The 57,671-nt window shown below is 73.6% G+C and carries 51 protein-coding genes and 1 pseudogene (2 of these 52 running past the window's edge); 15 read left to right on the top strand and 37 right to left on the bottom strand.

What is annotated here, in order from left to right; translation table 11 throughout:
- The 3 genes from C8054_RS07725 to C8054_RS07715 form a co-directional block, all read right to left on the bottom strand.
- Window positions 1-909, bottom strand: partial view of a carbohydrate ABC transporter permease gene (locus C8054_RS07725; RefSeq protein WP_107156038.1) — the 5' portion only. It extends 210 nt beyond the left edge of the window; the window shows 909 of its 1,119 coding nt (coding positions 1-909); its start codon is at window positions 907-909; the stop codon falls past the left edge of the window.
- A gap of 83 nt (window positions 910-992) precedes the next feature.
- Window positions 993-2,240, bottom strand: a complete 1,248-nt coding sequence (locus tag C8054_RS07720) for an extracellular solute-binding protein (RefSeq protein WP_107156037.1) — start codon at window positions 2,238-2,240, stop codon at window positions 993-995.
- 25 nt (window positions 2,241-2,265) lie between these two features.
- On the bottom strand, window positions 2,266-3,228 hold the full coding sequence (locus C8054_RS07715; protein ID WP_233219529.1) for a LacI family DNA-binding transcriptional regulator: 963 nt from the start codon (window positions 3,226-3,228) through the stop codon (window positions 2,266-2,268).
- A gap of 173 nt (window positions 3,229-3,401) precedes the next feature.
- Between C8054_RS07715 and C8054_RS07710 the strand changes: the two genes are divergently transcribed.
- Window positions 3,402-5,510: a glycogen debranching N-terminal domain-containing protein gene (locus C8054_RS07710; RefSeq protein ID WP_107156035.1), complete on the top strand. Its 2,109-nt coding sequence runs from the start codon at window positions 3,402-3,404 to the stop codon at window positions 5,508-5,510.
- 73 nt (window positions 5,511-5,583) lie between these two features.
- On the opposite strand, the gene C8054_RS07705 is transcribed toward C8054_RS07710, so the two are convergent.
- The 8 genes from C8054_RS07705 to truB form a co-directional block, all read right to left on the bottom strand.
- Window positions 5,584-6,051, bottom strand: coding sequence for an N-acetyltransferase (locus C8054_RS07705; protein ID WP_107156034.1), 468 nt, complete (start codon window positions 6,049-6,051; stop codon window positions 5,584-5,586).
- Between the two features lie 126 nt (window positions 6,052-6,177).
- Window positions 6,178-7,110 carry a helix-turn-helix transcriptional regulator gene (locus tag C8054_RS07700; RefSeq protein ID WP_158273816.1) on the bottom strand — a complete coding sequence of 311 codons (933 nt, stop codon included), beginning with the start codon at window positions 7,108-7,110 and terminating at the stop codon, window positions 6,178-6,180.
- Between the two features lie 105 nt (window positions 7,111-7,215).
- Window positions 7,216-7,989: a 4-hydroxy-tetrahydrodipicolinate reductase gene (dapB, locus tag C8054_RS07695; RefSeq protein WP_107156032.1), complete on the bottom strand. Its 774-nt coding sequence runs from the start codon at window positions 7,987-7,989 to the stop codon at window positions 7,216-7,218.
- Window positions 7,990-8,036: 47 nt separating this feature from the next.
- Window positions 8,037-9,371, bottom strand: coding sequence for a pitrilysin family protein (locus tag C8054_RS07690; protein WP_107156031.1), 1,335 nt, complete (start codon window positions 9,369-9,371; stop codon window positions 8,037-8,039).
- A gap of 123 nt (window positions 9,372-9,494) precedes the next feature.
- Window positions 9,495-11,879: a polyribonucleotide nucleotidyltransferase gene (locus tag C8054_RS07685; protein ID WP_107156030.1), complete on the bottom strand. Its 2,385-nt coding sequence runs from the start codon at window positions 11,877-11,879 to the stop codon at window positions 9,495-9,497.
- Window positions 11,880-12,102: 223 nt separating this feature from the next.
- The gene (gene rpsO, locus C8054_RS07680; protein ID WP_013284678.1) at window positions 12,103-12,372 is read right to left on the bottom strand and encodes a 30S ribosomal protein S15; all 270 of its coding nucleotides are present in this window, start codon (window positions 12,370-12,372) and stop codon (window positions 12,103-12,105) included.
- A gap of 186 nt (window positions 12,373-12,558) precedes the next feature.
- The gene (locus C8054_RS07675) at window positions 12,559-13,485 is read right to left on the bottom strand and encodes a bifunctional riboflavin kinase/FAD synthetase (protein ID WP_107156029.1); all 927 of its coding nucleotides are present in this window, start codon (window positions 13,483-13,485) and stop codon (window positions 12,559-12,561) included.
- Window positions 13,486-13,516: 31 nt separating this feature from the next.
- Window positions 13,517-14,401 carry a tRNA pseudouridine(55) synthase TruB gene (gene truB, locus C8054_RS07670; RefSeq protein ID WP_107156028.1) on the bottom strand — a complete coding sequence of 295 codons (885 nt, stop codon included), beginning with the start codon at window positions 14,399-14,401 and terminating at the stop codon, window positions 13,517-13,519.
- A gap of 107 nt (window positions 14,402-14,508) precedes the next feature.
- Here truB and C8054_RS07665 point away from each other — a divergent pair, with 107 nt between their 5' ends.
- Window positions 14,509-15,504 carry a PepSY domain-containing protein gene (locus C8054_RS07665; RefSeq protein WP_107156027.1) on the top strand — a complete coding sequence of 332 codons (996 nt, stop codon included), beginning with the start codon at window positions 14,509-14,511 and terminating at the stop codon, window positions 15,502-15,504.
- A gap of 36 nt (window positions 15,505-15,540) precedes the next feature.
- On the opposite strand, the gene C8054_RS07660 is transcribed toward C8054_RS07665, so the two are convergent.
- The 13 genes and pseudogenes from C8054_RS07660 to rimP form a co-directional block, all read right to left on the bottom strand.
- Window positions 15,541-16,863: an MATE family efflux transporter gene (locus tag C8054_RS07660; RefSeq protein WP_107156026.1), complete on the bottom strand. Its 1,323-nt coding sequence runs from the start codon at window positions 16,861-16,863 to the stop codon at window positions 15,541-15,543.
- 42 nt (window positions 16,864-16,905) lie between these two features.
- Window positions 16,906-17,421 carry an adenylate kinase gene (locus tag C8054_RS07655; RefSeq protein ID WP_107156025.1) on the bottom strand — a complete coding sequence of 172 codons (516 nt, stop codon included), beginning with the start codon at window positions 17,419-17,421 and terminating at the stop codon, window positions 16,906-16,908.
- Between the two features lie 608 nt (window positions 17,422-18,029).
- Window positions 18,030-18,239: a DUF6186 family protein gene (locus C8054_RS07645; protein ID WP_199199594.1), complete on the bottom strand. Its 210-nt coding sequence runs from the start codon at window positions 18,237-18,239 to the stop codon at window positions 18,030-18,032.
- On the bottom strand, window positions 18,239-18,646 hold the full coding sequence (locus tag C8054_RS07640; protein ID WP_107156085.1) for a hypothetical protein: 408 nt from the start codon (window positions 18,644-18,646) through the stop codon (window positions 18,239-18,241). Before C8054_RS07640 ends, C8054_RS07645 begins: the two co-directional genes overlap by 1 nt.
- A gap of 109 nt (window positions 18,647-18,755) precedes the next feature.
- The gene (locus C8054_RS07635) at window positions 18,756-19,298 is read right to left on the bottom strand and encodes a hypothetical protein (protein ID WP_107156022.1); all 543 of its coding nucleotides are present in this window, start codon (window positions 19,296-19,298) and stop codon (window positions 18,756-18,758) included.
- Between the two features lie 429 nt (window positions 19,299-19,727).
- Window positions 19,728-20,768: a bifunctional oligoribonuclease/PAP phosphatase NrnA gene (locus C8054_RS07630; protein WP_107156084.1), complete on the bottom strand. Its 1,041-nt coding sequence runs from the start codon at window positions 20,766-20,768 to the stop codon at window positions 19,728-19,730.
- A gap of 35 nt (window positions 20,769-20,803) precedes the next feature.
- A complete protein-coding gene (gene rbfA / locus C8054_RS07625) occupies window positions 20,804-21,313 on the bottom strand; it encodes a 30S ribosome-binding factor RbfA (protein WP_107156021.1) in 510 nt (169 codons plus the stop codon).
- Between the two features lie 183 nt (window positions 21,314-21,496).
- Window positions 21,497-21,790 (bottom strand): DUF503 domain-containing protein, encoded by a 294-nt coding sequence (locus tag C8054_RS07620; RefSeq protein WP_107156020.1) that lies wholly within the window; start codon window positions 21,788-21,790, stop codon window positions 21,497-21,499.
- A 70-nt stretch (window positions 21,791-21,860) separates the two neighbouring features.
- Entirely contained in the window at window positions 21,861-22,904 is a 1,044-nt protein-coding gene (locus C8054_RS07615) for a TRM11 family methyltransferase (protein WP_107156019.1), read from the bottom strand.
- Between the two features lie 80 nt (window positions 22,905-22,984).
- Window positions 22,985-25,990: a translation initiation factor IF-2 gene (gene infB / locus C8054_RS07610; RefSeq protein WP_107156018.1), complete on the bottom strand. Its 3,006-nt coding sequence runs from the start codon at window positions 25,988-25,990 to the stop codon at window positions 22,985-22,987.
- A gap of 93 nt (window positions 25,991-26,083) precedes the next feature.
- Window positions 26,084-26,420, bottom strand: a pseudogene (locus tag C8054_RS07605) (YlxR family protein).
- Between the two features lie 15 nt (window positions 26,421-26,435).
- The gene (nusA, locus tag C8054_RS07600) at window positions 26,436-27,479 is read right to left on the bottom strand and encodes a transcription termination factor NusA (protein WP_107156016.1); all 1,044 of its coding nucleotides are present in this window, start codon (window positions 27,477-27,479) and stop codon (window positions 26,436-26,438) included.
- On the bottom strand, window positions 27,476-28,129 hold the full coding sequence (gene rimP, locus C8054_RS07595; protein WP_107156015.1) for a ribosome maturation factor RimP: 654 nt from the start codon (window positions 28,127-28,129) through the stop codon (window positions 27,476-27,478). The genes nusA and rimP overlap by 4 nt, the downstream gene beginning before the upstream one ends.
- Window positions 28,130-28,393: 264 nt before the next feature.
- On the opposite strand from rimP, the gene C8054_RS07590 reads away from it, so the two are divergent.
- From C8054_RS07590 to C8054_RS07565, 6 genes are all read left to right on the top strand, one after another.
- The gene (locus C8054_RS07590; protein WP_199199592.1) at window positions 28,394-28,855 is read left to right on the top strand and encodes a hypothetical protein; all 462 of its coding nucleotides are present in this window, start codon (window positions 28,394-28,396) and stop codon (window positions 28,853-28,855) included.
- Between the two features lie 110 nt (window positions 28,856-28,965).
- Window positions 28,966-29,418, top strand: coding sequence for a ferritin-like domain-containing protein (locus tag C8054_RS07585; RefSeq protein ID WP_107156083.1), 453 nt, complete (start codon window positions 28,966-28,968; stop codon window positions 29,416-29,418).
- A gap of 69 nt (window positions 29,419-29,487) precedes the next feature.
- Complete coding sequence (locus C8054_RS07580) at window positions 29,488-30,069, top strand: PadR family transcriptional regulator (protein ID WP_107156013.1); 582 nt, start codon at window positions 29,488-29,490, stop codon at window positions 30,067-30,069.
- A 23-nt stretch (window positions 30,070-30,092) separates the two neighbouring features.
- The gene (locus tag C8054_RS07575; RefSeq protein ID WP_107156012.1) at window positions 30,093-30,815 is read left to right on the top strand and encodes an ABC transporter ATP-binding protein; all 723 of its coding nucleotides are present in this window, start codon (window positions 30,093-30,095) and stop codon (window positions 30,813-30,815) included.
- Entirely contained in the window at window positions 30,812-33,490 is a 2,679-nt protein-coding gene (locus C8054_RS07570) for an FtsX-like permease family protein (protein ID WP_107156011.1), read from the top strand. Before C8054_RS07575 ends, C8054_RS07570 begins: the two co-directional genes overlap by 4 nt.
- Window positions 33,491-33,555: 65 nt before the next feature.
- Entirely contained in the window at window positions 33,556-34,023 is a 468-nt protein-coding gene (locus C8054_RS07565) for a nitroreductase family deazaflavin-dependent oxidoreductase (protein ID WP_107156010.1), read from the top strand.
- Between the two features lie 129 nt (window positions 34,024-34,152).
- Here C8054_RS07565 and C8054_RS07560 read toward each other — a convergent pair whose 3' ends face one another.
- On the bottom strand, window positions 34,153-34,866 hold the full coding sequence (locus C8054_RS07560) for a VIT1/CCC1 transporter family protein (RefSeq protein WP_107156009.1): 714 nt from the start codon (window positions 34,864-34,866) through the stop codon (window positions 34,153-34,155).
- On the bottom strand, window positions 34,863-35,720 hold the full coding sequence (gene map, locus C8054_RS07555; RefSeq protein ID WP_107156008.1) for a type I methionyl aminopeptidase: 858 nt from the start codon (window positions 35,718-35,720) through the stop codon (window positions 34,863-34,865). The genes C8054_RS07560 and map overlap by 4 nt, the downstream gene beginning before the upstream one ends.
- A 93-nt stretch (window positions 35,721-35,813) precedes the next feature.
- On the opposite strand from map, the gene C8054_RS07550 reads away from it, so the two are divergent.
- Window positions 35,814-36,128, top strand: a complete 315-nt coding sequence (locus tag C8054_RS07550) for an STAS domain-containing protein (RefSeq protein ID WP_233219528.1) — start codon at window positions 35,814-35,816, stop codon at window positions 36,126-36,128.
- Window positions 36,129-36,141: 13 nt separating this feature from the next.
- Here the strand turns inward: C8054_RS07550 and C8054_RS07545 are convergent, their stop codons facing one another.
- The 4 genes from C8054_RS07545 to C8054_RS07525 form a co-directional block, all read right to left on the bottom strand.
- Window positions 36,142-39,801, bottom strand: coding sequence for a SpoIIE family protein phosphatase (locus C8054_RS07545; RefSeq protein WP_107156006.1), 3,660 nt, complete (start codon window positions 39,799-39,801; stop codon window positions 36,142-36,144).
- 185 nt (window positions 39,802-39,986) lie between these two features.
- On the bottom strand, window positions 39,987-40,754 hold the full coding sequence (locus C8054_RS07540) for a 3-oxoacyl-ACP reductase (RefSeq protein WP_107156082.1): 768 nt from the start codon (window positions 40,752-40,754) through the stop codon (window positions 39,987-39,989).
- Between the two features lie 5 nt (window positions 40,755-40,759).
- The gene (locus C8054_RS07535) at window positions 40,760-42,115 is read right to left on the bottom strand and encodes an aldehyde dehydrogenase (protein WP_107156005.1); all 1,356 of its coding nucleotides are present in this window, start codon (window positions 42,113-42,115) and stop codon (window positions 40,760-40,762) included.
- Between the two features lie 169 nt (window positions 42,116-42,284).
- A complete protein-coding gene (locus tag C8054_RS07525; RefSeq protein ID WP_306766806.1) occupies window positions 42,285-43,649 on the bottom strand; it encodes a glutamine synthetase family protein in 1,365 nt (454 codons plus the stop codon).
- 87 nt (window positions 43,650-43,736) lie between these two features.
- On the opposite strand from C8054_RS07525, the gene C8054_RS07520 reads away from it, so the two are divergent.
- The gene (locus tag C8054_RS07520) at window positions 43,737-44,921 is read left to right on the top strand and encodes a sorbosone dehydrogenase family protein (RefSeq protein ID WP_107156003.1); all 1,185 of its coding nucleotides are present in this window, start codon (window positions 43,737-43,739) and stop codon (window positions 44,919-44,921) included.
- A gap of 32 nt (window positions 44,922-44,953) precedes the next feature.
- On the opposite strand, the gene C8054_RS07515 is transcribed toward C8054_RS07520, so the two are convergent.
- On the bottom strand, window positions 44,954-45,151 hold the full coding sequence (locus tag C8054_RS07515) for a hypothetical protein (protein ID WP_233219527.1): 198 nt from the start codon (window positions 45,149-45,151) through the stop codon (window positions 44,954-44,956).
- Window positions 45,152-45,427: 276 nt separating this feature from the next.
- A complete protein-coding gene (locus tag C8054_RS07510; protein ID WP_107156002.1) occupies window positions 45,428-46,999 on the bottom strand; it encodes an amino acid permease in 1,572 nt (523 codons plus the stop codon).
- Window positions 47,000-47,306: 307 nt separating this feature from the next.
- On the opposite strand from C8054_RS07510, the gene C8054_RS07505 reads away from it, so the two are divergent.
- Window positions 47,307-48,182: a glycosyltransferase family 8 protein gene (locus C8054_RS07505; protein ID WP_158273815.1), complete on the top strand. Its 876-nt coding sequence runs from the start codon at window positions 47,307-47,309 to the stop codon at window positions 48,180-48,182.
- A 57-nt stretch (window positions 48,183-48,239) separates the two neighbouring features.
- Here C8054_RS07505 and C8054_RS07500 read toward each other — a convergent pair whose 3' ends face one another.
- From C8054_RS07500 to pcaF, 4 genes are all read right to left on the bottom strand, one after another.
- Window positions 48,240-48,740 carry a DUF456 domain-containing protein gene (locus tag C8054_RS07500; protein ID WP_107156000.1) on the bottom strand — a complete coding sequence of 167 codons (501 nt, stop codon included), beginning with the start codon at window positions 48,738-48,740 and terminating at the stop codon, window positions 48,240-48,242.
- 91 nt (window positions 48,741-48,831) lie between these two features.
- The gene (locus C8054_RS07495) at window positions 48,832-50,976 is read right to left on the bottom strand and encodes a bifunctional diguanylate cyclase/phosphodiesterase (RefSeq protein ID WP_107155999.1); all 2,145 of its coding nucleotides are present in this window, start codon (window positions 50,974-50,976) and stop codon (window positions 48,832-48,834) included.
- Window positions 50,977-50,982: 6 nt separating this feature from the next.
- Window positions 50,983-51,801, bottom strand: a complete 819-nt coding sequence (locus C8054_RS07490) for an SAM-dependent methyltransferase (protein ID WP_107155998.1) — start codon at window positions 51,799-51,801, stop codon at window positions 50,983-50,985.
- A 116-nt stretch (window positions 51,802-51,917) separates the two neighbouring features.
- A complete protein-coding gene (pcaF, locus tag C8054_RS07485) occupies window positions 51,918-53,123 on the bottom strand; it encodes a 3-oxoadipyl-CoA thiolase (RefSeq protein ID WP_107155997.1) in 1,206 nt (401 codons plus the stop codon).
- Between the two features lie 112 nt (window positions 53,124-53,235).
- On the opposite strand from pcaF, the gene C8054_RS07480 reads away from it, so the two are divergent.
- The 4 genes from C8054_RS07480 (at window position 53,236) to C8054_RS07465 (ending at window position 57,504) form a co-directional block, all read left to right on the top strand.
- Window positions 53,236-54,201 carry a glutathione S-transferase family protein gene (locus C8054_RS07480; RefSeq protein ID WP_107155996.1) on the top strand — a complete coding sequence of 322 codons (966 nt, stop codon included), beginning with the start codon at window positions 53,236-53,238 and terminating at the stop codon, window positions 54,199-54,201.
- Window positions 54,194-54,892: a DUF998 domain-containing protein gene (locus C8054_RS07475; protein WP_107155995.1), complete on the top strand. Its 699-nt coding sequence runs from the start codon at window positions 54,194-54,196 to the stop codon at window positions 54,890-54,892. The genes C8054_RS07480 and C8054_RS07475 overlap by 8 nt, the downstream gene beginning before the upstream one ends.
- A 201-nt stretch (window positions 54,893-55,093) precedes the next feature.
- Window positions 55,094-56,389, top strand: a complete 1,296-nt coding sequence (locus C8054_RS07470; protein WP_199199590.1) for a dicarboxylate/amino acid:cation symporter — start codon at window positions 55,094-55,096, stop codon at window positions 56,387-56,389.
- 47 nt (window positions 56,390-56,436) lie between these two features.
- Window positions 56,437-57,504, top strand: coding sequence for an NADH:flavin oxidoreductase/NADH oxidase (locus tag C8054_RS07465; RefSeq protein WP_107155993.1), 1,068 nt, complete (start codon window positions 56,437-56,439; stop codon window positions 57,502-57,504).
- A 120-nt stretch (window positions 57,505-57,624) separates the two neighbouring features.
- On the opposite strand, the gene C8054_RS07460 is transcribed toward C8054_RS07465, so the two are convergent.
- Window positions 57,625-57,671, bottom strand: partial view of an ABC transporter ATP-binding protein/permease gene (locus C8054_RS07460; RefSeq protein ID WP_107155992.1) — the final stretch only. The gene runs 3,445 nt beyond the window's last position; 47 of the gene's 3,492 nt are visible here — the last part of the coding sequence; the start codon falls outside the window, past its right edge; it ends in the stop codon at window positions 57,625-57,627.

Here is a 57,671-nt window from a genome sequence, read left to right as displayed (position 1 = left end):
CTGGCTCATCACGTACACCTGGTCGAAGACCTGCCAGGAGCCGATCAGTCCCAGCGTGACCACGAGGAACGTGGTGGGCTTGAGCAGCGGCAGCGTGACGTACCGGAAGCGCTGCCAGCGGGACGCCCCGTCGAGCATGCCGGCCTCGTCCAGCGCCACCGGGACGTTCTGCAACGCGGCCAGGTACATCAGCATGAACGTGCCCGAGGTGGTCCAGATGACCAGGCAGATGATCGACATCATGGCCACGCTGGGCCCGGAGAGCCACTCCCACCAGCTCAGCCCGAACGGGCCGCCGGAGGTGAGCGCGGCCGGCGGGGCGTCCAACCCGAACGCGCCGAGGACCAGGTGCAGCACGCCGCGACCGTCGGCGAACCACTCCGGCCCGTCGACGCCGAGCAGACCGAGCAGCCGGTTGACCGCGCCGGAGTTGGCGAACAGGAACAGGAAGACCACGCTGACCGCGACCGAGCTGGTCACGGACGGGAAGTAGAACGCGCTGCGGAAGAAGCCCTTCCCCTTCAGCAGCCGGTTGTTGACCACCAGGGCGAGACCGAGCGCGAGCGCGGTCTGCACCGGCACCACGAGCGCCACGTAGTAGATGTTGTTGCGGATGGCGGTCATGAAGTCGCGGCGGGCGAGCCCGTCGTCGGTGAACAGCCGGCTGTAGTTGTCGCCACCGACGAACGGCACGTCGCCGGTGAACGGGCTGCCCTGGCCGTTCCAGTCGGTGAGGCTCACCCAGAGCGCCATCAGGATCGGCAGCAGCAGGAAGAGCCCGAGGATCACGATCACCGGCGCGACGAAGAGCCAGCCGGCGAGGTTCTCGTTACTGCGGATGCCGCCCGTACGGCGACGCGGCGGGCCGGCCGACGCGGTGCCCGGCGCGGCGAGCGTGTCCGTTGCCATTCCCTCCTCCTTCGCTCGGTGGAGGTGGAAGGAGGGGCCCCTTGTTAACACCCGTCTGTTAACAGGGGGCCCCTCCTCACACCTCAGCCGCCGAGCGCCGCCTTGGCGTTCTTGTCGAAGTTCGCCAGGATCGTCTTCGGGTCACCGGTGGTCAGGCCCTGGAGGCCGGCCTCCAGGTCCCGCAGCACGCTGTCCATCTTCGGCGCGTTCACCGGGCCCTGGGCGTACTCGACGCCGTCGATGAACGGCTTGTCCGCCGGGAACGCGCCGGTGTACTGGTCGCGGACCGACTGGCGGGACGGCATCACGCCGAACGCCTTGGCGAAGCCGATCTGCTGCTCGCCGGCGGTCATCGCCTCGACGAACTTGATCGCCTGCTCCTTGTACTTCGACTTGGCCGCGATGCCCCAGCACTGGGTGAAGGAGAGCGTGCCCTGGCCCTTCGGGCCGGCCGGCAGCGGCACCACCTTGTACTTCACGTTCGGGAAGTCGTTCTGCAGGGCACCCTTGATCCAGTTGCCCTCGATGGTCATCACGGCCTTGCCCTTGCCGAACGCCTCGCCGGACCAGCCGGAGTCGAGCTGCTTCGGGAACTTCGCGTATCCGTTGGTGAGCAACGACTTGACGTACTGCAGGGCCTGGAGGTTCTCCGGGGTGTCCGCGGTCGGCTGCTTGCCGTCCTTGCTCATCAGCCAGCCGCCGTTCTGCACCATGAACGCGCCGATGCGGTCCCGGGTGTCGCCGAGCGCGAGCGCCACCTGGCCCTTGGCCTTGATCTTCTGGCTGACGGCGGTGAGCTGGTCCCAGGTGGTCGGCACGTCGGCGTCGGTCAGGCCGGCCTTGGCCCACAGGTCGGTGTTGATCTGGAGGGCCAGGGTGGAGAAGTCCTTCGGCGCGCAGTAGAGCTTGCCGTCGTAGGTGAACGCGGTGCGCAGGCTCTCGTAGAAGTCGTCGGAGTTGGCGACCTTGTCCCCGTACGGCTCCAGCGCGCCGACGCTGGCGAAGTCGGCGAAGCGGGCCGCGTCGACGTAGAAGACGTCCGGCGGGGTGCCGCCGGCCAGCGCCTGGCCGAGCTGCTGCGTGAGGTCCTGCGCCGGGGTGACGGTGGCGGAGTTGCCGGAGGAGCCGGCCCACGCGGCGGCGGCGTCCTTCACGGCCTTGGTCTCGGCGTCGCCGGAGGAGCCGATCAGGATCTGCAGGCTGGCCGGGCCGCTGGACTGCTTGGTGTCGGTGGCCGAGTCGTCGAAGCCGCTGCCGCAGGCGGCGGAGCCGAGCAGGGCGACGGCGGCGACGCCGGCCACCGCGGCCCGGGTGAGCATCCGTGGTGTCATCTGTTTCTCCTGGTGGGGGATGGGATCACGCCGAGTGCCGGAGCACCAGCGAGGGGTCGAGCAGCAGTTGGGGGTCGCGTTGTTGCCCGTCGAGCAGCCCGGTGAGCAGCTCGACGCAGCGGGCGGCGGCCTCGCCGAGCGGCTGGCTGACGCTGCTCAGCCCGACCGCGGCGGCCACCGGGGTGTCGTCGAAGCCGACGACCGCCACGTCGGTCCCGGCGTCGCGGGCGGCCTGCCACGCGCCGAGGGCCAGCGAGTCGCTGGCGCAGACCAACGCCGTCGGCGGCGCGTCGAGGGCGAGCAGCGCGCGGGCCTCGCGCTCCCCCTCGGCGATGCCGTCCTCGGTGGCGCGGTCCGGTGCGGCGCCGTCGAGGCCGACCTCCGCCATCGTGGTACGCCAGCCGGCGCGCCTGTCGTCGCCGACGCCGGAACCGGCGGGCCAGCCGAGGAACGCGATCCGACGGTGGCCGGCGGCGAGCAGGTGTCGGGTGGCCTGGGCGGTGCCGGCGGCGCCGTCCACGTCGACCCAGGGGTGCGCCTCCGGCGTGTCCCAGGGCCGGCCGAACGTCACGAACGGCACCTCCCGCTCAGCCAGCCATGCGGTACGCGGGTCGCGGTGCTTGGTGCCGGTGAGCACGAACGCGTCCAGGTCGTACGCGCCGAGCAGGTCGTCGTAGGTGGAGATCTCGTCGTCGTCGTGGCGGGCGGTGTAGAGCATGACCCGGTAGCCGGTGGCGTCGGCGGTCTCGGTGAGGCCGTGCAGGAAGCGGTCGAGCACGGAGCCGTTGATGCCGTCCCGGGTGGGCTCGATGCGGACGGCGATGAGCCGGGACCGCCCGGTCCGCATCTGGCGGGCGGCCTGGTTGGCCCGATAGCCGAGCGCGGCGATGGCCTCCCGCACCCGGCGGCGGGTGTCCTCGCGGACGATGTGCGGGGCGTTGAGCACGTTGGAGACGGTCTGCCGGCTGACCTGGGCATGCCGGGCCACGGTCGCGATGGTTACCTTTTCTCCCACGAAATCCCTCTCGCCGCCTTGAACGATCCAATGCCGATGCGGCAGGATTAGATCGTTCAAAGTTTCTGGAATGTTTCGCACTCTGCACCCGGCCGCAGCCAGTTGTCAAGACATCCGCGCCACCGATCAGCACCAGGAGTTCCCCCGTGACCGAACGCCACCTCCAACCACTGCTGCACGACCTGGTCGGGGTGGTGCACGCCCCCACGAGCGCGCTCGGCGACGCGGCCGGACAGCTCCGGCCGCACGGCGTCCAGGGCGTCTTCCACGCCGACGCCCGGGTGCTCTCCCGCGCCGAGCTTCGCCTCGACGACCGGGTGCCGGAGACGATCGCGAACGGCGCCGCCGGCCCGCACGGCGCCCGCTTCGTCGCGCTGGCCCGCTGGCTCGGCGACGCCACCCCCGACCCGACCGTCCGGGTCGAACGCACCCGACGGGCCGGCCCGGCCGGTCTCACCGAGGAGATCGTGGTGTCGTCCACCGCCACCGAGCCGGTCCGCACCACCGTCACCGTGGACCTGGCCTGCGATCTCGCCCCGATCGAGCAGGTCAAGACCGGCCACACCGGCCAACCGCTGGAGGCCAAGGCCGGGGAGCCGGGCCGGGTGCAGTGGGCCGCCGACGGCCTCACCGTGACCGTGACCGGCGCGGGCGCCACCGTGGACGCCACCGGCGAGCGCGCCGTCGCGCCGCGCCTGAGCTGGGCGGTCGCCGTCGACCCGGGCGACTCGGTCACGCTGCGCTGGCGGCTCGCCGTCACCGACCCGCGGGCCGTGGTGACCGCCGCGCCGCCCGGCCCCGGCTGGGCCGAACCCCGGGTCGCCGCCGACGACCGCCGACTGCTCCGGCTGCTCAACCGGTCCCTGGCCGACCTGCACGCGCTGCGCCTGGCCGAGCCGGCCCACCCGGAGGACGTCTTCCTCGGCGCCGGCGTGCCCTGGTTCCTCACCCTGTTCGGCCGGGACAGCCTCTGGGCCGCCCGGATGATGCTGCCGCTCGGCACCGAGCTGGCCGCCGGCACGCTGCGGGTGCTGGCCCGCCGGCAGGGCACCCGGGTCGACCCGGCCACCGGCGAGCAGCCCGGCAAGATCCTGCACGAGCTGCGCCGGCACGAGTTCGCCCCGAACGAGGGGCTGCGGCTGCCGCCCGCGTACTACGGCACCGTCGACGCGACCATGCTCTGGGTCAGCCTGCTGCACGACGCCTGGCGCTGGGGCCTGCCCGCCGACCAGATCGAGCCGCTGCTGCCGCACCTGGAGGCGGCGCTGCGCTGGCTCGGGGAGCACGCCGACGCCGACGGCGACGGCTTCGTCGAGTACATCGACACCACCGGCCACGGCCTGGCCAACCAGGGTTGGAAGGACTCCGGCGACGCGGTGCGCTTCCGCGACGGCCGGCTGGCCGCGCCGCCGATCGTGCTGGCCGAGGTGCAGGGGTACGCGTACCGCGCGGCCACCGACGGGGCGGACCTGCTGGACGCGTTCGGTCGTCCGGACGCCGACCGCTGGCGCGGCTACGCCGACCGGCTCGCCACCAGGTTCCGCGCGGCGTTCTGGGTGGACGGCCGCCACGGCCCGCAACCCGCGCTGGCACTGGACCGGGACAAGCGCCCGGTCGACGCGCTGACCAGCAACATCGGCCACCTGCTCGGCACCGGGCTGCTGTCGGACGCCGAATCTGCCCAGGTGGCGGCGCTGCTCTCCACCGAGGCGATGGCCGGCGGCTTCGGGCTGCGCACCATGTCCACCGACGACGCCGGGTTCAGCCCGCTGTCGTACCACTGCGGTTCGATCTGGGCGCACGACACCGCGATCGTGCTCGCCGGGCTGGCCCGCGACGGGCACCGGGACGCGGCGCTACGCCTCGCCGACGGCCTGCTCGCCGCCGCCGAGGCGTTCGACTACCGCCTGCCCGAGCTGTACGGCGGCGACGACCGGGCGGCGCTCGGCCGACCCGTGCCCTACCCGGCGGCGTGCCGCCCGCAGGCCTGGTCGGCGGCGGCGGCCGTGCTGCTGCTCCAGGCCGGTCTCGGCGTCTACCCCGACGTGCCGAACGGCCGGGTCGACCTGCGCCCGCTGGCCGGCCCGGAACTGGGCGCGCTCACCGCGACCAACCTCCGCATCGCCGGCACCCCGGTGACGGCCACGGTCACCCACACCGGCCACCCCACCCTGACAAACCTGCCCTCCACCCTGCGCCCCGCCCACATCCCCACCCCCCGCACCCCCTCCGAAACCCCCCTTCCCCGCCCCTGACGGCGTTGATCAAGAAGTTTGCGTCGGATCCGACGGCGACCCTGACGCAAACTTCTTGATCAACGGGGGCGGGTCAGGAGGGGTGGAGTTCGGCCACCAGTTCGTCGTCCTCCATGGCGCCGGTGGGGCGGAAGCCGAGTGAGGTGTAGAGGGCGGCGGCCGCGGTGTTGTCCGGGTGGTAGCTCAGTCGGATCGGCCGGCCCGCCTCGGCCAGCCAGTCGGCCAGCGTGCGTACCGTGGCGCGGCCCAGCCCCCGGCCCTGCTCGGCGGCATCGACGACCATGCCGCCGATCCAGCGGGAGCCGTCGTCGTCCACGCCCCACATCACGTGCCCCACCACGGTGTCGTCGGCGTACACGGCGAGCGAGTTCCAGACGTCCGAGTGCGTGGAGAGCAGCAGGTAGCGGGCGGCCAGCGCGGCGACGAAGGCGCGCTGGTCGTCACGCGGGGCCACGTCGGCCACCGGCCGCCAGTTGTCGTCGTCCACCGGCCGCAGGGTCACCCGGCGGCCGAGGCGGTCACGCTCTCCAGAGTCGATCATGGTGGTCAGCCTAGGCTCGGCTGCGCCCACCGACCATCGATTTCGCCGAGGTCACGGCGGTCCGGCAGGCGTTAATAGGGTCCCCTTGTTATGCAGAATGCGTTAACCGGGGGCCCCTCCTTCACGTCAGTCGGTGGCGAGGGCGACGCGGTCGAGGTACGGGCGCGGGTCGCCGGCGCCGAGGTCGGTGACCCCGGCGCTGCACAGTGCGCCGATCGCCAGGGTCCGACGCACGGCGGCGAAGGTGATCACGTGACCGATGGTGCCGCCGAGCGTGTGGGTGCTCGGGGGCGTGCAGGTGGTGTCGACGAACGTGTCGGCCAGGGTGCCGTCGGCAAGCGTCCGGGCCACGAAGGCCCGCCAGTCGCGGCCGGCGACCGCGTGCCGGGCGGCCAGGCCGGTCATCGACCGGTCGCTCTCGTCGGGCCACTCGCCGCCGCGCAGCGCCGAGAGCCAGTGTTCCTCCTGCGTGACCATGGCGTTGACCAGTGAGCGGAGCGTCGGCTGCTCGTCGATGGTTTCCACGGACACGGTGACGGGCCGGTCGAGGACCTGGTCGTCGAGACCGGCGGCGCGGTCGATGATCGCGGTGAGCGTCTGGACGTGGTGGTCGACCAGGGACTGGAGCACGTTCATCGGGGTCTCCTGACGTGCGGCCGGCAGCCTCAGGCCACCGGGCGGTTGGAAGTGGACGCCGCTGGGGCAGGGCAGCTCCAGCTCGCGGAAGGTCGGCGGACGACGTCGCCGGACCGCGGTCGGGGCGAAGCCGTACGACCGACGGAAGGCACGGGTGAACGCCTCGTGCGAGCCGTACCCGGCCTCGACCGCGATGTCGAGGACGGTCCGGTCGCTGGTGACGAGCCGGTACGCCGCCCGTTCCAGGAGCAGTCGCCGGCGCAGCACGCCGGGCGGTTCGCCGGTGGCCGCGGCGACCAGCCGGTCGAAGTGGAACCGGGACAGGTGGGCCCGCGCGGCCAGGTCGACCGGGGCGACCTCCGGGTCGTCGAGCGCGGCCTGGAGCACGTCGAGGAGGCCGGTGAGTCCGTCCGTCGAGGTCATGCGCCCAGCCTGCACCCGCCGACGACCACGCCGCTTGATCGCCGTTGCGCAGCCGCACCCCAACACGCCGGCCATCAGCACGCCGGCCGGCCGGCGCGGCGGGAATCAGTCGAGCAGGGCGTCCAGGCCGACGGTCAGGCCCGGCCGGCGACCCACCTCGCGGACCGCCAGCAGCACCCCGGGCATGAACGAGGCCCGGTCGTACGAGTCGTGCCGGATGGTCAGCGTCTCACCGGTGGTGCCGAACAGCACCTCCTGGTGGGCGACCAGGCCGGTGGCGCGTACCGCGTGCACGCGTACCCCGTCGATGTCGGCGCCCCGGGCGCCGGCCACCTCGTCGCGGGTGGCGTCCGGCGCGGGACCGAGACCGGCCTCGGCGCGGGCCGCCGCGATCAGCCGCGCGGTGTGGGTGGCGGTGCCGCTCGGCGCGTCCAGCTTGCGCGGGTGGTGCTGCTCGACGATCTCGACCGACTCGAAGTGCCGGGCGGCGCGCGCCGCGAACTGCATCATCAGCACCGCGCCGATGCCGAAGTTGGGCGCGATCACCACGCCCACCGACGGCCGGTCGGCCAGCCACTCCCGCACCTGGGCGAGCCGCTGCTCGGTGAAGCCGGTGGTGCCCACCACCGCGTGGACGCCGCGCTCGACGCACCAGCGCAGGTTGTCCATGACCGCGTCGGGCGTGGTGAAGTCGACGACCACCCCGGCGCCGGCGCCGGCCACCGCGGCCAGGTCGTCGCCCTGGTCGACGGCGGCCACCAGCTCCAGGTCGGCGGCGGCGTCGACCGCCTTGCAGACCTCCAGGCCCATCCGGCCCCGGGCACCCAGCACACCGACCCGCGCCGCCTCGGCCGAGCCCTTCTCCCGCACGTCAGTCACGGGGCACAACCTATCCCAATCGGGACGCGCCCCACCCGCCGGACCGGTCAGCTGTCGACCGGGAACGCGCCGGAGTCGAACGGGCCGACCACGGCCAGCGACATCGGTCGGCCGAGCAGCTCGGCGGCGAGGTCGTTCACGTCCGCCAGCGTCACCGCGTCCACCCGGGCCAGCAGTTCGTCCACCGGCATCAGGTTGCCGTAGAGCAGCTCGCCCTTGGCCAGCCGGCTCATCCGGGAGCCGGTGTCCTCCAGCCCGAGCACGAACGAGCCCTTGCTCATCCCCTTGCCCCGGACCAGCTCGGCCTCGGTGATCCCCTCGGCGGCCACCCGGGCCAGCTCGGCGCGGGTCAGGGCCAGCACCTCGTCCACCTTGCCGGGCGCGCAGCCGGCGTAGACGGCGAACACGCCGCTGTCGGCGTACTGGCTGGCGTAGGAGTAGACCGAGTACGCGAGGCCGCGCTGCTCCCGGATCTCCTGGAACAGCCGGCTGGACATGCCGCCGCCGAGCACGTTGTTGAGCACGCCCAGGGCGAAGCGCCGCTCGTCGGTGCGGTCGATGGCGGGGCAGCCGAGCAGCACGTGCGCCTGCTCGGTCTCCTTCGGCTCGACAAGTGTGGTGGCCGACTTCGTGCGTACCGCCGGGGTGGTCGCGCGGTGCGGCGCCGGCGCGGCCGGGTCGGTGTCCAGCGGGGTGTCCCGCAGCGCCTGCCGGACCAGCTTGACCACGGCGGCGTGGTCGAGGTTGCCGGCGGCGGCGATGACGATCTGCGGCGCGGTGTACCGGCTGCGGTAGAAGTTCTGGATCTGCCGCCGGGTCATCGGCGTGACCGTCTCCTCGGTGCCGGAGATGAGCCGGCCGAGCGGGTGGTCGCCGTAGACGGCGCGGGCGAACAGGTCGTGCACCTCGTCGCCGGGCTCGTCGTCGTGCATGGCGATCTCTTCGAGGATGACGCCGCGTTCGGTCTCCACGTCGGCGGCGGCCAGTACCGAGTCGGCGACCGCGTCGCACATCACGTCGATGGCCAGCGGCAGGTCCTCGTCCAGCACCCGCGCGTAGTAGCAGGTGTATTCCTTCGTGGTGAACGCGTTGGTCTCGCCGCCCACCGCCTCGATCTCGGACGAGATCTCCAGCGCGCTGCGCTTCCTGGTGCCCTTGAAGAGCAGGTGTTCCAGGAAGTGCGCGGCGCCGGCCTGCGACCCGGTCTCGTCCCGGGAGCCGACCGCCACCCAGATGCCGAACGAGACGCTGCGCATCGCCGGGATCGCCTCGGTGAGCACCCGCAGTCCGCTGGGGAGCACGGTGCGCCGGACGGTGCCGCCGAGCGGGTCGTCGCTGAGGGTGCGGGTGACCGCCCGTGCCGCCGGGGTGGACGAACTCACGACAAACCTGCTCTCCGTGCCACGAAGGGTGGGGTGGGACGAACGACGGCTCCAGCCCGCCGTGCGACCTGGAGCCGTGGGCCGGCCCGGGTGACGCGGACGTCACCCGGGCCGGTCGGTCGATCAGCTGTGCCGGGTGCGGCGACGCGGGCGGTCGCCGCCCTCACCGCCACCCTCCGAGCGACGCTCGCCGCCGCGGTCGCCGCCGCGCTCGCCACGGTCGCCGCCGCGCTCGCCACCACGGTCACCACGCGGGCCACGGTCGCCGCCGCGGTCCCGGCCGGCCGGACGCTCGCCACCGGCGGCCTCGCCGGCGGCCGGCGCCTCGGCGCCCTCCGGACGGATCTTGTCCAGGTAGATCTTGCCGCGGGCGTCGATGTCGGCGATCTCGACCTCGACCTTGTCGCCGACGTTGAGGAAGTCCTCGACCTTGTCGACGCGCTTGCCGTCGCCCACCTTGGAGATGTGCAGCAGGCCGTCGCGGCCCGGCAGGAGCGAGATGAACGCGCCGAACGCGGCCGTCTTCACCACGGTGCCGAGGAACCGCTCCCCCACCTTCGGCAGGGTCGGGTTGGCGATGCCGTTGATCCGGTCCACCGCGGCCTGGGCCGACGGGCCGTTGGTCGCGCCGACGTAGATCGTGCCGTCGTCCTCGATGGAGATCTCGGCGCCGGTCTCGTCCTGGATCGCGTTGATGGTCTGGCCCTTCGGGCCGATCACCATGCCGATCTTGTCGACCGGGATCTTGACGGTGGTGACCCGCGGCGCGTAGTCGGACATCTCGGCCGGCGTCTCGATGGCCCGCTGCATCACGTCGAGGATGGTCTGCCGGGCCTCGTGCGCCTGCTGGAGCGCGGCGGCCAGCACGTCCGACGGGATGCCGTCGAGCTTGGTGTCGAGCTGGAGCGCGGTGACGAAGTCACGCGTGCCGGCGACCTTGAAGTCCATGTCGCCGAACGCGTCCTCGGCGCCGAGGATGTCGGTCAGCGTCACGTACTGGGTCTTGCCGTCGACCTCGTCGGAGATGAGGCCCATGGCGATGCCGGCGACCGGGGCCTTCAGCGGCACACCGGCCGAGAGCAGGCCCAGCGTCGAGGCGCAGACCGAGCCCATCGAGGTGGAGCCGTTGGAGCCGAGCGCCTCGGAGACCTGCCGGATGGCGTACGGGAACTCCTCGCGCGACGGCAGCACCGGGATCAGCGCCCGCTCGGCCAGCGCGCCGTGGCCGATCTCGCGCCGCTTCGGCGAGCCGACGCGGCCGGTCTCCCCGGTGGAGTACGGCGGGAAGTTGTAGTTGTGCATGTAGCGCTTGCGGTTCTCCGGGGACAGCGTGTCCACCATCTGCTCCATGCGGAGCATGTTCAGCGTGGTGACGCCCAGGATCTGGGTCTCGCCGCGCTCGAACAGCGCCGAGCCGTGCACCCGCGGCAGCACGCCGACCTCGGCGCTCAGCGGACGGATGTCACGCGGGCCGCGGCCGTCGATGCGGACCTGCTCGCGCAGCACCCGGTTGCGGACCTCGGACTTGGTCAGCGAGCGGAACGCGGCGGACAGCTCCTTCTCGCGGCCCTCGAAGCGGCCGGACAGCTCCTCGGCGACCTTGGCCTTGATGCGGTCCAGGGCCTCCTCGCGGTCGGCCTTGCCGGCGATCTTGAGCGCCTCGGTGACGTCGGCGCGGGCCACGTCGGCCACCGCGTCGTACGCGTCGTCGGAGTAGTCCAGGAACACCGGGAACTCGCTGACCGGCTTGGCGGCCACCTCGGCCAGCTCGCTCTGCGCCCGGCACAGCTCGCGGATGGCCGGCTTGGCGGCCTCCAGGCCGCTGGCCACGATCTCCTCGGTCGGCGCGGTGGCGCCGTCCGAGATCAGGGCCACCGCGTTCGGGGTCGCCTCGGCCTCGACCATCATGATCGCGACCTCGCCGTCGGCCAGGGTGCGACCGGCCACGACCATGTCGAAGGTGGCCCGGGCCAGCTCCTCCAGGGTCGGGAAGGCGACCCACTGGCCGTCCACGTGCGCGACCCGGGTCGCCCCGATCGGGCCGGAGAACGGCAGGCCGGAGAGCTTGGTCGACATCGAGGCGGCGTTGATGGCCACCACGTCGTACGGGTGCTGCGGGTCGAGCGCCAGCACGGTCTCGACGACCTGGACCTCGTTGCGCAGGCCCTTGACGAACGACGGGCGCAGCGGCCGGTCGATCAGCCGGCAGGTGAGGATGGCGTCCTCGCTGGGCCGGCCCTCGCGGCGGAAGAACGAGCCGGGGATCCGGCCCGCGGCGTACATCCGCTCCTCGACGTCGACGGTCAGCGGGAAGAAGTCGAACGACTCACGCGGCTGCTTGCCGGCGGTGGTGGCGGAGAGGACGACCGTCTCGCCGAGCTGGGCGACGACGGAGCCGGCGGCCTGCCTGGCCAGTCGGCCGGTGGAGAAGGTGATCTCACGGGTGCCGAAGGACCCGTTGTCGATCACGGCGGTGCGGGATTCGGTGCCGAGGTTGGTCTCGGTCATGTGCTGTGGTGCTCCTTCGCGTCGTCGGCCGACGACACGGGAACTGCTCAGGCGGCCGGTCTTCGATCGAAGCGCCCGGGTGGGCCGGCATGATGCCGGGATTCCCGGGGGCCACTACCGGAGACCGGTGCTGACCGGCTCCCTCTCGGGTCGTCGCGCGGCCGGGTTTCTTTCTGGTGGTACCGGAACGGGGGAGCGGCCGAGTGGCCACTCCCCCGTCAGCTCATCGGCGCAGGCCGAGCCGCTCGATGAGCGAGCGGTAGCGGTTGATGTCCTTCTTCTGGACGTAGTTGAGCAGCCGACGGCGCCGGCCGACCAGCAGCAGCAGCCCACGGCGGCTGTGGTGGTCGTGCTTGTGCACCTTCAGGTGCTCGGTCAGCTCCGCGATCCGCTTGGTCAGGACCGCGACCTGCACCTCCGGCGAACCGGTGTCGCCCTCGGCGGTCGCGTACTCCTGGCGGATCTTGGCCTTGGCTTCCTGGTCGAGCGCCATGTTCTCCCTGTTTCGTGGGTGGTTCGATGAGGTCTGTCGGAGCGGTCGTGGCGACCGGTGCGACGGACCGGATTCCTCGCGCCCGCGGCGTCGTGCAGGCACGCGAGGCTCCCGTCGGTCAGCCGACGTCTCCGTCAGCCTACCAGCCCCGGACCGGACCGGCCGGTCAAGGTCTCCCCTCGCGGGTCAGGACACCGCCCGTCGGGTGCGCTCCACGTCCTCGGCGATCTGGGCGACCAGCGGCTCGATCGCGTCGTACGTCCGTTGCTCGCGCAGGTGCGCCACGAAGTCCAGCGCCAGCCGCTCACCGTACAGGTCACCGGAGAAGTCCAGCGCGTACGCCTCCACCCGGCGTTCCCGGCCGGAGAACGTCGGGTTCGTGCCGATCGACACCGCCGCCACGAGCGGGTCGCCGCCGCGACGCACCAGCCGGGCCGCGTACACCCCGTCGGCGGGCACCGCCGCGTACCGGTGGGTCAGCAGGTTGGCGGTGGGGTAACCCAGCTCACGTCCGCGCTGGTCGCCGCGGACCACCACACCCTCGACCCGGTGCGGGCGGCCCAGCGCCGCCGCCGCCGCGCGCACGTCACCGGCGTCGACGCAGGAGCGGATGTACGTGGACGAGAAGACGGTGCCCGCCTCGGCGACCAGCGGGGCGTCTTCCACGCCGAAGCCGAACGTGCGGCCCAGCCGCTCCAGCAGCGCCACGTCACCGGCCGCCCGGTGCCCGAACCGGAAGTTGTCGCCGACCACGACCAGCGCGGCGTGCAGGTGCTCGGTGAGGATGTCGTGCACGAACGCCTCGGCCGGCAGCCGGGAGAACTCGGCGGTGAACGGCACCACGCAGAGCACGTCCACGCCGAGCGCCTCGATCAGCTCCGCCTTGCGGGCCGGCTCGGTGAGCACCGCCGGGTGCGACCCGGGGCGGACCACCTCGGCCGGGTGCGGGTCGAACGTCACCACCACCGACTTGACGCCCAGTTCCCGGGCGCGCGCCACGGCGTGCCCGATGGTGGCCTGGTGCCCCTGGTGCACCCCGTCGAAGACGCCGATGGTGACCACCGAACGCCCCCAGCCGCCGGGCGCCGCCTCGTACCCCCGCCACCGCTGCATGCCGTTCCTCCCCTGTCCGCCGCGCGCGCCGTCAGGCCGGGGCCAGCACGATCTCCGCGCGGGCCCGCCCGTCCCGTTCGCTGACGATAGCGATCAGCCCGCCCGCCGGATCGAAGACCGCGTACGGACCGGCGATCCCGGCCGGGGCCAGCGGCCCGCCGTGGGACAGCGTGCGGGTCTCCTCGGCGGTGGCGTCCCGGCGCGGGAAGAACCGCGCGGCGGCGGCGTCCAGCGGCAGGTTCACCACCTCCGGCGCGCGCTGTTCGAGCTGCGCCAGGGTGGCCGCCTCGGCCAGCGCGAAGCCGCCGACGGCGGTCCGACGCAGCGCGGTGAGGTGGCCGCCGACCCCGAGGGCCAGGCCCGCGTCCCGCGCGACGGCCCGGATGTACGTCCCGGACGAGCAGGTCACGTCCACGTCCACGTCCACCACGTCCGGGGTGTCCCGGCGGATGGCCAGCACGTCGAGGCGGGAGACGGTGACCCGACGGGCCGGCAGGTCCACGCTCTCCCCGTCGCGGACCCGCTTGTACGCCCGCTCTCCGTTGATCTTGATGGCGCTCACCGCGCTCGGCACCTGGTCGATCTCGCCGGTCAGCGCCGCCAGCGCGGCCCGGATCGCGTCGTCGGTCACCCCCGCCGTGGCGGTGGTGGCGATCACGTCCCCCTCGGCGTCGTCGGTGACAGTGGCCTGGCCGAGCCGGATCGTCGCGGCGTAGCTCTTGCCCGCGCCGATCACGTAGGTGAGCAGCCGGGTCGCCCGCCCCACCCCGATCACGAGCACACCGGTGGCCATCGGGTCCAGCGTGCCGCCGTGCCCGACCCGGCGGGTCCGGGCCAGCCGCCGGATGCGGGCCACCACATCGTGCGACGTCATGCCGCCGGGCTTGTCGACCACGATCAGACCGTCTGTGCTCACGCCCGCCAAGCCTGCCAGACGGCGGCGACCGACCCCGCGGGGGATACCGCCCCGGTCAGCGGAGTGTCAAGATCATGCGCCCTCGTCCCCACCGCCCCGGAAGTCCGATGACCGATCACCGCGCCACCCCCGAGCCCCACCCCGCCGACCCGCTGTCCGCGGATGCTCTGGGGCGGGTTCCCGAGTGGCTCCGCCAGGCCGCCCCGGAGGCCGAGCCCACCCGCCTCGCCCGCTGGCGCATCGGCCTGAACCGGCACTCGGGCAAGCTGCTCGGCGGCGCGGTCGCGGTGCTGCTGTTGGCCTGCGCCGGGGTGGTCACCACGGTCGGCTACCAGGGATACCGACGCTGGCAGGCGGGACCGGTGGCCCATCCGACGGTCAGCCCGCCCGGCGGCGAGCAGGCCGTCACCTCGGCGTCGCCGCCACCGACCACCGGGCCGTTCGACGGCACCCCGGCCGCCGGCTTTCCGCGGGGCGCGGCCGGGATCGCGCTGCCCCGGGCCAAGCGGACCGGCCCGTTCACCGAGAAGCAGGTGGCCGACACGCTGGCCAAGGTGCGCAGGGCGCTGGTGACCGCCCGGCTGGACCGCGCGTTCTTCAGCGCGAAGGACCCGGAGCGGCTGGTCCGCCAGTTCGCGCCGGACGCCCGGGCCGACCTGCGCCGCGACGTCCCCTCCGGCGAGGTGGGCAGCTACGCCACCCGGCTGACCCCCGGCGCCCGGCTCACCGCCGACCAGCCCCGGGTCAAGGGCCGGATCAGCTACCGGGCCACCAGGGATCCGCACGGCATCCGGATCCTGGCGGTCACCACGAACTTCGTCTGGGCGTACGCGTTCCCCACCGCGAGCACCGAGCCGGGCGACGGTGTCGTGGTGGTGCACGACACCGTGGTGTGGAGCGTGCCCCACCCGGACGACGTGCGCCGCGGCTCGCTCGGGCTCTGGCTCGAGAAGTCCGACTCGTACGCCTCCAACATCGACTGCGCGGCCTGGGACAAGGGCCTGCTCGCGCTTGGCAAGCCCGCGTTCGGCGGTCCCGTCGACCCGGATCCGGACGCGGTCTTCGACCCGGACAAGACCCTCGACCTCCCGGACACCTGCTGACGTCGGCCCGGCCGATGCCCGCCCGACGCGCGGCGGTCAGCGGACCGCGCCGACGACCGCCCAGGCGCCGGAACGCAGTCGCAGCAGCAGCGCGATCAGCCGGAGCACCACGAACAGCGTCAGCCCGGCCCAGATCCCGCCCAGCCCGAGGTCGAGGCCGTAGGCCAGCCAGATCGCCGGCAGGAACCCGCCCAGCGCGGCCACGATGGTGAGGTTGCGCAGGTAGCGCACGTCGCCGGCGCCGATCAGCACCCCGTCGAGCGCGAACACCACGCCACCGATCGGCTGGAGCGCGACCAGCCAGGGCCAGGCCACCAGGGCCTGCTCGCGTACCTGCGGATCGGAGCTGAACAACGACGGCACCCCGCCGGCGCCGGCGGCGATGAGCACCGCGAACGCCACGCCGCACACGCCGCCGAGCACTGCGACGCGGCGGGCGAGGAACCGCGCGCCGGCCGCGTCGCCGGCGCCGAGCGCGGCGCCGACCAGGGCCTGCGCGGCGATCGCGAGGGCGTCCAGCACCAGCGCGGTGAAGAACCACAGTTGTACGGCGATCTGGTGCGCGCCGACCGCGGCGGCGCCGAAGCGGGCCGCGACCGCGGTCGCCGACAGGAAGCTCGCCTGGAAGGCGACGCCCCGGACGAGCAGGTCGCGGCTGAGCACCAACTGCTGCCCGATGGTGCGGGGCCGGGGCCGCAGGGAGACCCGCTCGCGGACCAGCGCCGCCGCGAAGAGGACGCCGGAGAGCGTCTGCGCCACCGCGTTCGCCACCGCGGAGCCGACCAGGCCGAGCCCGGCCGGGTAGACAAGCAGCGGGCAGAGCAGCGCGGAGAGCAGGTTGGGGGCGAGCACGAACAGCAGCGGCCGGCGGGTGTCCTGGATACCGCGCAGCCAGCCGTTGCCGGCGGCGGCGAGCAGCAGGCCGGGGGCACCGAGCGCCGCGACCCGCAGCCAACCGGCGGCGGCGTCGGCCACCTCGCCGGGACCGCCCACGAGGGTACGCGCCAACGCGCCCCCGCCGATGCCGATGGCGACCGCCACCAGCACACCGGCGGTCAGCGCGAGCCAGGACGCCTGGACGCCCTCGGCCACCGCGGCGGCCCGGTCCCCCGCACCGAACCGGCGGGCCGACCGCCCCGTGGTGCCGTACGCGACGACGGTGCCGATCCAGGCGGTCAGTGTCATGACCGTGCCGCCGACGGCGAGCGCGGCGAGCGGCACCCGCCCGAGATGGCCGACCACCGCGGTGTCGACGAGCACGTAGAGCGGCTCGGCGGCCAGCACCACCAGCGCGGGCAGGGCGAGCGCGGCGATCCGCCGGGGCGTGGCGGCGGAGGCGGGGGCGGCAGTCGTGCTCATCGCCGCCGATCCTGGCACGCGCTCGGTAAGGAACGCAACCCGCTAGGACCGCTTACCCATCCCGGCCAGGAAGCGAGCCACGTCCCGCCGGCCGCGCAGCCGACGCACCGGCAGGTTCGGGGCGTACGCGGCGACGGCCGCCAACACCCGGGGGCGGGAGTGGCGCGGATAGCGCCAGACGTAGCGCAGGAATTCGAGGTCGACGCGCTCCGGGCAGCCCTCGGGAAGATCGGGTCGGGGCTCGGCGCGGTGGGCCCAGCGGCGACGCGTCACCCGGGCCAGGCACCGCAACCGGTGCGGGTCACAGAGCACCAGCAGGTCGGCGTGGGGCAGCCGGAGGTCGAGGGTGCTGGCGTAGTTGCCGTCCATCACCCAGGCCGGGCGGGCAGCCAGCGCGGCCACCTCGGCGCGGAACTCGGCGCCGGTCGAAGCGACCCAGCCGGGCCGCCAGTAGTGACGGTCGAGGTGGATCAGCGGGAGGTCGAGTCGCCGGGCCAGTTCACCGGCGAGGGTGCTCTTGCCGGCACCCGAGCTGCCGACGACGAGGATGCGGCGCACCGGGTGACGGTAGCGCTGTCGTTCCACCGCGCGGCGGCCCCGCCCGGCGGCGGGGGTGGGCGCGGGCTCCGGTCCGGTGTCGCGGGCGCGGCGACCGGTGCGGCGGTGACGCTGGCGGTGGGGCCGGTCACGGTGTCGCGGGGCCCCGGCCGGCCGGCGTCACCGCCGGACGGCCTGCGTCACTGACGGGTGTCCATCGAGGTCTGCAACGCGCGACGCATCTGCTCACGCGCCTCGTCGTTGGTGGTCTCGGTCTGCGGCTTGCGCTTGCTCGGCATGGCATGTCCTTCCAGGGTGCGGACCACCGAGGCACGGCGGCCCTGCGGGCGTCCGACGCCCCGTCGTCGACGACGCGACGACCGTCGCGCCGCGACCGGAGTCGTCGGCCTGCTGCGCGCCGGGCAGCGGTCCGGGATCACCGGAGCGGCTCGCCTGGCAGCGTGAGCCCGGGTCGGTCTGACCCTGGAGGGAGGTAGCGCCGGGTGCGGCACCACCCCCCGTGACCAGCGCCGCGAAGCGCCGGTCCCGCACCCAAATTAACGTTCACTTTCCAGATAGTGCCCACTGTTCCCGCGATGCGGACAGCCGACCCCGTTTCCGGCGGCGTCTCAGCGGGCGAGAAAGTGCCAGCCCAGCCACCACCAGAAGCCGAACAGACCGATCCGGCCCACCGGCACCGGCCCGACCTCGTACCGCATGACGAAGGCGCAGACGTCCGCCAGGGACGGCACCCGGGAACCCTCCCGACGGGCGGCCCACTCGACGACCGCGAACAGCAACAGGGCGGTCAGGAAGCCGCCGATGGCCAACGCGCGCATCATCGGCGGACCAGTCCCCAGAACGCGGCCAGCCAGGCGAACCAGGCCCCCGAGCGGGCCAGGTGATCCTCGAGCAGCGGATCGGCCAGCCGGGAGAAGGTGGGGAAGTCGTCGCCCACTGACAGCACGAATGTCGCCCCCTCGAAGACCCCGAAGACGGTGACCGGCAGCAGCCACCACAGCGCGGCCGACGGCAGCCGCCGCGGCGCCGGGCGTCGGGGCACCCGGTTGCTCAGACCGACCCAGATCAACCCCCCGCCGGTGCCGAGAATGTAGAGGTTCGCCACCGTCGAGAACGACGGCAGTTGGCCACCGACCAGGGAGAGGCAGATCAACACCGGTACGGAGACGACCGGCCGATCCCAGACCCGGGGCGCCTCGACGGTGAGCTCACGGGGGTGATCCATCATCCGATTGTCCCCAGCGTGACGTAGCGCGGGAAGACCGGCACGCCTCGTGTCTGCGGGGAAACGCCGAAGGCCGGCACCCTCGGCGGGTGCCGGCCCTCGCGCCGTCTTACTTGGTCCAGTGCTTGTTGACGAGATCGGTGGCCTGCTTCTCCCACTGGGCGTACGCGTCCGGGTAGGCCGACACCTGCACCGTCTGCGCCGCCTTGGTCAGCGGCATGTCCTGCCAGCCGTCGACCTGCTTCAGCCCCTTCAGGAACGCCAGCGTCGAGTACTCCGGGTCGGTGATCTGCTCCGGCGTGCCCCAACCCGAGGAGGGGCGCTGCTGGAACAGGCCCAGCGAGTCGTGGTCGTTGCGGTCGCCGAGGTGGCCCAGGTTCTCCAGCTTCGACTCCTGCAACGCGGTCGCGATCGAGATGACCGCGGCCCGCTCCGGCAGCCCGGCCTTCTTCGTCGCCGCGATGATCGCCTTGACGTTGGCCGTCTGCTCGTCGTTCAGGTTGATCGTGGACTGCTCGCCCTGCACGGCGACGACCGGCTTCGCCACATGGGCGGAGGCGTCGGCGTGCGCGGCGATCGGACCGGCGAACACACCACCGGTGAACGCCAGACCAGCAATACCCAGCACACTCTTACGCAGCATCGTGTTCATCAGAAAGGCTCCATTCGGGGGTCAACGCACCGGGGGGTGCGGGCACCGTCAGGCGCACAAAGAAGTTCTCGGGGGTTCCGGCTGCTCGCGGGGCGGGGGCCTCGACGCGGCGCCGGAAGACTGTGCAACGACCGGGACCCCACCGTCATTCCCAGGGGGCGGGCGGGCGCTTGCCTTCCTCGGCCGTGCACCGGGATACAACGCCGCGACCCCGTCGACGATTCCGCCGCGAGCGTGCCGCCCACCACCCCGGAACCGGACATCCCACCCCAGGCGGGCACGCCCCGACACCCCGGTCGCCGATCTGGCAGTTACGGACCGCCCATTCGGTACGAAACCGACGTTCCAGGGGCGGCAAACGCAAGATCGACGCAGGGAAGGTCAGGGGTGGGGTGGGGGTGGGGGTGGCGGGGCTGCGGGACGGAGTGGTCAGGCGGGTGGGGTGGTCAGCACGGCGGGGGTGAGTGCGGCACGGATGCTCCCGATCACGTCGTCGAGCGGGCCCCGACCGGTGAAACCGGCCGCGAAGCGATGCCCGCCGCCGCCCAGGCCGACCGCCACCCGGCTCACGTCCACCGCGCCCTTGCTGCGCAGCGAGACCGCCCACTCGGCGTCCGAGGACTGCTTCACCACGCAGCTCACGTCCGCCTCGGCGGTGCAGCGGACCGAGTCGATGAGCGCCTCCAACACGTACGCCGGCTGGTCGTGGCGGACCAGGTCGTCACGGGTGGCGTACGTCCAGACCAGGCCGTGCCCGTCGGCGGCGGTGGGTTCCAGCATGGCCCGGCCGAGCACCTCGCCGAAGAGGCGGACGGCGCCGAACGGGCGGGTGTCGAAGACCTGCCGGGAGATGTCCCCGGGGCGGATGCCGGTGGCCAGCAGCCGCGCGGCCATCTCGTGCACGGCGGGGGTGGTCGCCTCGAACCGGAACGAGCCGGTGTCGGTGGTCAGTGCCACGTAGAGCCCGGTCGCCGTGGCCGCGTCCAGCGGGACGCCGAGCCGGTCCAGCAGCCCCAGCGCCACCACGGAGGTGGCCGCCGCGTGCGGGTCCACCAGGTTGACGTCGCCGAAGCCGGTGTTCGAGGCGTGGTGGTCCAGCACCAGCGAGGTGCCCGCACCGCCCAGCCGGTCGGCCAGGTCACCGAGCCGGGACTCGCTCGCCGCGTCGAAGCAGATCACCAGGTCCGGTGCCGGGTCCGCGTCGTCCTGCGGCACCAGCATCTCGACGCCGGGCAGCCAGCGGAACGGCTCCGGCACGCCGGCCGGCCCGGGGAACGTCGCCTGGAGGTGGCGTACCCCGAGTCGGCGCAGGCCCAACGCGAAGCCGAGCATGCTGCCGAGCGCGTCCCCGTCCGGGTTGACGTGGCAGATCAGCAGCACCCGCGCGTCCGGGTGGAGGCCCCGCACCGCCGCGACGGCGGCCGCCCAGTCGGCGTCGGTGGGACCGGCGGGGGCCGGCGCGCCGCTCACGGCGGTGACCGGCCCGCCGCCCGGGACGGCCTCGGTCACCGGCGGTCGCCGCCGCGCGGCGCGTCGTCCGCCGGGGAGTCACCCTCGGCGTCGTCCGCCGGGGAGTCGCCTTCCGCGTCGGCGTCGTCCTCCTCGACGCGGTACGGCTGGGCGTCGCCCGCGTACGCGGCCTTGGCGGCCAGCCGCTGCACCTCGGCGTCGGCGGAGCGGGCGGCGGTGAGCAGGTCGTCGATGTGCTTGACCTGGTTCTGCACGTCGTCGAGCACGAAGGTGAGCGTCGGCGAGTGCCGCAGGCCGAGTGCCTTGCCGACGGTGCTGCGCAGCATGCCCTTGGCGCTCTCCAGCGCGGCGGCGGTGCTCGCCTGGGCCGCCGCGTCACCGAGCACGGTGTAGAAGACGGTGGCGTCGCGCAGGTCGGCGGTGATCCGGGCGTCGGTGATCGTGATCATGCCGAGCCGGGGATCCTTGATCTGGCTCCGCACCACCGACGCGACCAGTTCGCGGACGCGCTCCGCGTGCCGGCGTACCTTGGCCGGATCCGACATGTCCCCCACCTCCAGATCACTGTCACCTCCGACTCCGGATCGCGTCGCGACCGGGAGCCGCCGGCCGGAGACGGACGGCGCCGGGCGCCGCCGGGTCCGACCGCCCAACGTCGAAGAACATTACCCGCGCCCCGCCGGGCGACGCGCGGCGCGGCCGGGCCGCCGTACGCCACGCGGGCCGGGTCAGTCGTCCGCGCCATGCAGGCGGCGGCGCACCGACAGCAGTTCGGTCTCCGGGCGGGCGGCGACCATCCGTTCGCAGGAGTCGAGCACCTCGCGGACGTGGGCCGGCTCGGCGGCCACCACGGCCACCCCGATCTCGGCCCGGCCGTGCAGGTCGAGCGCGCCGACCTCGGCGACCGAGACCTCGAACTTGCGCAGCGCGGCGACGATCGGCCGGACGTAGGACCGCTTGGCCTTCAGGGACCGGGAGTCACCCGGCAGCAACAGGTCGAACAGCGCGGTTCCGGTATACACGGCGAGCAACGGTACGCGCCGGGACGCCGCCGGTCACCCGGATAAGACAGGGCCACCGCCGGTCACCCGGTCATGGCGCGACCGCCACGAGCACGTCCCGCTCGATGGCCTGGTCGACCCGGTGGGCCAGATCCCGCCAGCCAGGCCCGTCGACGACGCGCAGGCCGGCGTCGGTCAGCACCGCCTCGGCCGCCGCGCGCGGCGCCACGTGGGTGTTCCAGGACAGCCCCAGCGCGCCGCCCGGCCGCAGCAGCTCCCGCCACACCGGTACGGCGGCGGTGAGCAGCTCCAGCGGGCTGCGGGACAGGCCCTGGCCGGTGCGGCTGCCGTGCGCCACCCCGTACGGCGTGTCGGTGACGAGCACGTCGGCGCAGCGGGGACGCAGCACCTCGCGGGCCCGGGTGGTGTCGGTGTTCAGCACGACGATCCGCTGGGTGGCACCGGCCCGGTGCGCGTCCTTCGAGGGCGAGAGCACCGCCTCGAAGCGGCGGGCGACCAGCTTGCGGTCCCGGCGCACCGACGTGGTCTCCGCCGTGTGCTTGAGCCGCTTGCGGCGCAGCCAGGTACGCAGGAACGTCGCGTACGCCTCCACGTCCTGGCTGTCGCGTTCGACGCCGATGCCGTCGTGGCCGTACATGAGCGCCTGGTTGAGCGTGGTGCCCCGGCCGCAGAGCGGGTCCAGCACCACCAGCCCGCCGTCGAGCATCCGGGGCGCGGCGGCGGAGGCGAGCAGCGTGACGTTGAGCAGGAGCCGGGTGAACTGCTCGTTGGTCTTGCCGGCGTACTTGGGGATGGTGATCAGGTCCGAGTCGTACCGGGCCAGCGGATGCAGCGGCACCGGTCGGAGCAGGTCGTCACCGACCCGCTCGAAGAGCGCGTACGCCGCCGACAGGTTCGCCAGGTGGGCCAGGTCCCGCGCGCCGAGGCCGGGTGCGGGCGCGGTGAACGTCAGGTACTCCACTCCGCCGATGCGGGTGACCTCCGCGTCGGACGGCGGCGCGTCGAGCACGCCCGAGCCGGCGAACACGGCCAGTTCGGCGCGGGCCAGCCGGGCGGCCGCGTCGGCGTAGACGCGGTTGGCGGAGGGGGCGAGGAGCAGTGCGTACCCGATCACGCCGGAGATTGTCTCAGCCTGCGGAAACGGCGACGGCCGGGGCCCGAAGGCCCCGGCCGTCGACCGGTCGTGCACACCACTCAGGCGCGCGGCTTCTCCCGCATCTCGAAGGTCTCGATGATGTCGCCGACCTGGACGTTGTTGTAACCGCCCAGCGTCAGACCACACTCGAAGCCTTCGCGGACCTCGGTCGCGTCGTCCTTGAACCGCTTCAGCGAGCTGATCGTGAGGTTGTCCGCCACGACCGACCCGTCCCGCAGCAGCCGCGCCTTGGCGTTGCGGCGGATGAGGCCGGACCGGACGATACAGCCGGAGATGTTGCCGATCTTGGACGAGCGGAAGACGTCGCGGATCTCCGCGGTGCCCAGCTCGACCTCCTCGTACTCCGGCTTGAGCAGCCCCTTGAGCGCGGCGTCGATCTCCTCGATGGCCTGGTAGATGACCGTGTAGTACCGGATCTCCACGCCCTCGCGGTCGGCGATCTCGCGGACCTTGTTGGCGGCCCGCACGTTGAAGCCGATGATCGTGACCGCCTCGGACGAGGCGCTCGCGAGCATGACGTCGCTCTCGGTGATCGCGCCCACGCCCCGGTGGATGATCCGAAGCTGGACCTCCTCGGGGATGTCGAGGTTGAACAGCGCGTCCTCGAGCGCCTCCACGGAACCGGAGACGTCGCCCTTGAGCACCAGGTTGAGCGAGGTCTTCTCGCCCTCCTTGAGCTGCTCCATGAGCGTCTCGAGGGTGGCCCGGCCACGGGAGTTGGCGAACGACGCCGCCCGCCGCCGTGCCTGCCGCTGCTCGGCGATCTGCCGCACGGTGCGGTCGTCCTCGGCGGCCAGGAAGGTGTCACCCGCACCCGGCACCGTGGTCAGACCCAGCACCATGACCGGACGCGCCGGCCCGGCCGTGTCGACCGGCTTGCCGTTCTCGTCCAGCATGGCCCGCACCCGGCCGTGCGCCCCACCGGCGACGATGGAGTCACCCGCCCGCAGCGTGCCCTTCTGCACCAGCACGGTCGCCACCGCGCCGCGGCCCTTGTCCAGGTGCGCCTCGATGGCCACACCCTGCGCCGGCCCGTCGATCGGAGCGGTCAGCTCCAGCGACGCGTCGGCGGTCAGCAGGACGGCCTCGAGCAGCTCCTCGATGCCGATACCGGGCTTGGCGGCCACGTTGACGAACATGGTGTCGCCGCCGTACTCCTCGGCGACCAGGCCGTACTCGGTCAGCTGCTGGCGAACCTTGTCCGGGTTCGCCTCCGGCTTGTCGACCTTGTTGACCGCGACCACGATCGGCACGTCCGCCGCCTTGGCGTGGTTGAGCGCCTCGATGGTCTGCGGCATCACGCCGTCGTCGGCCGCCACCACCAGGATCACGATGTCCGTCACCTGGGCACCACGGGCACGCATGGCGGTGAACGCCTCGTGACCCGGGGTGTCGATGAAGGTCACCGCGCGGTCCTCGCCCTCGTGCGGGACGTGGACCTGGTAGGCGCCGATGTGCTGGGTGATGCCACCCGCCTCGCCGGCGACGACGTTCGCCTTGCGGATCGCGTCGAGCAGCTTGGTCTTACCGTGGTCGACGTGACCCATGACGGTCACCACCGGCGCACGGCTGACCAGGCGGTCCGCCGCGACCTCGGCGTCGAGGTCGATGTTGAACTGCGCGAGCAGCTCGCGGTCCTCGTCCTCCGGGCTGACGATCTGCACGTCGAAGCCGAGGTGCTCACCCAGCAGCAGCAGGGTCTCGTCGGAGCAGGACTGGGTCGCCGTCACCATCTCGCCCAGGTTGAACATCTCCTGGACCAGCGAACCCGGATTGGCGTTGATCTTGTCGGCGAAGTCCGACAGCGAGGCGCCACGGGACAACCGGACGACCTGACCCTGACCGCGGGGCGCACCCGAGGACATGGTCGGGGCCGACAGGTTGTCGAACTCCTGTCTGCGCTGCTTCTTGGACTTGCGACCGCGGGTCGGCCGACCGCCGGGACGCCCGAAGGCACCCGCCGCGCCACCGCCACGGCCGCGACCGCCGCCACCCGGACGGCCACCGCCGCCACCGGGACGGAAACCGCCACCGGGCGCGCCGCCACCGCCGCCGGCGCCGCCGCCGGGACCGCCACGGAAGCCACCGCCACCGCCGCCGCCACCGGGGCCGCCGCGGTAACCACCGCCACCGCCGCCGCCACCGGGACCGCCGCGGAAGCCGCCGCCGCCGCCGGGACGACCCGCGCCGCCGCCGGGGCCGCCACGACCGCCACCGGGACCGCCGGGGCGACCGGTGGTCGGACGCTGGCTCGGCATGGACGCCGGACTCGGCCGCGGCGGCATGGACGCCGGGCTGGGCCGCGGCGGCATGCCGGCCGGGCTGGGACGGGGACCGCCCGCACCGGCGGCCGGGGGACGCTGCTGGCCGCCCTGGATGCCGAACGGGTTGTTGCCGGCGCCACGCGCCGGCGGGCGACCGCCCGGCCGGGCACCGGGGCCCTGACCCTGACCCGGACCGCTGGGACGCGCGGCCGGGGAACCCGGACGCGGCGGCATGGCGTTCGGGCCGGGACGCGGGCCGGGACGGGGACCGCCCTCGGCCGGGGGCTCCCGGCGGGGGGTCTCGCGCTGCTGCTGGCGGGCGGCCTGGGCGGCCTTGACCGCGGCCTCCTGCTCAGCCTTCAGCGCGGCGGCACGTGCCTCCGCGGCCGCCACTTCGATGTCGTGCGCGCTCGCCGGCTTGGCGACCGGGGTCGCCGGCTGCGGCGGGCCGGGGACCGGGCCCTTGGGCCGCGGTCCAGGGGTCGGCGCGGCCGGCCGCCGAGGCGGCATCGGACGGGCCGAGACCCGGGGGGCACCCGGGGTCGGGGTGGGCGTGGGGGTCGGTGCCGGGCCGCTGGACGCGGCAGCCGGCGGGGCGGCGGGCGCCGGCGAACCGGCGGACGCCACGAACGCGTTCCGCAGCCGTCGGGCGACAGGCGCCTCGACGGTGCTGGAGGCGGACTTCACGAACTCGCCCATCTCCTTGAGCTTGGCGAGAACGGTCTTGCTTTCGACCCCGAGCTCCTTGGCAAGCTCGTGTACGCGGGCCTTTCCTGCCACTGCACTCCTCACTCCGAGGTCGTGCGGGCAGCACCCGCAACAACCTCACTCGTGCACTTGAAGCCTGGTCATTTCTGCGACTTCATCGTGTGCTCATGTCGGTCGTCCTACCTTGCTAGCGACCCGCGACCGGTCGGGTTTGACCGCTCGTCGGGGGTTGCGCGTCGACGTGCTCGGCAAGCGCGCCGTGGTCGGGGACCCCGGCGACCCGCAGTGCCCGCCCGAAGGCGCGGCGCCGCACCGCCTGCGCGAAGCAGGCCGGATTGGGGTGCATGTTCGCTCCCCGACCCGGCAGTCTGCGGGCCGGATCGGGCCGGAGACTGGTCTGACCAGCCTCGTCACCGACCGCGACGACCCGCAACAACTCGCTGGCCGGCGCTCGTTTCCGGCAGCCCACACAGGTGCGCTCCGGCAGCTCGCGTCGTGCCACTGAGAAAGTCTACCCCTAGCTGCTCGAGATCGCGCCGCCCGGCTCCGGTACGTGAGCGGCTCCGCTGCGGCCGGCGGTGCCGGAGGACTCCGCGTCGGAGCGGATGTCGATGCGCCAACCGGTCAACCGGGCCGCCAGGCGGGCGTTCTGACCTTCCCGGCCGATCGCGAGCGAGAGCTGGAAATCCGGCACGGTGACCCGGGCGGCGCGGCTGGCCAGGTCGACCACCTCGACCCGCAGGGCCTTGGCCGGCGACAGCGCGTTGCCGACGAAGGTGGCCGGGTCGTCCGACCAGTCGATGATGTCGATCTTCTCGCCGTGCAGCTCGCTCATCACCGCGCGGACCCGCTGGCCCATCGGGCCGATGCAGGCGCCCTTGGCGTTCACGCCGGGCGTGGTGGAGCGTACGGCGATCTTCGTGCGGTGACCTGCCTCACGTGCGATCGCGCCGATCTCCACCGTGCCGTCGGCGATCTCCGGCACCTCCAGCGCGAAGAGCTTCTTCACCAGCGCCGGGTGCGACCGGGACAGCGTGATCTGCGGCCCGCGCATGCCCTTGGCGACGTGCACGACGATGCAGCGGATCCGCTCGCCGTGCTGCGGGTCCTCGCCCGGCACCTGCTCGGACTGCGGCAGCACGCCTTCCAGCTTGCCCAGGTCGACGCTGATGATGCCCTTCTCCTTGCGGGCCTCGTGCGCCTGCACCACGCCGGTGACCAGGTCGCCGTCGCGACCCGCGTACTCGCCGAAGTGCACCTCGTCGGTGGCCTCCCGCAGCCGCTGGAGGATCACCTGCTTGGCGGTCATCGCGGCGATCCGGCCGAAGTCGTGCGGGGTGTCGTCCCACTCCCGGGCGACCGTGCCGTCGTCGTCCATCTCCTGGGCGTAGACCGAGGCGGCCCCGCTCTTACGGTCGATCTCCACCCGGGCGTGCGGCTCGGCGCCGTCGGTGTGCCGGTACGCGGTCAGCAGCGCGGTCTCGATCGCCGCGAGGATCGTGTCGAACGGGATCTCCCGCTCGCGCTCCAGGGCGCGCAGCGCCGCGAGGTCGATGTTCACCTCTCCTCGTCCTCCAGATCTTCGTCGTCGGTGTCGGTGTCGTCGTCGAGGTCGGCGTCGGCCAGGTCGTCCAGGCGGGAGAACTCCACCTGGACCCGGCCGGGCCCGAGCTCGGCGTACGGATGGGCGGCGGAGCCGGCGTCGGTCTCCAGCGTCACGCGCTCGTCGTCGGCGGCCGTGACCCGGCCGGTGAGCTGCCGGTCCCCGGCGTCGCCGCGGACGGTGACCTTGACCAGCCGGCCGACGTTGCGCCGCCAGTGTCGGGGCAGGGTGAGCGGGCGGTCCACGCCCGGCGAGCTGACCTCGAGCTGGTACTCGCCGGCGACGATGTCGCCGCCGGCCTCATCGGCGGCGTCCAGCGCGGTGGAGACGGCCCGGGAGACGTCCGCGACGGCGTCCAGGTTGATCCCGCCGTCGGCGTCCACGATCACCCGGACCACGTGCCGGCGCCCGGCCCGGGAGACGGAGAGATCCTCCAGGTCGTAGCCGGCGGCGGTGACCACCGGCTCGATCACCTCGCGCAGCCGGGCCCGGCGGGCGGCCAGATCGCCTCGGGGTGCGCCGCTCCGCTCCGGACCGCGCGGGCCGTCGGACCGGCGGGGCCGCCCGGCGGGCCCGGACGACCGGGTGGCACGGCCACGCTGCGTCATTCCGCGCACCTCTCTGCTGTTGCCACGGCCCGTCGGGGCCGGGTTCGTCCGGGCCGGCGTGCGCGGTCGACCCGCAATGCCGGCACGCCACCGGGGCGTTCGCGCCCGGTGGCTGCGCAGAGCGTAACGCCTGGGCCGGGTGGCGGACCGGGCGGCGCACCGACGACCCTGCCCCACGGGGTGGCGGGGATGGTGTTGACTTGTCCGGTGGGGATCGGCAGAACACCATCCGACCAGGGCGGAGCGGGGCATTCCCGGCGTCGCCTGCTGCGTGCCGGCGCGCTCGTGGCGCTCGGTGGCGCGGCCGCGCCGCTGACTGGTTGTGATCCTTTCGACCGCGACGACGAGCCACCGCCGCCGGACGCACTGGAGCCGCTGGCGGCCGAGGCGCTCGCGTTGGAGGCACGGCACCGGGCCGCCGCCTCGACCGCGCCGACGCTGGCCGCGCGGCTCACCCCGATCGCCGACGCGCACCGGGCGCACGCCGACGAGCTGCGGCGGGTGATCGGCCGGCCGGCGCCCTCGGGCCCGGCCACCGGCCCGACCGGCCCGGCGTCCGGGGCACCGGCCGACGCTCCGGACGCCGTGCTCGCCGAGCTGCGCCGCGCCGAGCAGCAGGGCCACGCGAACGCCGCCAAGGCCGGCGCGACCGCGCCCGCCGACCGGGCGGCGCTGCTCGGCTCGATCGCCGCGGCCCGGGCCACCCACGTGGAGGCGCTGGCATGAGCGAACGCACCGAGCGCAGCGAGGGCCGTGAGCACATGCCCGGCCAGCACCGCATGAGCGAACGCACCGAGCGCACCGAGGGCCGGGTGGCCGTGCCCGTCGGGCACCGCGTGGGCCCGAGCAACGGGCCGGGCAACGACCCGAACCGGGCACTCGGCGACGCGCTCGCCGCCGAGTACGCGGCGGTCTGGGCGTACGGGGTGATCGGCGTGCACCTCACCGACGCGGCCCGCTCGGCCGCCCGTGCCGCCGAGGCGGCGCACCGGTCCCGCCGGGACGCGCTGCTGCTCCAGCTCGCCGAGGGGGCCGGGCAGGTGCCGGCGGACCGGGCCGGCTATGCGTTGCCCTATCCGGTGACCGACCGGACGACCGCGCTCCAACTGGCCGTGGAGATCGAGGAACGGACCGCCGGTCACTGGCGGGCCGCGCTGCCGCACACCACCGGCGCGGACCGGAACACGGCGCTCGCCGCGCTCACCGACTGCGCGCTGCGGGCCACCCGCTGGCGGCGTACGGCGGGGGTGAGCCCGGTCACCGTGCCGTTCCCGGGTCGGCCGGCCTGAGCGCGACGGTGGTCACCCGGCGGAGCCTTCCGGTTGCGGCGCGCATACCAGGTATGCATACTCCAGGCCATGTCCATCCGCCACGGCCTGCTCGCCCTCCTCGAACGTGGCCAGATGTACGGCTACCAGTTGCGTGCCGCGTTCGAGGAGTCGACCGGCTCGACGTGGCCGCTCAACATCGGGCAGGTCTACACCACACTGGCCCGACTGGAACGCGACGGCCTGGTGCGCCCGCTGCCGGAGAACGAGAGCGGGCAGCGGCCGTACGAGATCACCGACGCCGGGCGGGCGGACCTGGCGCTCTGGTTCGCCACGCCGATCAGCCGGGCCGACCGGCCCCGGGACGAACTGTCGATCAAGCTGGCGCTGGCGCTGACCACACCCGGGGTGGACGTCCGGACGGTGGTGCAGACCCAGCGCAGCGCCACCATGCGCGCGTTGCAGGAGTTCACCCGGTTGAAGTACACCAGCGACAAGCCGGAGGATCTGCCCTGGCGGCTGGTGCTGGACGCGATGATCTTCCAGGCCGAGGCCGAGGTGCGGTGGCTCGACCACTGCGAGACCAGCCTGGTCCGCCACCGCCCGACGGCGGGCCGGCCGGTCGCCCACCCCGAGGCGGTGGACCGGGCCGGTGACGAGGCCCGCCGGTGACGGGACACGGGAGGCCCGCGACGATGAGCGGAGTGCTCGAACTACGCGACGTGCACCGGACGCACGGCGCGGGCGAGGCCGCCGTGCACGCGCTGCGCGGCGTCAGCCTCACCGTGGCGGCCGGCGAGCTGGTGGCGGTGATGGGCCCCTCCGGGTCCGGCAAGTCCACCCTGCTGGCGTTGGCCGGAGGGCTGGACCGGCCCACCGGCGGTGAGGTGCTGGTCGAGGGCGAGGCGCTCGGCGGCCTGCCGGCCCGCGAGCTGGCCCGCCTGCGTCGCCGCCGGATCGGTTACGTCTTCCAGGACCTCAACCTGCTGGGCAGCCTGACCGCGGTGGAGAACGTGGCGCTGCCCCTGGAGCTGGACGGCACCGGGGTACGGGCGGCCCGCCGGCTGGCCCTGGCCGCGCTGCGCGAGGTCGACGTCGCGGGGCAGGCGGACCGCTTCCCCGACCAGATGTCCGGCGGCCAGCAGCAGCGGGTGGCGATCGCCCGGGCCCTGGTCGGCGAACGCCGGCTGGTCCTCGCCGACGAGCCGACCGGCGCGCTGGACTCGCAGGCCGGCGAGGCGGTGCTGCACCTGCTGCGCCGCCGGGTGGACGACGGCGCGGCCGGGGTCCTGGTCACCCACGAGGCCCGGCACGCCGGCTGGGCGGACCGGGTGGTCTTCCTCCGCGACGGGGTGCTCGTCGACTCGACCGCGCCGCTGGTCGGCATCGAGCACCTGCTCAGCGGCAGCGAACGGTGAGCCGCGGCCGGCTCGCCGCGGCCCGGGGGTCGTGGCGCACCGCGCTGCGGATCGCCCGCCGGGAGGCCCGCCGCTCCCGCCGCCGCACCCTGCTGGTGCTGGTGATGATCGCGCTGCCGGTGCTGGGGCTCAGCTTCGCCGCGGTGAGCTACGACATGTCCGAGCTGACCCGGTCGGAGCAGCTCGACCGCCGGCTCGGCGCGGCCGACGCCGAGCTGCGCTGGGACAACCTGACCCCGGTGATGCAGGACAGGTGGGGCGACACCTCCTGGCCGGTCGAGGGCGACCCGGTGCCTCGGACCCGCCCGGTCACCGCCGACGAGCTGCGGGCACTCCTGCCCGTCGGCAGCCGAGTCGTCCGGGTCCGGCGGTGGATGCCGTTCGAGACGCCGCTCGGCCGCCGGACGGTGTCGTTCGAGGCGCGCGCGCTCGATCTGACCGACCCGCTCGCCCGTCCGTTGGCCACGCTGCGGGAGGGCCGGGTACCGGTGCGCCCGGACGAGATCGCGGTCAGCCCGGCCGCGCAGCGCCGGCTGGACACCCGCACCGGAGCGCCGGTCCACACCACCGACGGCACGCCGTACCGGGTGGTCGGGGTGGTCGAGTTCCCGGACAACCTGGGCGAGGTGGTGACGCTCTCCGGCGTCGCTCCGGACGGGCCGCCCACCGACGAGAGCTGGCTGGTGGACCTGCCCGGGGCGATGGACGAGGCGCTGGCCGACCGGCTGAACGCCCGCGGCATCCAGGTGTCCACCCGGTCCCCGCTGCCCGGCCGGCAGGAGTTCGACAACGGCGCGCCGTTGCCGGACGCCGAGGAGGCCGGCGTCTCGGTGCTGGTCGGTGGCCTGGGTCTGCTGGAGGTGGTGCTGCTGGTCGGGCCGGCCTTCGCGGTCGGCGTACGCCGCCGGCGGCGGGATCTCGCGTTGGTCGCGGTGGCCGGCGGGGACGCCGCCCACCTGCGCCGGATCGTGCTCGCCGACGGGGTGGTGCTCGGCGCCGGCGGGGCCGCCCTCGGGCTGCTGCTCGGCGTCGGGACCGCGTTCGCCGGCCGGCCGCTGGTCGAGCAGTACCTGATCCACGAGCGCCTCGGCGCGTACCGCGTCTTTCCCAGCGCGCTGGCCGCGATCGCCGCGGTCGCGGTGCTGGCCGGTGTGCTGGCGGCGCTCGCGCCGGCCTGGACCGCGGCCCGGCAGGACGTGGTGGCCGGCCTGGCCGGCCGGCGTGAGGCGCCCCGGCCACGTCGGCGCTGGCTGCTGCTCGGCGCGCTGCTCACCGTCGTCGGCACCGCGCTGGCCGCGTTCGCCGCCTCCCAGACCTCCCCGACCGGGGTGCTGGCCGGCGTCACCCTCGGTGAGCTGGGGCTGGTCTTCTGCACCCCGACGCTGGTCGGGCTGCTGGCCCGGGCCGGCCGGCTGCTGCCGCTGACCCCCCGGCTCGCGTTGCGCGACGCCAGCCGCAACCGGTCGTCGGCCGCGCCGGCCATCTCGGCCGTGATGGCGGCGGTCGCCGGCAGCGTCGCGCTCGGTGTCTACGTGGCCAGCGACGACGCCCGGCAGCGGGCGGCGTGGCAACCCGGCCTGCCGCCGGGGCACGCGCTGGTCCAGTTCGCCGACCGGGAGGGGAATCCCCCGCCGACGCTCGCAGCGGTCACCGAACGGGTCCGGGCCGTGCTGCCCGACGCCGGCGTGGCGGGACTCGCCATTCCCGAGTGTGCCCGTCCGGCCGCCCCGGACGACTACTGCGTCGCCCTGGCGGTGCGTCCGCCCGAGGAGCGCTGCCGGTACGAGCCGTTCGAGATGGCTCCCGCCTCGGCCCGCGACGACCCCCGCTGCCGACAGCCGTTCCGGGAACCGAACGACATCTCGCTGCCGGCCATCGTGGACGACGGCGACGTGTTGGCCGCGCTCACCGGCGCGCCGGCCGACGAGGTGGCCGCCGCGCGCCGGACGCTCGCCGCAGGCGGCGTGGTGGTCACCGACCCTCGGCAGGTGGCGGACGGCCGGGTCCGGGTGGAGGTGAGCCACAGCTCCGGCGCCCCGTCGGCGGCCCGCCTGCTGCCCGGGTACCCGCTGCGCGGCGGCCTTCCGGTGGACCGGCTGGTCCTCTCCCCCGCCGCCGCGCGGGCGCTCGGCCTGGTGGCCGCGCCGATGGGCTACCTGGTGGACACCACCGACCCACCCACCGACCGGCAGCGCGAGCGGCTGGTCGACGAGCTGTCCGAAAAGGCCGCGGCGTCGCTCCAGGTGTCGACCGCCGACCCGCCGACCGACCAGCGACCCCTGCTGCTCCTGCTGGCCGCCGCCTCCGGGGTGATCACGCTGGGCGCCGCCGCGGTCGCCACCGGCCTGGCCGCCGCCGAGGGCCGTCGGGACCTGTCCACGCTCGCGGCGGTCGGCGCCGACCCGCGGGTACGCCGGGTGCTGTCGCTCTGCCAGGCCGGGGTGATCGCGGTGCTCGGCTCGGCGCTGGGCATCGTGGCCGGGCTCGGCTCGGCCGCCGTCGTGCTGGCCTCGCTGAACCAGCGGTACGCGCAGTCCTGGCCGGTGCAGCCGCCGTACCCGCTGACCGTGCCCGGCCTCACGATGGCGGTGCTGGTGGTGGTGCCGCTGGTGGCGATGCTCGGCGCGGCCCTGCTCACCCGCTCGCGCCTGCCCGTCGAACGCCGCCTCGACTGACCGTCCCACCGGCGGTCGGGTCCCCAGGGGGTGACGACGGCCGGCGGGCGCGGCACACTTGGCGGGTGTCCGCCCTGGGATCCCTCGCCCGCCACCTCGGTCACCAGCGGTGGTTCGCCGCCACGATGCGCGTGCTCGTCCCCGCCGACCGGCTGGTCGGCCGGCTGACGAAGGGGCGGGTGGTCGCGTTCGGGTTGGTGCCCACGCTGGTGCTGACGTCCACCGGCCGCCGCTCCGGCCGGCCCCGCAGCAACCCCCTGCTCTACGTGCCGGACGGCGACGCCTACGTGGTGATCGGCTCCAACTGGGGGCAGCAGCACCAGCCGTCGTGGACGTTCAACCTGCTGGCCCAGCCGTCCGCCGAGGTCGACGTCAAGGGTCGCCGGGTCCCGGTGCGCGCCGAGCAGGTCACCGGCGCCGACCGGGACCGGCTGTTCGACCGGCTGGCCCAGGAGTGGCCGGCCTACCGCACGTACGTCGAGCGGGCCGGCGGCCGCGAGATCAAGGTCTTCCGTCTCGTCCCCGCCCCCTGACCGTCCCTCCACCCCCACCCCAAGATCCGCGCTGTTTCACGGAAAGCGTGGCCATTTCGCGCCCGATAGCCCCGCATTCCGTGAATCAGCGCGCGGAGGTGGGGTGGGGGGTGGGGGGTGGGGTGGGTGTCAGTCGAGGCCGCTGACGCCGATCAGGGTGCCGATCAGGTAGGTGGCGCCGGCCGCCAGCGCGCCGAGCAGCAACTGCCGCAGGCCGCTGGTCCACCACGAGCGGTAGGTGAACCGGGCCACGATCGCGCCGGCCACGAAGAGCCCCACCCCGCCGACGGCGAGCGCCAGCCAGAGGCTGGTGAACCCGAGCAGGTACGACAGCAGCGGCACCAGGGCGCCGATCGAGAAGCAGACGAACGACGAGATCGCCGCCGCCCACGGGCTGGGCTGGTCGTCCGGGTCGACGCCCAACTCCTCCCGGACGTGCACGCGCAGCGCTTCCTCCGGGTTGCGCCGGACCGCCTCGGCGACCTGGGTGGCCAGCTCGCGGGGCAGGCCGCGGGCGACCCAGGCGTCGGCCAGCTCACGCGCCTCCGCCTCCGGGTGCCGCTCCAGCTCACGCCGTTCCTTGGCCACCTCGGCGGCGACCTGTTCGTTGGCGGACCGGACGCTTGTGTATTCGCCCAGGCCCATCGAGATGGCGCCGGCCACCAGGCCGGCCGCGCCGGTCAGCACGACGCTGCGCGGCGACACCCCGCCACCGCCGACGCCGGCGATCAACGCGATGTTCGTGACCAGCCCGTCCATCGCGCCGAAGACGGCCGGCCGCAGCCAGCCGCCGGACACGTCCGCGTGGTGCGCCTCGCGCAGCGCCGCCGGGGTCTCGGTCACGGCAGCGTCAGGATCTCGTAGCCGTCGTCGGTCACGACGATGGTGTGCTCGAACTGCGCGGTCCACTTCCGGTCCTTCGTGACGGCCGTCCAGCCGTCGTCCCAGACGTCGTACTGGTGGGTGCCGATGGTGATCATCGGCTCGATGGTGAACGTCATGCCGGGTTCCATCAGGTCGGTGGGGCGCGGGCTGTCGTAGTGCGGCACGTAGAGGCCGCTGTGGAAGGCCTCGCCGATGCCGTGACCGGTGAAGTCGCGGACCACGCCGTAGCCGAACCGCTTGGCGTACGACTCGATCACCCGGCCGACGACGTTGATCTGCCGACCCGGCGCGACCGCCTTGATGCCGCGCATCATGGCCGTGTGGGTCCGCTCGACCAGCAGCCGGGCCTCCTCGCTCACCTCGCCCACGCAGAACGTCGCGTCGGTGTCGCCGTGCACGCCGTTCAGGAACGCCGTGACGTCGACGTTGATGATGTCGCCGTCCTGGAGCACCGTCGTGTCGGGGATGCCGTGGCAGATCACCTCGTTGAGGCTGGTGCAGCAGGACTTGGGGAAGCCCCGGTAGCCCAGCGTCGACGGGTAGGCGCCGTGGTCGCAGAGGAACTCGTGCACCACCCGGTCGATCTCGTCGGTGGTCACCCCGGGCTTGCAGTGCTCGCCGGCGAGCTGGGTGGCCCGGGCCGCGAGCCGGCCGGCCACGCGCATCTTCTCGATGGTCTCCGGTGTCTGCACGTGCGACCCGCGCCACTCCTGCGGGTGCTTCTTGCCCACGTACTCCGGTCGCGGGATGTGGGCGGGGACCGCTCGCCACGGGGAGAGCGTGCCGGGGGTCAGCGGCGCACGGACGGTCATGTCCTCAGCCTATCGCCGCCCCCGACGACGACCTCGCCACGGCCTGGCCGGGAGGTTGTTGCCGTGCCGCAAACGCTGTGCCATTGTTGCTGCGTGGATCAAGGGGGTGCGCCGCCCGTCTTCTCCGTGACGGCGGAGGGTGACGGCGACCACCTTCGCGTCCTGGTGACCGGCGAGGTCGACATGGCGACCGCCGACACCATGTTCCAGACCGCGTTGCGCGAGCCCGCCAAACGGCTCCTGCTCGACCTGCGGGCGGTCACGTTCTTCGACTCGGCCGCCATCCACGCGGTGGTCCGGCTCGCCCAGCGGTTCCCGGCGGCGCTCACCGTGCTGCCGTCGCGGCAGGTCCGGCGCGTGCTGGAGATCTCCGGTCTGGGTGAGCAGGAGTGGCTGGCCGACGCCTGAGCGCACGGCCGGTCTAGTCGGCCAGCCGGCGTCGCAGCGTCAGCTCGGTGCCGTCCCCGGTCCGGGTCACGCTCATCTCCCCGAGCGCCTGGATCAGCCCCAGCCCGCGACCCCGGAAACCCGACCCGCTGGGCTCGCGCCACCGGCCGCTGTCCCGGACGGTAGCGGTCACCGTGCGACCGGCGATGGTCACGTCGACCTCGATGGACGGGTCGACCGGGTCGACCGGGTGCTCGATCGCGTTCGCGGCGGCCTCCGAGATCGCCACCGTCAGGTCGAACAGGTCGGTCTCGCCGACCCGGTGGGCGACGAGGAAGTCCTCCAGGCGCTTGCGCAGCACGCTGAGCCGGGTCGGGTCGGCCGGCAGCCGCAGCGCGAAACGGTTCCGCTCGGCCGCCTCCAGCGCCAACACCGCCACGTCGTCGTGCCGGGGCCGCCCGGCGACGCGCTCCACGACGGCGTCCACCAGGTCGGCGACGTGCTCGCCGCCGGCGGCGGCGTCGACCCGTAGCTGGCGGAGCCCGGCGTCGATGCCCTCCTCCCGGTCCTCGATCAGGCCGTCGGTGTAGAGCAGCAGCCGGCCGCCGGGGGCGAGTTCGCCCTCGGCGGTCGGATAGGTGGTGCCGGGGATCGCCCCGACCGGCGGTCCGAGGGCCCGATCGTGCAGGAACGCCACATCGTCTCCGCGAATCAGCAGGGGCGAGGGATGACCCGCGCTGGCGTACCGGAGGCGGCCGGTGCGCGGGCAGAAGGTGAGGCAGACCACGGTGGCGAAGGAGCCGCTGCCGGTGGAGTGCACCAGCCGGTCGAGCCGGGTCAGCGCCTCGCCCGGGTCGTAGCCCTCCAGCACGTACGCCCGCAGCGCGTTGCGGAGCTGACCCATCGCGGCGGCGGCCCGCACCCCCTTGCCGACGACGTCGCCGATGACCAGCACCAGCTCGTCGTCGGGGGTGCCCACCACGTCGTACCAGTCGCCGCCGACCTCCACGTCGGCGCTGCCCGGCAGGTAGCGGCTGGCCACCAGCGCGCCGGGCAGTTGCGGCAGCGTACGCGGCAGCAGGCTGTGCTGGAGCGTGGTGGCGATCCGGTGCTCGGCCTCGTAGAGCTGGGCGTTCTCCAGCCGTACGCCGACCAGCCGGGCCAACTCGGTCAACGCCGCCTGTTCCGTGCCGCCGTCCTCCCGACGCCACACCCGCAGCTCACCGAGCTGCTCGCCGGTGGTGCCGGTGAGCGGCAGCACCGCGGACGGTTCGGTCGGCAGGTCCCCGCCGGTGTCCTCCTCGTGGCGGACGCCGGTGGCGACCACCAGCACCCGGCCCGCCTCGGCCAGGCCGATCGCGTGTTGCGCGGCCACCCGCACCACCTCGGCGGTGGAACGGGCGGTGTTGATCGCCACCGCGGCGTCGGCGAGCGCCCGCAGCCGGCGGATGATCTGCCCGCGGAGCTGGCCCAACTCGACGTTGGCCCGAACCCGGGCGACCAGCTCCTGGCTGGAGAAGGGCTTGGTGAGATAGTCGTCCGCGCCGGCCGACAGGCCGGCCACCTCCTCCGCCGCGCCGGCCCGCGCGGAGAGCAGCACGATCGGCACCCCCCGGGTGACCGGATTGGCGCGCAGCGCGGCGACCAGCCCGAAGCCGTCCAGCCGGGGCATCATCACATCCGTCAGCACCAGGTCGAACGGGCTGTCCACGGCCAGCCGCAACGCCTCCACGCCGTCCGGCACGGCCACCACCTCGTACGCCGGGGAGAGCAGCCGGCTGACGTGCTCACGCAGGTCGGGGTTGTCGTCGGCGACCAGGACGCGGCCGGAGCCGCCCGGCGTGCCGGACGGCTCGGGCAACCCGACGGGCCGGGCCACCTCGTCGGTCCAGAGCGCCGTCTCGGCGACGTACAGCCGGGCCTGCTCCGGCTCGGTCAGCGGCACCGGCGCCAGCGCGGACACCCGGTCGGTGGGCAGGTGCGCGTAACCGAACGGCACGGTGACGGTGAACGTGGTGCCCCGTTCCACGACGCTGCGCGCGGCGACCGTGCCGCCGTGCATCTCGACCAGCTCGCGGACCAGCGCGAGCCCGATGCCGGTGCCCTCGTGGGTACGCGAGCGCGCGCCGGCCACCCGGTGGAACCGTTCGAAGACCTGCGGCAGCTCCTGCGGCGCGATGCCGACGCCGGTGTCGCTCACCTCCAGCACGGCGGACCCGTCGCCGGGGCGGACCCGGACCACGATGTCGCCCTCGAAGGTGAACTTCACCGCGTTCGACACCAGGTTGAGGACGATCTTCTCCCACATGTCCCGGTCGACGTAGACCGGCGCCGGCAGCGGCGGGCAGTCGACCACCAGCCGCAGCCCGGCCCGCTCGGTGGTCGAGCGGAACGTGCTGGCCAGCCGGGACGTGTAGTCGGACAGGTCGGTGGGTTGGTAGCGGGCGGCCAGCCGGCCGGACTCCAGCCGGGAGAAGTCGAGCACGGTGTTGACCAGCTTGAGCAGGCGCAGCCCGTTGCGGTGCATGACGGTCAGCCGGTCGAGGTAGCGGTCGGGCAGCTCCCGGTCGGCGAGCATGTCCTCCAGCGGTCCGAGCACCAGCGTCAGCGGGGTCCGGAACTCGTGGCTGACGTTGGCGAAGAAGTTGGTCTTGGCGCGGTCGAGCGCGGCCAGCTCGGCGGCGCGGGCGCGCTCCTGCTCGTACGCCCGCAGCTTGCCCACGGCGCGGGAGACCTGCGCGGCGACCAGGTCGACGAAGTCGCGGTAGTCGTCGCTGAACGGCAGCCGACGGGACACGCCCAGCAGTAGCGCGCCGGCCGGCTCGTTCGTCGCGGTCAGTGGCAGCAGCAGCGCCTGGTCGGCGGCGTCCGGCGGCACCGGACCGGGCAGGTCGGCGGTGGCGATCCAGCGCGGCTCGGCCAGCGGCTCATCGACGGGCCGGCCGGGCCAGCCGGCGACGGTGGTCGGATCGACGCCGGCGCAGCCGGCCAGTGCCGGGGTGCCGTCGGCGTCGTGCAGCCACAGCGCGCTGAACGGCACGTCGTCGCGGTGCGCGTCGAGCACCCGCGCCACGGCCCGGCCCAGCTCCAGCGTGTTCGGCACGTCGCCCAACTCGTTGCCCAGCTCGGCCAGGGCCCGCAGCCGGCGCTCGCCGAGCACCCGGCCGGTGGTCTCGTTGACGAAGCAGAAGATGCCGTTGACGGTGCCGTCCGCCTCGCGGATCGGGTCGTACGAGACGTCGAAGTAGACGTCCTCCAGGAAGCCGTGCCGGTTGATCACGAAGGGATGGTCCTCGCCCCGGTAGGGCACGCCGGTGCCGCGCACGCCGTCCAGCAGCGGGCCGAGCACGTCCCAGGTCTCCGCCCAGTGCAGCCGGGCCGACTGCCCGATCACGGCCGGATGTTTGTCGCCGATGGTGGGCCGGTAGGCGTCGTTGTAGAAGGCCAGGTGCTCCGCGCCCCAGAACACCACCATCTGGGCACGGGAGGCGAGCATGGTGCTCACCGCGTGGCAGAGCGCGGCGGGCCAGCCGTCCGGGGCGCCGAGCGGGGTGGCGGACCAGTCGAAGCCGCGCAGCCGCTCGCCCATCTCACCGCCGGCGGCGAACGCGGCGGTCAGCAGCGGCGGGAGTGACGAATCGCCGGCCGCCGGGGACGGCCGACCGGCGTCCCCGCCCCCCTGGGCCGAGCTCATGTAGCCTCCCGCTCCGGCCTCTTTGTCCCCGACGGTCGGCGCCGCTGCGCCGACCGTCCCCGGCTACTACCCCGCCGGTGGAGCAACGTAACGCATCCGGCGCGCTGGACGCTGGTTACCTCCGCCTCATCCTGTCGTAACCGGCGGGCCCGGGCGACCCCGGCTCGCCGCCGGGTCGATCAGCCTCACAGCGGAGTGACGTACGCGCCGGTGATGCCGCCGTCGACCACGAACTGCGCGGCGGTCATGAACGAGGCGTCGTCGCTGGCCAGGAACGCCACCGCGGCGGCGATCTCGGTCGGGTCGCCGAACCGTCCCATCGGCACGTGCACCAGCCGGCGGGCGGCCCGCTCCGGGTCCTTCGCGAACAGCTCCAGCAGCAGCGGGGTGGCGACCGGGCCGGGGCAGAGCGCGTTGACCCGGATGCCCTCGCGGGCGAACTGCACGCCCAGCTCGCGGGTCATCGCCAGCACCCCGCCCTTGCTCGCCGTGTACGCGATCTGCGACGTGGCCGCGCCCATCAGCGCCACGAACGAGGCGGTGTTGATGATCGACCCCTTGCCCTGCCGCCGCATGTGCGGGATGACGTGCTTGCAGCACAGGTAGACGCTCGTGGTGTTGACCCGCAGCACCCGCTCCCAGGCGTCCAGCCCGGTCTCCAGGATCGAGTCGTCGTCCGGCGGCGAGATGCCGGCGTTGTGGAACGACACATCCACCCGGCCGTGGCGGGCCACCACGCCGTCGAACAGGTCGCGGACCGCCGTCTCGTCGGCCACGTCGGCGGCCACGAACTCGCCGCCCACCTCGTCGGCGGCCCGGGTGCCGGCGTCGGCGTCGATGTCCACGCAGACCACCCGCGCGCCCTCGGCGGCGAAGCGCCGCACGGTGGCCAGCCCGATGCCACTGCCCGCGCCGGTCACCACCGCCACCCGGTCGGAAAGCCGTCCCTGCACTGTGATCACTCCTCGGTGCCGATGAACACGTTCTTGACGTCGGTGAAGGCGTGCAGCGCGTCCGGACCCAGCTCCCGGCCGAGGCCGGACCGCTTCATCCCGCCGAACGGGGTCCAGTAGCGCACCGAGGAGTGCGAGTTGACGCTGAGGTTGCCGGCCTCGACCCCCCGGGCGACCCGCACGGCCCGACCCACGTCCCGGGTCCAGATCGAGCCGGAGAGGCCGTACTCGGTGTCGTTGGCGAGCCGGACCGCGTCCGCCTCGTCGTCGAACGGGAGCACCGAGACGACCGGGCCGAAGATCTCCTCGCGCCAGTGCCGGTCCGCCGGGGAGTCGGCGAGCAGCACGGTCGGGGCGTACCAGAAGCCGGGGCCGTCCGGGCGGGAGCCGGTGAACGCCACTGTCGCGCCGTCGACGTACCCGGCGACCCGGTCCCGGTGCGCGGCGGAGATCAGCGGGCCCATCTCGGCCGTCTCGCGGGCCGGGTCCTCCACGCGGAACGCCCGGACGGCCGGTTCGAGCAGTTCCAGGAAGCGGTCGTACACCTGACGCTGGACCAGGATCCGGGAGCGGGCGCAGCAGTCCTGGCCGGCGTTGTCGAAGACCGCGGACGGCGCGGTGGCCGCCGCCTTCGCCACGTCCGCGTCGGCGAAGACGATGTTCGCCGACTTGCCGCCCAGCTCCAGCGTCACCCGCTTCACCTGGTTGGCGGCGCCGGCCATGATCCGGGTGCCGACCTCGGTGGAGCCGGTGAAGCAGATCTTGCGGACCGCCGGGTGGGTGACGAACCGCTCGCCGACCACGCCGCCCTGGCCGGGCAGCACGGTGAACACGCCCTCCGGCAGCCCGGCGTCGAGCGCCAGCTCGGCCAGGCGCAGCGCGGTCAGCGGCGTCAGCTCGGCCGGTTTGAGCACCACCGTGTTACCGGCGGCCAGCGCCGGGGCGAGCCCCCAGCCGGCGATCGGCATCGGGAAGTTCCACGGCACGATCACGCCGACCACGCCCAGCGGCTCGTGGAACGTGACGTCGAGCCCGCCGGGCACCGGGATCTGCCGGCCGGTCAGCCGCTCCGGCGCGCCCGCGTAGTAGCCGAGCACGTCCCGGACGTTGCCGGCCTCCCAGCGCGCGTTGCCGACGGTGTGCCCGGAGTTGCGTACCTCCAGTTGGGCCAGCTCCTCCAGGTGCGCGTCCACCTCGGCGGCGAACCGCCGCAGCAGCCGCGCCCGGTCCCCCGGCGCCACGTTCCGCCACTCCTCGTACGCGGCAGCCGCCCGCGCCACCGCCGCATCCACCTCCGCCACGGACGCGGACGCCACCTCCGCGATCGCCGCCCCGCTGACCGGCGAGATCACCTCACCCATGCGTCCCCTCTCCGCCCCTCGGTTCGTCGATCTTGCAGATGGTGCCCGGACAAAAGCCTCTCATGCCGCGAAAAGCGGGCCGCAAGTGCAAGATCGGCCGGGGACGGGGACGGGGACGGGGACGGGGACGGGGACGGGGACGGGGGCGGGGGCGGGGGCGGCGGCGGGGTCAGAGGCGTTCGAAGCCACGGGTCAGCTCCCAGTCCGTGACGGCGGCGTCGAAGGCGGACAGCTCGACCTTCGCCTGGTTGGCGTAGTGGGCGACCACCTCGTCGCCGAACGCCTCCGGGGCGACCGTCGAGCGCTGCCAGAGGTCGAGCGCGTCCCGCAGCGTGCCGGGGACCCGCTCGGCGGCCGGGTCGTCGTACGCGTTGCCGGTGCACTCCTCGGCCAGCTCCAGCTCGTGCTCGATGCCGTACACCGCGCCGGCCACCAGCGCGGCGATCGCCAGGTACGGGTTGACGTCCGCCCCCGGCACCCGGTTCTCCACCCGCATCCCCTGCCCGTGCCCGACCAGCCGCAGCGCGCAGGTGCGGTTGTCGGTGCCCCAGCGCAGCGCGGTCGGCGCGAACGAGCCCGGCTGGTACCGCTTGTAGGAGTTGATGTTCGGAGCGAAGAGCAGACTGAACTCGCGCATCGTGGCGAGCAGCCCGGCCAGCACCCGCTGCCCGGTCACGCTCAGGTGCGCCGGCCCGTCACCGAGCATCGCCGACGAGCCGTTGGCGTCGCGCAGCGAGAAGTGGATGTGGCAGGAGTTGCCCTCCCGCGCGTTCGGCTTCGCCATGAACGTGATCGCCATTCCCTCTTGAGCGGCGATCTCCTTCGCCCCGTTCTTGTAGACGACGTGGTGGTCGGCGCAGGCCACCGCCTCGTCGTACCGGAAGGCGATCTCGTGCTGGCCGAGGTTGCACTCGCCCTTCGCGCTCTCCGGCGTCAACCCGGCGGCGGCCATCTCGGTGCGGATGCGGCGCAGCAGCGGCTCCACCCGGGCGGTGCCGAGCAGCGAGTAGTCCACGTTGTACTGGTTCGCCGGGGTCAGGTCGCGGTAGCCGCGCGACCACGCCTGCTCGTACGAGTCGCGGTAGAGCACGAACTCCAGCTCGGTGCCGGCGTACGCGGTCAACCCGTGCGCGGCCAGCCGGTCGAGCTGCCGGCGCAGGATCTGCCGGGGCGAGGCGACCACCGGGCCGGAACCGTCCAGCCACTCCAGGTCGGCCAGCACCATCGCGGAGCCGGGCTGCCACGGCGTCCGGCGCAACGTGTCCAGGTCGGGCTTCATGGCGAAGTCGCCGTAGCCGCGTTCCCAGCTCGACATGGCGTACCCGTCGACGGTGTTCATGTCGACGTCCACGGCGAGCAGGTAGTTGCAGCCCTCGCTGCCGTTCTCCAGCACGTTGTCGAGGAAGAACGGCGCGTGGATCCGCTTGCCCTGGAGGCGGCCCTGCATGTCGGTGAGGGCGAGCACCACCGTGTCGATCTCGCCATCGGCGACGGCGACCCGCAACTGCTCCAGCGAGAACGGCGTTCTACTCATCAGGGGGCCTCCATCACCAAGGTCTACTGGCAAACCGGATCACCGTCAATGCCCCGGTGGGACCGGGCGCGAAACCGGGGAGAGCACATGCGTCGTCGGATCGTCGCGGCCGCCGCGGCCGTCCTCGCGATCGGGTTGGGCGCCACCGACGCCCGCGCCGACCGGCAGCCCACCGCCGCCCCCGAGCGGCCCGCCGTCGAGACGGCGCCGCAGCCGGACCTGGTCGACCTGCGCCCGGCCGACGTGGAGCGGCACGTCAGCCGCCCCCGACGGCCGGCGACCGGCTACGACCTGACGAACCCGCAGGTGGTCGCCGGCGGGTTGGTGGTGCCCTGGGGGCTGGACTTCCTGCCCGACGGCAGCGCCCTGGTCGCCCAGCGGGACCCGGGCACGATCCTGCGGGTCCGCCCCGGCGGCCCGGCCCGGCAGGTGGCCCGGATCGCCGACGTGGTCGCCGGCGGCGAGGCGGGCCTGCTCGGGCTCGCCGTCTCCCCCACCTACCGGCGGGACGGCTTGGTGTACGCCGCCTACACCACCGCCGCCGACCTCCGCGTGGTCCGGTTCCGGCTGGCCGCCACGCCGGTCCCGCAGGTGCTGCTCAGCGGCATCCCCCGGGCCACGTTCCACGACGGCGGGCGGATCGCGTTCGGCCCCGACGGGCTGCTCTACGTGGGCGTCGGCGACGCCGGGGCGGCGACCCGCGCCCAGGACCTGACCAGCCGCAACGGCAAGATCCTACGGATTCGCCCGGACGGCGGCGTGCCGGCGGACAACCCGTTCCCCGGCTCACCGGTCTACAGCTACGGCCACCGCAACGTGCAGGGGCTGGCCTGGGACCGGCACGGCCGGCTGTTCGCCACCGAGTTCGGGCAGAACACCTGGGACGAGGTGAACCGGATCGTGCCGGGCGGCAACTACGGCTGGCCGATCGTGGAGGGCGTCGCCGGTGACAGCCGCTTCCGGGACCCGGTGGTGGTCTGGCCGCCGGCGCAGGCGTCACCGAGCGGCGCGGCGTTCACCCGGGGCACGCTCTACGTGGCCGCGCTGCGCGGTACCCGGCTCTGGGCGGTGCCGGTCGACCACGACGGCACTGTCGGCGTACCGGTGGCGGAGCTGGTCGGGACGTTCGGCCGCCTGCGTACCGTCGCGGTCGCCCCGGACGGCGCGCTCTGGGTGACCACCAGCAACCGCGAGCCGCGCGGCGTCCCACCGGCGGCCGACGACGACCGCGTCCTCCGCTTCCCGCTCACCCACCGCCAGCCCACACCCTGACCCCGGGGGTACGCGGACCGCCGCCCACGGCGTCAGCCACGCGCCCGCGCCCAGGCCAGGAAACGGCGGTGCAGGTCCGGCACATGGTCCGGGTTCAGCCGGGCGAGGTGTTCGTGCGCCTCGGCCATCAGGCCGCCCAGGTGGAACAGCAGCCCGACGCGGTCACCCCGGTACTCGACGAGCAGCGCACCTGTGCGGAGCGCAGCGCTCGACAGCTTCGGTGTTTCCATCCGACGCCCCCCTGATCGCGGAACCCACAGGTCCGGCCGCACCGCTCCCACGTGGCGGACAATCCCTCTCACCTGCCGGGAGTCGAAGAGATCTTGGAAGGAAGTTGCCCCTCCGGGGGCCATCTCCTTCCAAGATCTCGGCCGGGTCGGCGCAACCGCCCACCGTTCCGGACGGCAAACGGGTGATCATGAGGTTGACGGTGATTTGGAGATCCACAACTGCCGCCAACCTCATGATCGACGTCGACGGCCGAGGGGGCGGTGCCGGGGCGTGGGTCAGGAGGGTGGGGTGGGGGTGTCGGCGGGCAGCTCCTCGACGGTGCGGCGGGGGCCGGTGAACCAGTTGCGGGCCGAGGCGTACCACCAGATCGCGACGCCGAGCAGCACCCCGCCCACCGCCAGCGGTGCGTAGTTCACCGCCGTCCAGGAGAAGTCGGGACGGCCCGGCACGCCGGCCGGGACGATCGGCAGCACGAAGTAGACCGAGATGACGGCGATCTCCACCACCGCGATCCAGCCGAGCAGCCGGTAACGGCGGCCGAGCGTCCACGGGCCCGGGACGAACCGGTCCCCCATCCGCAGCCGCAGGAAGATCGGGATGATGAACGACAGGTAGAGCCCGATCACCGCCACCGACACCACCGCGTAGAACGCGACCGGGATGCCGCCGCGCTGGTAGAGCGCGGGCAGCGTGAGCACCAGCCCGGCCAGCGTGGCGCCGATGATGGCGTTGACCGGCGTGCCGTTGCGGTTGACAGTCGACCAGAGCCGCCAGCCCGGCACCGCCCGGTCCCGGCTGAACGCGTACGCCATCCGCGACATCGAGGTCACGCAGCTCATCCCGCAGAAGAACTGCCCGATGGTGGAGATGATGATGACCACCTTGAAGAAGAACGGGGTCAGCGCTGTCTCGAAGATCGCCCCGGAGAAGCCGCCCGCGTCGTTGATCGCGTCCACGTCGGTGGCGGCGAACAGGAACGCGAGCAGCAGGATCCAGCCGCCGACGGCCGAGTAGAAGATCGACCGCCACAGTCCCTGCGCCGCGGCCCTGGACGCGCCCCGGGTCTCCTCGGAGACGTGCGCGCAGGCGTCGAAGCCGGTGATCGTGTACTGCGTGAGCAGGAAGCCCAGCGGCAGCACGTAGAACCAGAACGTCAACCCGCCGGTGTCCCCGTCGCCGAAGCCGGAGTTGTTGAACCGCTCGGTGAACACGAACCGGAAGCTCTGGTGCTCGTCCGGAACCAGGACCAGGATCAGCACCACCACGGCCGCGCCGGCCACGTGCCACCAGACCGAGACGTTCTGGAGTACGTCGATGATGCGGTGCCCGTAGATGTTGATCAGGCCGTGCAGCGCGAGGATCACCACGAACAGCCCGAACGTCTGCTGGCCGGTGCCGGCCCAGCCGTCGACGAGCGCCGACACCGTCAGGTTGAGGAACGTGGCGCAGCCGTAGTCGACCGAGGCGGTGACCGCGACCAGCCCGATCAGGTTCAGCCAGCCGGTGAACCAGCCGTGCACCGGCCGACCCATGGTCGCCGCCCACCAGTAGATCCCGCCCGCGGTCGGGTAGGCGGAGACCAGCTCGGCCAGGCAGAACCCGATGACCAGGATGAACATCGAGATCAGCGGCCAGCCCCAGGACACGGCCACCGGGCCGCCGTTGTTCCACGCCTGGCCGAACGTGGTGAAGCAGCCGGCCAGGATCGAGATGATCGAGAACGAGATGGCGAAGTTGGAGAAGCCGCTCCACTTGCGGCGCAGCTCCTGCTTGTAGCCGAGTTCGGCGAGTCGTCGGGCGTCGTCGTCCATCGGCTGCTCGGCGGTCGGCGCGGGCGTCGTGGCCACTGCACACCTCCTCGAGGCGAGTGCTCGCAGTCTGCTCCCGCCGATCAAGGTGGTCAATACGCGTACCGGTTAAATGCGTTGTCCCGGCGCCCGGCCCGGGGCATCCTTGGAGCTGTGACCAGGCCCGACCCGACGGGCCGGCACCGGGCGCTCGGCAACGCCCGGTCTGCGGCGGCGCGCGGCGTCCACCTCTCTCTCACTGAAGTGCGGCGTCTCGCCGTACCCCGGACGCCCGCGCCGCCGCCCCCTACCGACCCGGCGCAGGGGTACCGGTTGTCGACTCGTATACAACGTTGTAAATTGACTGGTGTTCACCCCGACCGAGGAGGTAATCCTGGACTGCGCACTGGCCTTCGATGCCACCTACGCCCCGCACGCGGCGGTCGTGATGTCCACCATCGCCGCCCAGATGCCGACCGAACCGCTGCGGTTCTGGCTGGCCGCCGACGACGACGTCACCGAGCCGGCCCGGGCCTCACTGACCCGGGCGGCCCGACACGCCACCGTCACCTTCCTGACCGTGGACCCTCCACCGATCCGCCTGCCCGGATCCCGCGAGCCCCACCTGAGCTACCTCTCCGCCGCCATGTACCTGCGGCTGCTGATCCCGCAGGCCCTGCCCCCGGGCGTCGACCGACTGCTCTACCTCGACTCCGACGTGCTCTGCACCGGCTCCCTGGCACCGTTGCGCGACGTCGACCTGGGCGACACGCCGGTCGGCGCGGTCCGGGACGCGTTCACCCGCCGCCTCATCGACAACGGCGGCCTGCCCGGCATCTACGGCTACCGTGACCTCGACGCCCAGGCGCCGTACCTGAACTCCGGGGTCTTGCTCATCGACGTGCCACGGTGGCGGGAACTCGAGATCACCGCCGCGGCGCTCGACTACATCGCCCGGCACGCGCACGAGGCGCGTTTCCCGGACCAGGACGCGCTCAACCACGCCGTCTACGGCCGGTGGACCCGGCTCCCCAAGCGCTGGAACCACATGATGGCGTGGCGGCTCGACCCGACCGTCGGCGGGAGCATCACGGAGGCGTCCGTCATCCACTTGGCCGGCCCGGTGAAGCCCTGGCATCCGACCTTCCCGGACGGCGTGTTCCGGCAGCTCTACCGCAGGCACCGTCGTCGCACCGAGCTGGTCACCGCCCGGGCGGGAACACTCACCGCTTCGCGCCGGTGACGAACGCTTCGCCCCCAACCCCGACCCGGATCGCCGCGCGGTGGCGGGTGTCGTGCCTCAGGCGAACAGCAGGCCCGCCACCCAGAGCGCGGCGATCACCATGCCCGCCATGAACTCGACGAGCATGGACAGGCCGGCCGCCTTGAGCGCCTGCACGGTGGCCGGCCAGGCCAGCCGGTTGCTGCCCAGCCGCAGCAGCTCGGCGCCCCAGATCCCGGCGATGAAGCCGATCGGCAGCCCGACCACCGGGATGACGAAGAACCCGACCACGCCGAGCAGCGCGCCGGCCAGCAGCGACCGGGTGGGCACACCGGTGCGCTTCAGGTTCCGTCCCGGCCAGAGGTACTTGACCACGGTGCCACCGGCGGCGACCACGGTCGCGGCGGCGAGCACCGCCCAGCGGCCCGGGCCGGCGTCGCCGAACAGCGCCCACACCAGCACGCCGCCCCAGCAGAGCGGCAGCGCCGGCAGGCCGGGCACCACCACGCCGGCCAGCCCGGCCAGGATCGCCAGCGCGGCGACCACCGACACCACGGCCTGCGAATCGGTCAGACTCACGAGTTCTCTCTTCTCTGCGCGGGCGGTGCGTAAACCGAGATGTTAAGCGGGGGCCCCTCCTCTACCGGAGGCGTTAAGCGGGGGCCCTTCCTTAATCCGCCAGGCGGGCGCGGATGTCGTCGGCGGGCATCGGGGGGCCGAACCAGCGGCCCTGACCGGTGTCGCAGCGCAACGCCCGCAGCCGCTCGGCCTGCACCTCGGTCTCCACCGCCTCGGCCGTCACCGACAGCTCCAACGCGTGCGCCAACCGGACCAGCGCGTCGACGATCCGCTCGTCGCGGTGGTCGGCGACCGCGCCGTCACCGCGGATGCCCTCGACGAACGGGCCGGCCAGCTTCACGCAGTGGATCGGCAGCCGGCGCAGGTACGCCAGGTTCGAGTAACCGGTGCCGAAGTCGTCGATGGCCAGCCGCAACCCGAGGTCGGCGAGCTGGTGCAGGGCCCGCAGCGGCTCACCCGCGCTGCCCATCACCGCGCTCTCGGTCAACTCGAGCTGGAGCAGCTCGGCGGGGAGGCCGGTGTGCTGCAACGCCTCCGCCACGGTCTCCACGATGGCCGGGTCGTCGGCCTGCCGGGCGGCCAGGTTGACGCTGACCACCGGCGTCGACTCACCGAAGGCGCGCCGCCACGACTCGGCGTCCCGGCACGCCTGGCGCAACACCCAGGCGCCGAGCCGGACGATCAGGCCGGTCTCCTCGGCGAGGCCGATGAAGCGGTCCGGCCCGAGCAGCCCCAGCTCCGGGTGCTGCCAGCGGACCAGCGCCTCGACCGCCACCATGGAGCCGTCCAACAACGACACGATCGGCTGGTAGTGCAGCACGAACTCGCCCCGGTCCAGCGCGGCGGGCAGGTTGGCGGCCAGCGCCGAGCGGGCGATGTCGGCGGCGCTGCGCTCCGGGTCGTACACCGCCCAGCGGCCCCGCCCTTCGGCCTTGGCCCAGTAGAGCGTGGTGTCGGCGGCCTTCATCAGCTCGCCGGCGCTGGTCTCCGCCGCCGGGCAGTCCACGATGCCGATGCTGGCCGAGACCGCGAGCTGCTGGTCGGCGACGTGCACCGGGGCGGAGACCGCCGCCAACGCCAGCTCGGCCACCTCCACCGCGTCGTCGAGACCGCCGCCGGAGTCGACCAGGATGACGAACTCGTCACCGCCCATCCGGGCCACCAGGTGCCCACGGCCGGCCACGCAGTCGCTGAGCCGTCGGGCGATCACCTGGAGCAGCCGGTCACCGAGGTCGTGGCCGAGGCTGTCGTTGACCGCCTTGAACCCGTCCAGGTCGATGAAGCAGAGCCCGACGCGCTGCTCGGGCCCGGCCGCGGCGAAGACGCCACCGAGCGTCTCGAAGAACAGCGTCCGGTTCGGCAGGCCGGTCAGCGGGTCGTGCAACGCCTGGAAACGCAGCCGCTGCTGAAGCTCGTACCGCTGGGTGATGTCCTCGATCATGGCGACGGTGAACCGGGGCCGGCCGTCGTCGTACCGGATCAGCGACACGGCCAGGTCGGTCCAGACCACGCTGCCGTCCTTGCGGTAGTAGCGCTTCTCCACCCGGGCGCTGTCCCGTTTGCCCTCGACCAGCTCCTGGTAGAGCTCCCACATGCCGGCCGCGTCGTCGGCGTGGGCCAGCGCGGACACGTTCATCTGCCGCATCTCCGCGACCGTGTAGCCGAGCATGTCCGCGAAGGACTGGTTGACCTCGATGATGTGCCCGTCCACGCCGGCGATGCCGATGCCGATGGCGGCGCCGGTGAAGACCGCCCGGAACCGCGCCTCGCTGTCCCGCAACGCCTGTTCGACGGCGTCCCGGGCCTGCCAGGCGGAGCGGGCGATCCGTTCCTGCTGGCTGAACACCCGGTCCCGCAGCGCCCGGCTGAACCCGGCGGCGACCGCGCCCTGCAACGAGGCGATCCGTTCCCGCAGCTCGGGCAGATCCTCGCGGGCCGGCAGCACCCAGGGCAGGAACCGGTCACCGAGCGCCTGCACCGACCAGTCGAGCACGCCGGGCTCGGTCAGGTGCGCCTCCACCAGGGCCCGACCCACCTCCTCCGCCGGCCGGGCGGAGAAGGTGGGCGCCCGCAACGCGCGGGCCAGCCGCTCGGTGAGCGAGACCAGCAGGCGCTCGGTCTCGGCCGCGCTCAGCGGCACGAAACCGATGCGCCGCACCGCCCGGGCCCACTCGGCGGCGTACGCCGTGGCGCCGGGACGGCTGAAGTCATCCCCGACGGGCTCCGGGGCGGGCACGTCGGCTCACCCGGCAGCGCGGTCGTGCCGGGCGACGCCGCCGAACGCCCCGAAACGTTCCGGGTGCTCGTCCACGTCCGAGGGGGAGTCGGGCCGCCAGAGCGGCATGTGCACCACGCCCGGTTCGAGGATCGTCCAGTCACCGAAGAAGCCGGTGATCTCGGCCCGCGAGCGGAGCGTGATCTCGGTGGCGGTACGCGCCGACAGCCGCTGCGCGTCCAGCATCTCCTGTGGCTGGTCCTCGAACGTGGAGTGCGAGACGACCAGGAAACTGCCCGGCGCGGCGGCGGCCCGCAGGGTGGCCAGGATGTCGGCCGGGCGGTCGGCGTCCGGCACGAAGTGCACCACGCCGGCGAGCAGGATGCCCAGCGGCCTGTCGAAGTCGATCAGGCCGCCGGCCCGGGCCTGGTCCAGGATCAGCTTCGGCTCGCGCAGGTCGGCCAGGAGCGCGGTGGCCCGGTCGTTGCCGGCCAGCAGCTCGTGGCTGTGCGCCACCGCCACCGGGTCGATGTCGACGTAGACGATCCGGGCCTCGGGGTTCGCGGCCTGGGCGACCTCGTGCACGTTGCCGACGGTGGGGATGCCGGAGCCGATGTCGAGGAACTGGTCGATGCCGGCGTCGAGCAGCACCCGCACCGCCCGGCGCAGGAACTCCCGCCCGGAACGCATGGTGGCCGCCAGGTTCGGTGTCATGGCCGCGATCTGCTCGGCGAGCTGCCGGTCGATCTCGAAGTTGTGCGCCCCGCCGAGGAAGTAGTCGTAGACCCGGGCGGCGCTGGGCCGGCTCAGGTCGATCCCGGCGGGAGGTCCGTCCGACGTCTGCATCGTGCGATCTCCCCGGTCGTCACCCGCCTGGTACGGCGGATCATGTGGTCCAGCCCACTCTATGCGCGCCGGACCGGCAACGGGAGATCCACTTCTGGCGATGCCGCCGTCCGGGCTCAGCCGGCCGACTCCAGCAGCAGCGAGATGCCCTGCCCGACGCCGACACACATGGTGGCGAGCGCCCGCCGACCACCCCGGCGGCGCAGCTCCAGCGCGGCGGTCAGCGCCAGCCGGGCGCCGCTGGCGCCGAGCGGATGGCCCAGCGCGATGGCCCCGCCGTTCGGGTTGACGTGCTCGGCGTCCTCCGGCAGGCCCAGCTCCCGCAGCACCGCCACGGACTGCGCGGCGAACGCCTCGTTCAGCTCGATCACGTCGACGTCGGCCAGCGCGAGGCCCTGGCGGTCGAGCAGCTTCCGGGTCGCCGGGACCGGCCCGATCCCCATGATCCGTGGCGGGACGCCGGCCGCCGCCGCGCCGCGTACCCGGGCCAGCGGGGTGAGGCCGTGGCGCTCGACGGTGGCCGCGGAGGCGACCAGCAGCGCCACCGCGCCGTCGTTGACGCCGGAGGAGTTGCCGGCGGTCACCGTGCCGCCGGCGCGGAACGGGGTGGGCAGCGCGGCCAGCTTCTCCGGCGTGGTCTCGCGGGGGTGCTCGTCGACCGCGACGAGCTTCGTCTCCCGCTTGCCGGCCGGCACGGTGACGCCGACGATCTCCTCGGCCAGCCGGCCGTCGGCCTGCGCCTTGGCGGCCCGCTGCTGCGAGCGGTACGCGAACGCGTCCTGCGCGGCGCGGTCCACGCCGAACTCGGCGGCCACGTTCTCCGCCGTCTCCGGCATCGAGTCGATGCCCCAGCCGTGCTCCATCAGCGGGTTGACCAGCCGCCAGCCGATGGTGGTGTCATAGACCTCGGCGGTGCGGGCGAACGGCGTGGTCGCTTTCGGCATCACGAACGGCGCGCGGCTCATGCTCTCCACGCCGCCGGCCACCACCAGGTCGGCGTCCCCGGCGACGATGGCGCGGGCGGCGGAGGCGAGCGCGTCCAGGCCGGAGCCGCAGAGCCGGTTGACGGTGCTGCCCGGCACCTCCGCCGGCAGGCCACCGAGCAGCGCGGCCATCCGGGCCACGTTGCGGTTGTCCTCGCCGGCCTGGTTGGCGCAGCCCAGGATCACGTCGTCGGTGCGGGCCCAGTCGACCGACGGGTGCCGCGCCACCAGCTCGCGGATCACGTGCGCGGCGAGGTCGTCGGGGCGGACCCCGGCGAGGGCGCCGGCGTACCGGCCGATCGGGGTGCGAACTCCGGCAACGAGGTAGGCCACGGTCATCGCGCGCACGTCCTTCGGGGGTGGGAAGGGGTCGGTCGGCGGCGGCCCGGCGGGTCGCGCCGGGGTGCCACGGCGCCAGGATATCCGCGCCCGGAGCGGATAGGTTGGCGGCATGGCCGGGGCCCAGTTCAGCGCAGAGACCAGTGGCGGCGGTTCGTTCGTCCGCCAACCCAACCGGTTCACCGGGCGGGTCACCCCGCACTCCACCTCGCCGGCCGGCGGCGGGCCGGACGAGCAGGGCCGCTGGCCGTTGGAGCCGGGCCGGTACCGGCTGATCTGGTGCCGGGCCTGCCCGTGGGCGCACCGGGCCCGGATCGTGCGCGGCCTGCTCGGCCTGGACGAGGTGATCTCGCTGGGCACCGTGGACCCGATCCGGGACGAACGGGGCTGGCGGTTCGCGCTGGACCCGGACGGCTTCGACCCGGTGCTGGGGGTCGGGTTCCTCTCCGAGGCGTACCTGGCCACCGACCCGGACTACACCGGCCGGGTGACCGTGCCGGCGCTGGTCGACACGCTGACCGGGCGCGTGGTCACCAACGACTATCCGCGGCTCACGCTCGACTTCTCCACCGAGTGGCGGCGGTTCCACGCGCCGGACGCGCCGGACCTCTACCCGGTCGCGCTGCGGCCGGAGCTGGACGCGCTGATGGCGGAGATCCACTCCGACGTCAACAACGGTGTGTACCGGTGCGGCTTCGCCACCTCGCAGGCGGCGTACGACGAGGCGTACACCGCGCTGTTCGCCCGGCTGGACGCGCTGGGCGAGCGGCTGGCCGGGCGGCGCTACCTGATGGGGGACGCGATCACCGAGGCGGACGTGCGGCTGTTCACCACGCTGGTCCGCTTCGACGTGGCGTACCACGGGCACTTCAAGTGCAACCGGCAGAAGCTCACCGAGATGCCGGTGCTGTGGGCGTACGCGCGGGACCTGTTCCAGACGCCGGGCTTCGGCGAGACGGTGGACTTCGACCACATCAAGCGGCACTACTACGCCACCCACGACATGATCAACCCGACCCGGATCGTGCCGCTCGGTCCGGACCTGGCCGGCTGGACCACGCCGCACGGGCGTGGCTGACCGCGCGTCGCGCCGGGTCGCCGCCGCCGGGGCCGCCACCTGCGTGCTGGCCGGGGCGGTCGCGGTGACGGCCGCCGTGGTCGCCGGTCCGGGCCCCGGCCCGACCGGGTACGTCAGCGAGGCCGGCGTCGCCGACAGCGGGTACGCCGGGGCGTACCGGATGGGGATCTTCACGCTGGCGGCGGCGCTGCTGCTGCTCGCCGGCGCGCTGCCGGTGGTGGCGCGGGCGGCGTCCGTGCTGCTCGGCGTCGGCGCGGTCGCCACGGTGCTCTCCGGCGCGGTGACGTGCAGCGCCGGCTGCCCGCTGCCGCCGTTCGAGGCCGCCACGGTGGCCGACCTGGTGCACGGCGGGGCCAGCATCGCGGCCACCGCGGCGGTGGTCTTCGCGATGCTGGCGCTGGTCTGCTCCCCCGCGGTCGGCGGCGCGCTGCGGCGGGTCGCCGCGGTCGGTGCGGCGCTGGCGCTGCCGCTGGCCGGCGCGGTCGGGTTGGCCATGCTGTTGGTCGGCCGGGGCACGCTGGTCGGCGTGCTGGAGCGCGTGCTGCTGGGAGCAACCGCCGCGTGGGGGCTGGGCACCGCCGTGGTGCTGGTAAGGAGGGGGCCCCGCTTAACGCATTCGGTAGAGGAGGGGGCCCCGCTTAACACCGAGGTGTTAAAAGGGGGCCCCTCCTTCCCCAAACGCCGGCTGTAAGGGGCGTCACGGGGAACGGTCCTTCCGGCGGGGCGGGTGCGGGAGTAGCGTGGTTCGGCGATGACCAATGTCTGGTGCCTCACCGAGCGCCTGTACGTCGACCTCCGACGGCAGGCCAGCGGCGTCTGTCCGGCGTAGCTCCGCCCCCCGACGCCCGCTCTTCCCTCTCCAGACCTTGGACCCGTTCTCATGGCTTCCGCCCTGCGCAAGATCCCCTTTTCCGTGCAGATCCTGCTCGGCCTCGTGCTCGGTGTGGCGCTGGGCTTCCTCGCCCGCGCCAACGACCTCGCCTGGTTGACCAGCACGCTCGACACCGTCGGCGGCCTCTTCGTCCAGTTGCTCAAGCTGGCCGTGCCGCCACTGGTCTTCACCGCCATCGTGGTCAGCGTGGTCAGCCTGCGCGGCGTCGCCAACGCCGCCCGGCTGGCGCTCAAGACGCTGCTCTGGTTCGGCATCACCGCGCTGATCGCGGTGAGCATCGGCATCGGCCTGGGCCTGCTCACCGACCCCGGCCGCGGCGTGAACCTGGACCCGGCCGGCGCCAACGCGCCGAAGACCACCGGCTCCTGGATCGACTTCCTCACCGGCATCGTGCCCACCAACCCGGTCGGCGCGTTCGTCGAGGGCAACGTGCTCCAGATCGTCTTCCTCGCCCTGGTGGTGGGTGCCGCCGCGCTGCTGGTCGGCGAGCCCGCCGAGCCGTTCGTGCAGCTCAACCGCTCGGTCCTGACGATCGTGCAGAAGGCGCTGTGGTGGGTCATCCGGCTCGCCCCGATCGGCACCCTGGGCCTGATCGGCAACGCCGTCGCCTCGTACGGCTGGGACCTGCTGGCCCCGCTCGCCAAGTTCACCACCGCCGTCTACGTCGGCTGCGCGCTGGTGATGTTCGTGGTCTACCCGGTGCTGCTGGTCGCCGCCGGCCGGCTCAACCCGCTGCGCTTCTTCGCCGGCGCCTGGCCCGCCATCGAGCTGGCCTTCGTGTCCCGTTCCTCGGTGGGCACCATGCCGGTGACCCAGCGTTCGGTGGAGCGCCTCGGCGTCCCCCGCGAGTACGCCTCCTTCGCGGTGCCGTTCGGCGCCACCACGAAGATGGACGGCTGCGCCGCGATCTACCCGGCGCTCGCCGCGATCTTCGTGGCGCAGGTGTTCGGCGTGGACCTGGGCGTCACCGACTACCTGCTGATCGCGTTCGTGTCGGTGGTCGGCTCGGCCGCCACCGCCGGCCTGACCGGCGCGATCGTGATGCTCACGCTGACCCTGAGCACGCTGGGCCTGCCGCTGGCCGGCGCCGGCCTGCTGCTGGCCATCGACCCGATCCTGGACATGATGCGGACCGCGACGAACGTGGCCGGACAGGCCGTGGTGCCGACAATCGTGGCCGCCCGCGAGGGCACGCTCGACCGGGCCGCGTACGACTCGGCCGGCAGGCGCGACCTGATCGAGCCGGTCGAGCCCGCCGAGCGCGAGAACGAGCGGCTCGCCCCCGTACCCGCCTGACACACGGTAGGAAACGCACCACGAAGCCCTGACCGGAGGAGAACCGCATGAGCGCCCTGTTCACCCCGCTGGCCCTGCGCGGCGTCACGCTGCCCAACCGGATCGCGCTGGCGCCGATGTGCCAGTACAGTGCCGGGCCCGACGGGCTGCCCACCGACTGGCACCGCGTCCACCTCGGTTCCCGCGCGGTCGGCGGGGCCGGGCTGGTGCTCACCGAGGCGACCGCGGTGGTGCCGGAGGGGCGGATCAGCCCGCAGGACGTCGGGCTCTGGTCCGGCGCGCACGTCGACGCGTGGCGGCCGGTCACCGCGTTCGTCGCCGGCCAGGGCGCGGTGCCGGCCGTGCAGCTCGCGCACGCCGGGTTCAAGGCGTCGACGTACCGGCCGTGGGCGGAGCGGCGCGGCGGTGTGCCGGACACCGAGGGCGGCTGGACGCCGGTCGGCCCGGGCGTCGACCCGTTCGTCAGCGACTACCGCACCCCGGTCGCGCTCGACGAGGCCGGCGTCGCGGCCGTGGTGGACGCGTTCGCGGTCGCCGCCGGGCGGGCGGTGGACGCCGGCTTCGCCGCGGTGGAGATCCACGCGGCGCACGGCTACCTGCTGCACGAGTTCCTGTCCCCGCTGACCAACCGGCGCACCGACGACTACGGCGGGGACCGGGCCGGTCGGATGCGGCTCACCCTGGAGGTGGCGCGCGCGGTCCGCGCCGCGGTCGGCGAGGCGGTGCCGGTGCTGACCCGGATCTCGGCCACCGACTGGACCGACGGCGGCTGGACGGTCGAGGACAGCGTGGTGCTCGCCGGCGAGCTGGCCGCCGCCGGCGTGGACCTGGTCGACGCGTCCTCCGGCGGGGCGGCGGCGAAGGCGTCGATCCCGGTCGGCCCCGGCTACCAGGTGCCGCTGGCGGCCCGGATCCGCCGCGAGGCGGGCGTGCCGACCGGCGCGGTGGGCCTGATCGTCGAGCCCGAGCAGGCCGAGCAGATCGTGGCCGGCGGCGAGGCCGACCTGGTGCTGCTGGGCCGGGAACTGCTGCGTGACCCGTACTGGCCGCGCCGCGCCGCCGCCAAGCTGGGCGCCACCCCGGCCTGGCCGGACCCGTACGCCCGCGCGTTCTGAGCGCGCCGGGCCCCGACCCGGTCGGGTCGGGGCCCGGCGGTCAGCCGGCCAGGCGGTCAGCCGGCCCGGTGGTCAGTCGGTCAGCCGGCCAGGCGGTCAGCCGGCCCGGTGGTCAGTCGGTCAGCCGGCCAGGTGGTTCCAGCGGGGCTCCAGGTCGGACCACGCGC

It is taken from the genome of Micromonospora sp. RP3T, assembly GCF_003027925.1.
In the GTDB taxonomy this organism is placed as follows: domain Bacteria; phylum Actinomycetota; class Actinomycetes; order Mycobacteriales; family Micromonosporaceae; genus Micromonospora.
Note: the sequence above shows the minus strand (reverse complement) of the source record. Positions and strands in the feature narration are given on the sequence as shown.

Bases quoted from the DNA above. Each gene is read 5' to 3' on its own strand.
- C8054_RS07720 (WP_107156037.1), bottom strand. From the start codon at position 2,240: ATGACACCACGGATGCTCACCCGGGCCGCGGTGGCCGGCGTCGCCGCC.
- C8054_RS07705 (WP_107156034.1), bottom strand. From the start codon at position 6,051: ATGATCGACTCTGGAGAGCGTGACCGCCTCGGCCGCCGGGTGACCCTG.
- C8054_RS07700 (WP_158273816.1), bottom strand. From the start codon at position 7,110: ATGACCTCGACGGACGGACTCACCGGCCTCCTCGACGTGCTCCAGGCC.
- C8054_RS07685 (WP_107156030.1), bottom strand. From the start codon at position 11,879: ATGACCGAGACCAACCTCGGCACCGAATCCCGCACCGCCGTGATCGAC.
- rpsO (WP_013284678.1), bottom strand. From the start codon at position 12,372: ATGGCGCTCGACCAGGAAGCCAAGGCCAAGATCCGCCAGGAGTACGCG.
- C8054_RS07675 (WP_107156029.1), bottom strand. From the start codon at position 13,485: ATGCAGCGGTGGCGGGGGTACGAGGCGGCGCCCGGCGGCTGGGGGCGT.
- C8054_RS07665 (WP_107156027.1), top strand. From the start codon at position 14,509: ATGACCGATCACCGCGCCACCCCCGAGCCCCACCCCGCCGACCCGCTG.
- C8054_RS07660 (WP_107156026.1), bottom strand. From the start codon at position 16,863: ATGAGCACGACTGCCGCCCCCGCCTCCGCCGCCACGCCCCGGCGGATC.
- C8054_RS07645 (WP_199199594.1), bottom strand. From the start codon at position 18,239: ATGCGCGCGTTGGCCATCGGCGGCTTCCTGACCGCCCTGTTGCTGTTC.
- C8054_RS07640 (WP_107156085.1), bottom strand. From the start codon at position 18,646: ATGGATCACCCCCGTGAGCTCACCGTCGAGGCGCCCCGGGTCTGGGAT.
- C8054_RS07635 (WP_107156022.1), bottom strand. From the start codon at position 19,298: ATGAACACGATGCTGCGTAAGAGTGTGCTGGGTATTGCTGGTCTGGCG.
- rbfA (WP_107156021.1), bottom strand. From the start codon at position 21,313: ATGTCGGATCCGGCCAAGGTACGCCGGCACGCGGAGCGCGTCCGCGAA.
- rimP (WP_107156015.1), bottom strand. From the start codon at position 28,129: ATGACGCAGCGTGGCCGTGCCACCCGGTCGTCCGGGCCCGCCGGGCGG.
- C8054_RS07580 (WP_107156013.1), top strand. From the start codon at position 29,488: ATGTCCATCCGCCACGGCCTGCTCGCCCTCCTCGAACGTGGCCAGATG.
- C8054_RS07575 (WP_107156012.1), top strand. From the start codon at position 30,093: ATGAGCGGAGTGCTCGAACTACGCGACGTGCACCGGACGCACGGCGCG.
- map (WP_107156008.1), bottom strand. From the start codon at position 35,720: ATGACCGTCCGTGCGCCGCTGACCCCCGGCACGCTCTCCCCGTGGCGA.
- C8054_RS07545 (WP_107156006.1), bottom strand. From the start codon at position 39,801: ATGAGCTCGGCCCAGGGGGGCGGGGACGCCGGTCGGCCGTCCCCGGCG.
- C8054_RS07535 (WP_107156005.1), bottom strand. From the start codon at position 42,115: ATGGGTGAGGTGATCTCGCCGGTCAGCGGGGCGGCGATCGCGGAGGTG.
- C8054_RS07525 (WP_306766806.1), bottom strand. From the start codon at position 43,649: ATGAGTAGAACGCCGTTCTCGCTGGAGCAGTTGCGGGTCGCCGTCGCC.
- C8054_RS07520 (WP_107156003.1), top strand. From the start codon at position 43,737: ATGCGTCGTCGGATCGTCGCGGCCGCCGCGGCCGTCCTCGCGATCGGG.
- C8054_RS07515 (WP_233219527.1), bottom strand. From the start codon at position 45,151: ATGGAAACACCGAAGCTGTCGAGCGCTGCGCTCCGCACAGGTGCGCTG.
- C8054_RS07490 (WP_107155998.1), bottom strand. From the start codon at position 51,801: ATGCAGACGTCGGACGGACCTCCCGCCGGGATCGACCTGAGCCGGCCC.
- pcaF (WP_107155997.1), bottom strand. From the start codon at position 53,123: ATGACCGTGGCCTACCTCGTTGCCGGAGTTCGCACCCCGATCGGCCGG.
- C8054_RS07480 (WP_107155996.1), top strand. From the start codon at position 53,236: ATGGCCGGGGCCCAGTTCAGCGCAGAGACCAGTGGCGGCGGTTCGTTC.
- C8054_RS07465 (WP_107155993.1), top strand. From the start codon at position 56,437: ATGAGCGCCCTGTTCACCCCGCTGGCCCTGCGCGGCGTCACGCTGCCC.